The organism is Microcoleus sp. SVA1B4, assembly GCF_036700545.1.
Classification (GTDB): Bacteria; Cyanobacteriota; Cyanobacteriia; order Cyanobacteriales; family Microcoleaceae; genus Microcoleus.
Window position 1 is genome coordinate 1 of sequence record NZ_JAUBPB010000028.1, and the last position, 40,446, is coordinate 40,446.

The 40,446-nt window shown below is 45.5% G+C and carries 39 protein-coding genes; 22 read left to right on the forward strand and 17 right to left on the reverse strand.

The genetic code is table 11. The annotated features are described in order from the left end of the window. Positions 1-343: 343 nt before the first annotated feature. Positions 344-1,333: a mechanosensitive ion channel family protein gene (locus tag QT987_RS14815; protein WP_333241240.1), complete on the forward strand. Its 990-nt coding sequence runs from the start codon at positions 344-346 to the stop codon at positions 1,331-1,333. Next, positions 1,311-1,454: a hypothetical protein gene (locus tag QT987_RS14820; RefSeq protein ID WP_333241242.1), complete on the forward strand. Its 144-nt coding sequence runs from the start codon at positions 1,311-1,313 to the stop codon at positions 1,452-1,454. Before QT987_RS14815 ends, QT987_RS14820 begins: the two co-directional genes overlap by 23 nt. A gap of 15 nt (positions 1,455-1,469) precedes the next feature. On the opposite strand, the gene purU is transcribed toward QT987_RS14820, so the two are convergent. Continuing rightward, positions 1,470-2,324, reverse strand: a complete 855-nt coding sequence (gene purU / locus QT987_RS14825) for a formyltetrahydrofolate deformylase (protein ID WP_333241245.1) — start codon at positions 2,322-2,324, stop codon at positions 1,470-1,472. 114 nt (positions 2,325-2,438) lie between these two features. On the opposite strand from purU, the gene QT987_RS14830 reads away from it, so the two are divergent. Continuing rightward, positions 2,439-2,678, forward strand: coding sequence for a hypothetical protein (locus QT987_RS14830; RefSeq protein WP_333241248.1), 240 nt, complete (start codon positions 2,439-2,441; stop codon positions 2,676-2,678). Between the two features lie 321 nt (positions 2,679-2,999). Here the strand turns inward: QT987_RS14830 and thrC are convergent, their stop codons facing one another. Further along, positions 3,000-4,124, reverse strand: a complete 1,125-nt coding sequence (gene thrC, locus QT987_RS14835) for a threonine synthase (RefSeq protein WP_333303005.1) — start codon at positions 4,122-4,124, stop codon at positions 3,000-3,002. A 120-nt stretch (positions 4,125-4,244) separates the two neighbouring features. Between thrC and QT987_RS14840 the strand changes: the two genes are divergently transcribed. The 6 genes from QT987_RS14840 (at position 4,245) to QT987_RS14865 (ending at position 10,721) form a co-directional block, all read left to right on the forward strand. Next, positions 4,245-4,526 carry a hypothetical protein gene (locus QT987_RS14840; RefSeq protein ID WP_333241252.1) on the forward strand — a complete coding sequence of 94 codons (282 nt, stop codon included), beginning with the start codon at positions 4,245-4,247 and terminating at the stop codon, positions 4,524-4,526. A 257-nt stretch (positions 4,527-4,783) separates the two neighbouring features. Continuing rightward, the gene (locus QT987_RS14845) at positions 4,784-5,836 is read left to right on the forward strand and encodes a fatty acid desaturase (RefSeq protein WP_333241254.1); all 1,053 of its coding nucleotides are present in this window, start codon (positions 4,784-4,786) and stop codon (positions 5,834-5,836) included. Between the two features lie 182 nt (positions 5,837-6,018). Further along, the gene (locus tag QT987_RS14850) at positions 6,019-7,521 is read left to right on the forward strand and encodes an AAA family ATPase (RefSeq protein ID WP_333241257.1); all 1,503 of its coding nucleotides are present in this window, start codon (positions 6,019-6,021) and stop codon (positions 7,519-7,521) included. After that, a complete protein-coding gene (locus QT987_RS14855; protein WP_333241260.1) occupies positions 7,521-8,447 on the forward strand; it encodes a ParB N-terminal domain-containing protein in 927 nt (308 codons plus the stop codon). The genes QT987_RS14850 and QT987_RS14855 overlap by 1 nt, the downstream gene beginning before the upstream one ends. A 267-nt stretch (positions 8,448-8,714) precedes the next feature. Next, the gene (locus QT987_RS14860) at positions 8,715-9,809 is read left to right on the forward strand and encodes a Rho termination factor (modular protein) (RefSeq protein WP_333241263.1); all 1,095 of its coding nucleotides are present in this window, start codon (positions 8,715-8,717) and stop codon (positions 9,807-9,809) included. A 153-nt stretch (positions 9,810-9,962) separates the two neighbouring features. Next, entirely contained in the window at positions 9,963-10,721 is a 759-nt protein-coding gene (locus tag QT987_RS14865; RefSeq protein ID WP_333241393.1) for a Uma2 family endonuclease, read from the forward strand. A 40-nt stretch (positions 10,722-10,761) separates the two neighbouring features. On the opposite strand, the gene QT987_RS14870 is transcribed toward QT987_RS14865, so the two are convergent. From QT987_RS14870 to QT987_RS14880, 3 genes are all read right to left on the reverse strand, one after another. Then, positions 10,762-11,097, reverse strand: coding sequence for a XisI protein (locus tag QT987_RS14870; RefSeq protein WP_333241265.1), 336 nt, complete (start codon positions 11,095-11,097; stop codon positions 10,762-10,764). After that, positions 11,085-11,501, reverse strand: coding sequence for an element excision factor XisH family protein (locus QT987_RS14875; RefSeq protein WP_333241268.1), 417 nt, complete (start codon positions 11,499-11,501; stop codon positions 11,085-11,087). Before QT987_RS14875 ends, QT987_RS14870 begins: the two co-directional genes overlap by 13 nt. An 85-nt stretch (positions 11,502-11,586) precedes the next feature. Next, a complete protein-coding gene (locus tag QT987_RS14880) occupies positions 11,587-13,116 on the reverse strand; it encodes a phenylacetate--CoA ligase family protein (protein ID WP_333241271.1) in 1,530 nt (509 codons plus the stop codon). 303 nt (positions 13,117-13,419) lie between these two features. On the opposite strand from QT987_RS14880, the gene QT987_RS14885 reads away from it, so the two are divergent. The 4 genes from QT987_RS14885 (at position 13,420) to QT987_RS14900 (ending at position 18,850) form a co-directional block, all read left to right on the forward strand. Beyond that, on the forward strand, positions 13,420-15,324 hold the full coding sequence (locus QT987_RS14885) for a serine/threonine-protein kinase (protein ID WP_333241273.1): 1,905 nt from the start codon (positions 13,420-13,422) through the stop codon (positions 15,322-15,324). Between the two features lie 222 nt (positions 15,325-15,546). Beyond that, the gene (locus QT987_RS14890) at positions 15,547-15,816 is read left to right on the forward strand and encodes a hypothetical protein (protein WP_333052807.1); all 270 of its coding nucleotides are present in this window, start codon (positions 15,547-15,549) and stop codon (positions 15,814-15,816) included. 711 nt (positions 15,817-16,527) lie between these two features. Further along, on the forward strand, positions 16,528-17,871 hold the full coding sequence (locus tag QT987_RS14895) for an EAL domain-containing response regulator (RefSeq protein WP_333052809.1): 1,344 nt from the start codon (positions 16,528-16,530) through the stop codon (positions 17,869-17,871). Positions 17,872-18,184: 313 nt separating this feature from the next. Continuing rightward, entirely contained in the window at positions 18,185-18,850 is a 666-nt protein-coding gene (locus QT987_RS14900; protein WP_333052928.1) for a response regulator, read from the forward strand. 101 nt (positions 18,851-18,951) lie between these two features. Here the strand turns inward: QT987_RS14900 and QT987_RS14905 are convergent, their stop codons facing one another. Beyond that, positions 18,952-19,677 carry a pentapeptide repeat-containing protein gene (locus QT987_RS14905; RefSeq protein WP_333241276.1) on the reverse strand — a complete coding sequence of 242 codons (726 nt, stop codon included), beginning with the start codon at positions 19,675-19,677 and terminating at the stop codon, positions 18,952-18,954. Positions 19,678-19,868: 191 nt separating this feature from the next. Beyond that, entirely contained in the window at positions 19,869-21,068 is a 1,200-nt protein-coding gene (locus QT987_RS14910) for a phosphoglycerate kinase (protein WP_333052811.1), read from the reverse strand. Between the two features lie 183 nt (positions 21,069-21,251). Here QT987_RS14910 and QT987_RS14915 point away from each other — a divergent pair, with 183 nt between their 5' ends. Together QT987_RS14915 and ylqF are read left to right on the forward strand one after the other, a co-directional pair. Beyond that, positions 21,252-21,665: a universal stress protein gene (locus QT987_RS14915; RefSeq protein WP_333052813.1), complete on the forward strand. Its 414-nt coding sequence runs from the start codon at positions 21,252-21,254 to the stop codon at positions 21,663-21,665. A gap of 267 nt (positions 21,666-21,932) precedes the next feature. After that, positions 21,933-22,799 (forward strand): ribosome biogenesis GTPase YlqF, encoded by an 867-nt coding sequence (gene ylqF / locus QT987_RS14920; protein WP_333241278.1) that lies wholly within the window; start codon positions 21,933-21,935, stop codon positions 22,797-22,799. Between the two features lie 7 nt (positions 22,800-22,806). On the opposite strand, the gene QT987_RS14925 is transcribed toward ylqF, so the two are convergent. Continuing rightward, positions 22,807-23,622 carry an MOSC N-terminal beta barrel domain-containing protein gene (locus QT987_RS14925; RefSeq protein ID WP_333241280.1) on the reverse strand — a complete coding sequence of 272 codons (816 nt, stop codon included), beginning with the start codon at positions 23,620-23,622 and terminating at the stop codon, positions 22,807-22,809. Positions 23,623-23,855: 233 nt separating this feature from the next. On the opposite strand from QT987_RS14925, the gene QT987_RS14930 reads away from it, so the two are divergent. Next, the gene (locus QT987_RS14930) at positions 23,856-24,581 is read left to right on the forward strand and encodes a carbonic anhydrase (RefSeq protein WP_333241283.1); all 726 of its coding nucleotides are present in this window, start codon (positions 23,856-23,858) and stop codon (positions 24,579-24,581) included. A gap of 148 nt (positions 24,582-24,729) precedes the next feature. Here QT987_RS14930 and QT987_RS14935 read toward each other — a convergent pair whose 3' ends face one another. Beyond that, the gene (locus tag QT987_RS14935) at positions 24,730-25,917 is read right to left on the reverse strand and encodes a tetratricopeptide repeat protein (RefSeq protein WP_333241287.1); all 1,188 of its coding nucleotides are present in this window, start codon (positions 25,915-25,917) and stop codon (positions 24,730-24,732) included. 300 nt (positions 25,918-26,217) lie between these two features. Between QT987_RS14935 and QT987_RS14940 the strand changes: the two genes are divergently transcribed. Next, positions 26,218-26,487 carry a GlsB/YeaQ/YmgE family stress response membrane protein gene (locus QT987_RS14940; RefSeq protein WP_333052822.1) on the forward strand — a complete coding sequence of 90 codons (270 nt, stop codon included), beginning with the start codon at positions 26,218-26,220 and terminating at the stop codon, positions 26,485-26,487. Between the two features lie 368 nt (positions 26,488-26,855). Here QT987_RS14940 and sppA read toward each other — a convergent pair whose 3' ends face one another. The 3 genes from sppA to QT987_RS14955 form a co-directional block, all read right to left on the reverse strand. Then, positions 26,856-28,676 carry a signal peptide peptidase SppA gene (gene sppA / locus QT987_RS14945; protein WP_333241292.1) on the reverse strand — a complete coding sequence of 607 codons (1,821 nt, stop codon included), beginning with the start codon at positions 28,674-28,676 and terminating at the stop codon, positions 26,856-26,858. Positions 28,677-28,956: 280 nt separating this feature from the next. Then, positions 28,957-30,006 carry a type 2 isopentenyl-diphosphate Delta-isomerase gene (fni, locus tag QT987_RS14950; RefSeq protein WP_333241296.1) on the reverse strand — a complete coding sequence of 350 codons (1,050 nt, stop codon included), beginning with the start codon at positions 30,004-30,006 and terminating at the stop codon, positions 28,957-28,959. A 144-nt stretch (positions 30,007-30,150) separates the two neighbouring features. After that, positions 30,151-30,834 carry an SDR family NAD(P)-dependent oxidoreductase gene (locus QT987_RS14955; protein ID WP_333241298.1) on the reverse strand — a complete coding sequence of 228 codons (684 nt, stop codon included), beginning with the start codon at positions 30,832-30,834 and terminating at the stop codon, positions 30,151-30,153. Between the two features lie 214 nt (positions 30,835-31,048). Between QT987_RS14955 and QT987_RS14960 the strand changes: the two genes are divergently transcribed. Beyond that, the gene (locus QT987_RS14960; RefSeq protein WP_333241396.1) at positions 31,049-32,158 is read left to right on the forward strand and encodes an S-(hydroxymethyl)glutathione dehydrogenase/class III alcohol dehydrogenase; all 1,110 of its coding nucleotides are present in this window, start codon (positions 31,049-31,051) and stop codon (positions 32,156-32,158) included. A 91-nt stretch (positions 32,159-32,249) separates the two neighbouring features. Then, on the forward strand, positions 32,250-33,104 hold the full coding sequence (gene fghA, locus QT987_RS14965; RefSeq protein WP_333241300.1) for an S-formylglutathione hydrolase: 855 nt from the start codon (positions 32,250-32,252) through the stop codon (positions 33,102-33,104). Positions 33,105-33,126: 22 nt separating this feature from the next. Here fghA and QT987_RS14970 read toward each other — a convergent pair whose 3' ends face one another. Both QT987_RS14970 and QT987_RS14975 read right to left on the reverse strand, forming a co-directional pair. Beyond that, on the reverse strand, positions 33,127-33,411 hold the full coding sequence (locus QT987_RS14970) for a tetratricopeptide repeat protein (protein WP_332984688.1): 285 nt from the start codon (positions 33,409-33,411) through the stop codon (positions 33,127-33,129). A gap of 164 nt (positions 33,412-33,575) precedes the next feature. Continuing rightward, entirely contained in the window at positions 33,576-34,490 is a 915-nt protein-coding gene (locus tag QT987_RS14975) for a branched-chain amino acid transaminase (RefSeq protein WP_333241302.1), read from the reverse strand. Between the two features lie 286 nt (positions 34,491-34,776). On the opposite strand from QT987_RS14975, the gene QT987_RS14980 reads away from it, so the two are divergent. Next, entirely contained in the window at positions 34,777-35,145 is a 369-nt protein-coding gene (locus QT987_RS14980; protein ID WP_333241304.1) for a Lin0512 family protein, read from the forward strand. 171 nt (positions 35,146-35,316) lie between these two features. Here the strand turns inward: QT987_RS14980 and QT987_RS14985 are convergent, their stop codons facing one another. Both QT987_RS14985 and QT987_RS14990 read right to left on the reverse strand, forming a co-directional pair. After that, complete coding sequence (locus QT987_RS14985) at positions 35,317-36,060, reverse strand: DUF4142 domain-containing protein (protein ID WP_333241306.1); 744 nt, start codon at positions 36,058-36,060, stop codon at positions 35,317-35,319. 72 nt (positions 36,061-36,132) lie between these two features. Next, a complete protein-coding gene (locus tag QT987_RS14990) occupies positions 36,133-37,083 on the reverse strand; it encodes a hypothetical protein (RefSeq protein WP_333241308.1) in 951 nt (316 codons plus the stop codon). A gap of 1,148 nt (positions 37,084-38,231) precedes the next feature. Between QT987_RS14990 and QT987_RS14995 the strand changes: the two genes are divergently transcribed. Next, positions 38,232-38,474, forward strand: a complete 243-nt coding sequence (locus tag QT987_RS14995) for a ChaB family protein (protein WP_333241310.1) — start codon at positions 38,232-38,234, stop codon at positions 38,472-38,474. 351 nt (positions 38,475-38,825) lie between these two features. Here the strand turns inward: QT987_RS14995 and QT987_RS15000 are convergent, their stop codons facing one another. Further along, positions 38,826-39,458 (reverse strand): hypothetical protein, encoded by a 633-nt coding sequence (locus tag QT987_RS15000; protein WP_333241312.1) that lies wholly within the window; start codon positions 39,456-39,458, stop codon positions 38,826-38,828. A 250-nt stretch (positions 39,459-39,708) separates the two neighbouring features. Between QT987_RS15000 and QT987_RS15005 the strand changes: the two genes are divergently transcribed. Next, a complete protein-coding gene (locus QT987_RS15005; protein WP_333241314.1) occupies positions 39,709-40,428 on the forward strand; it encodes an SAM-dependent methyltransferase in 720 nt (239 codons plus the stop codon). The last annotated feature ends 18 nt before the right edge of the window (positions 40,429-40,446 follow it).

Consider the following 40,446-nt stretch of genomic DNA (forward strand, 5'->3'; position numbering starts at 1 on the left):
CCCGCCCGTCCTTTTTGGACGGGCGGGACGCCCATCCCACTTTCAAGAGTGGAAGTTATTTAATTCTCATTCCTTAGCAGATGGGATTTAGTTACCGATGTGTTGTTTTTGCCTTAACTGCAATTAGGCTGCATTAATCTATCAGCTTTTTTATTATTCCGCATCTACGGATAATCTACTAATTGATGTAACTGTACTATATCTCAACCTATAATCCGCATTCAAAATTTTGAGGACTGCCAAAAAATCTTCCTCGCGTCGTACCAACCTACAGTCTTTAGATAGAACTTAATCCAGCTAAATTCTACTACTATCGACAACGACTGATGCGTGAGGAAACTTCATGAAGGCAGAGATATCCATAGTCTGGAAAAAGATTCAGAGCATGATCGACGGCTTTCTGATCATGCTGCCTAATATTGTGCTGGCGTTAATTGTCTTTGCAATTTTTTACTTTGTGGGTCGGCAAATTAAGAGAGTGGTCAGGCGAGTTACCCGCAAGCACCACCAAGCTCGAAATTTGGGGCTGGTGTTAGGACGGTTAGCCCAGAGTCTGATCGTTCTAGTTGGTCTGTTTATTTCTCTTTCGATTATAATTCCCACATTGAAAGCTGGCGATTTGGTGCAACTGCTGGGAATTAGCGGGGTGGCGATTGGTTTTGCCTTTCGCGAGATATTGCAAAACTTCTTAGCAGGTATCCTAATTCTGTTGACGGAACCGTTCCGAATCGATGACCAAATTGTGTTTAAAAACTTTGAGGGAACGGTAGAAAATATTGAGACGCGCGCTACAACAATCGAAACCTATGATGGTCGGCGGATTGTCATTCCTAATGCCGAATTGTTTACGAATACGGTGACTGTGAATACTGCTTTCGATAAACGCCGCATGGAATACGATATTAGTATTGGTTACGGCGACGATATTGACCACGCCAAGCAGTTAATCCTGGAAGCACTGTACAGCCTGAAGGAGGTTTTGAAAGCTCCTGCACCCGATGTGCTGGCGATGGAGTTAACAGAAAGTACCGTCAATATCCGCGTTCGGTGGTGGATTGCTCCGCCGCGCCGAATTGACGATTTGCGATCGCGCGACAAGGTAATTTGTGCTATTAAAAAAAAGCTATATGTGGAAAACGGCCTCGATTTGCCTTATCCCACGCGGAACATCTTGTTGCACGATCAAAGCGAAGAGACAGATGGCGATCGCTCCCAGCAGCGTGAAGGATTGCCCGCAGGCAAAAGTAAAGTTCCGAAACCTCGTCGTAGGGGCCGCTCTTTGCGAAAATTGACTCAAGGGCGATCGCAATTTGACGACAACGGAAAATCTTAACAGCATCACAATTAATGAAAAATCTCAACTTGAGAAAACTTTGGGATTCGCTGCACTGCGATCGCACACCGGAATTAATCTCACTCGCCGAGCGATCGAAGGAGTAACAAACCAGGATTGATATGATACCTAACTTTCAAGCAAAAACCACAGTCCGATTGCCATAAACTAAAACACGATTTTGTAAATGATATCGCACCGCTCTTGCTAACACAACCCTTTCTAAATCTTTACCTTTGCGAATCAAATCAGAGACTTCATCGCGGTGACTGACGCGCACAACATCTTGTTCAATAATCGGGCCAGCATCTAAATCCGGTGTAACATAGTGGGCTGTTGCACCGATAATTTTCACCCCTCTTTCATAAGCCCTTTCGTAGGGATTTGCACCCACAAATGCGGGTAAAAATGAATGGTGAATATTAATCACATTGGGAAATTTTCTGATAAAGTCTTGACTCAAAATTTGCATATACTTAGCCAAAACTACTAAATCAATTTTATATTTTTTAAGAAGTTCTAACTGTTGTGCTTCTTGAATAGCTTTATTGTCTTTAGTAATGGGAATATACTCAAAGTCGATACCGTATTGTGCGGCAATGGGCTTTAAATTTTCATGGTTGCTGATTATCAGCGGAATTTCACCTCTGATTTCTTGCGCTCGCTGTCGCCAAATCAAGTCTAATAAACAATGATCTTGACGGCTTACCCAGATTGCGATGCGTCGAATTTTATGAGAGAAATGCAATTGCCAATTGGCTTGTAAGTCCTTGGCAATTTCACTAAAAGCAGGTGTTATTTGTTCGGTGGTTAAGTCAAAATCATCTAATTGCCATTCTAGCCGGCTCAGAAATAATCCGGCGGTAAAATCTGTATGGTGATCCGCGTGGATGATATTGCCGTTGTGGGATGCGATAAAATTGGCAAGTAAGGCGACGAGTCCTTTGCGATCGGGACAGGCAATTAACAGGGTTGCAGTAGGTTTGGTCATAAGATAATGACAAAATTGTCTCGCTGAGTTTATTGATAAAAAAGTGAGTTCACAGGAGTTTATTGATACTGAGATGTTGCACCATTCTCAATTAGCCTTTTATGAACAGGCAAGATGCCTGTTCCACAAGAAAATTTATATTTTGTGGAACAGGCATCTTGCCTGTTTCGATGGGCTTACGGGCGGGTTCTTCGGCCCACCGCACAAGAGATTTTAACTAAGAGTGGAACAGGCATCTTGCCTGTTTCTTATATTGGTGCAAGATGTGAATTTAAACTGATATCTTACAACAATATCAATCGAGGACTTTCGCGCGGGGTGGGGGCGGCTTTTTTAGTCTTTTTGTATCCTTGAAAGCTATTGAGTAAGCAGCCCCTTGTATCTTAAAAGAGGTAGATTGCGATTTACTGTTGGGTGGGGGCGGGTTTATTCAGATTGTGGGTACTTGTTAGATATTGTTGGTGAACCCGCCCCTTGTATGTTAAAAGAGGTAGATTGCGATTTACTGTTGGGTGGGGGCGGGTTTATTCAGATGGTTGGTACTTGTTAGATATTGTTGGTGAACCCGCCCCTACAGGTTGTTGACCGCCGGTGCAATATCTTAGTTTAAATGAATCACAGAGGACACAAAGAACACAACTGACAACTGACAACTGACAACTGCCAACTAACTTCTTAAAATCCCATCGCCCCAGCTACTGCATCCAAAGTCGGAGCAATGCCGCTTTTAAATAGATTGTTGCTGTGATTAATTGCGGTATCCGGGTCTTTCAAACCGTTACCAGTCAGCACGCAAACTACCGTCGCCCCAGTCGGAACTTGGTCTTTTACCTTCAGCAAACCGGCCACAGAAGCTGCACTTGCTGGTTCGCAGAAAATTCCTTCCTGCGATGCTAACAAACGGTAAGCGTCGAGAATTTCGGCGTCGGTGACTGCAGCAAAACTGCCGCGGCTGGCTTCGGAAGCTGCGATCGCCTGTTTCCAGCTAGCCGGGTTGCCGATCCGAATTGCTGTCGCCAGGGTTTCTGGGTGCGATACCGGTGATCCCGTTACCAACGGTGCAGCCCCGGCGGCTTGAAATCCCATCATCTGCGGCAAGCGCGAACATTTTTTGGCTTGGTGGTATTGACAAAAACCCATCCAGTATGCTGTGATGTTTCCCGCATTTCCCACGGGAATGCACAGCCAGTCGGGGGCGTCGCCTAAAGCGTCAACGACTTCAAAAGCTCCGGTTTTTTGACCTTCCAAGCGGTAAGGATTCACGGAGTTGACCAATGTCACGGGGTAGTTAACAGCCATTTCGCGGACAATTTCTAAGGCCCGATCGAAGTTTCCCCCAATCGAAATGACTTCCGCACCGTAAAGCAAAGCTTGCGCCAGCTTGCCCAAAGCCACGTAACCTTCGGGAATTAACACAAAAGCTCGCATCCCCCCGCGTCTGGCGTAGGCGGCGGCAGAGGCCGAAGTATTGCCGGTACTGGCGCAAATTACAGCTTTGGCACCAGCTTCCTTCGCCTTGGAAATCGCCATTGTCATCCCCCGGTCTTTGAAACTACCAGTGGGGTTGAGGCCGTCGTATTTCACCAAGACGCGCACGTCTCTACCGATGAGAGAGGCGATCGCAGGTGCTGGAATCAAGGGAGTATTGCCTTCTTGGAGGGTCACTACCGGCGTGGTTTCCGTCACCGGCAGGTAGGGGCGATAAGCTTCGATCAAGCCGGGCCAGCCGTAGCGTTTCGGCTCGGCGGCGCGGGCAGCGGAGTTAGCAGCAGAGTCTGTAGCAGGTAGGATCAGGGTCACGATGTCAATGGTTTTAGGCAATGGCTAAGGAATTTACACTAATTTTAGCTCGATCGGTTAATTTGATGTTTAATACGATCGGTTCAGGTTAAAGTAACTTAATGGTGTGAATGTGTAGATATGTCTACTCAATTACTAATGTCAAATAATTCATCCACTCTTTCCCGGCCTCAAGTCGCCGCGAGCAACCCCGAAATGGCTAGTTCTTCTACCCTATCGACCACTTTTGCCCGCAAAGTAGATTTGGTAAAGTGCCCCTACCAAGCAGATCAGCAAGTTAAGTTCCTGCACTTGCAAGCAGAAATCGAATCCTTGCTGCTGGAAGTGCAAAGCCTCAAACAGCAACGGTCGATCGCTGGCTTGCCCGCTCTCGACCCGGTTTCTGGCAGCAAGAGCAATTAGCAGACAATAGCGCCTAATGCTAATTGTCCTGCCCCTGTGTTATAAAAACGAAGGTTTTGCTACCCGCAGTATTTTTTGCCAAAAGTGCTAGAAATTCCTAACTGCGGATAGCGATCGCTAGCATTTGCTAAAACGCGCTTGCCTACAGCTCAACTCGTCTGCTGCTTGCTGGCAACGAGCTGACCTTTTACTGCGCTTTTTTATGCGCTAATTTTGTTAAGCCATCGTCATGGCATACGGAGAATCGAAATCAATTTATGACAGCATCGATCGAAAAACCACTAAATTTGACATCCGCAAGTGACGCCTCCAACCTGCGCCTCAAAGATATTCTCAAAACCCTGCCGCGGGAAGTATTCGTCAAAAACCCCCGCAAAGCTTGGACAAAAGTCATCGTCAACGTTTTGCTAGTTGCTGTCGGTTATTGGGGCTTAGCAGTATCGCCTTGGTATCTACTGCCCCTAATGTGGATTTTCACAGGCACCGGATTAACCGGTTTTTTTGTGATCGGCCATGACTGCGGGCACCGGTCATTTGCTAACCGCCGCTGGGTAAACGATTTAGTCGGACATATTGCTTTTCTGCCGTTAATTTATCCGTTTCACGCATGGCGGCACGGCCACAATTACCACCACAAGCACACCAATAAAATTGGCGAAGATAATGCTTGGCAACCGATGACAGCAGAAGACTACGCTGCTGCTCCCAAGGCTTTACAAATAGCTTATAGTTTAATTTTCGGTCGGATGTGGTGGATCGGCTCGATCGCCCACTGGGCAAAAGTACACTTTATGTGGTGGCGCTTCAAAGGTCAACAGAAACAAGAACAAGTGCGGTTTTCTGTCTTAGTGGTGTTAATCGGTGCTGCGATCGGATTTCCGATTTTAATTGCAACCACAGGCATTTGGGGATTTGTCAAATTTTGGTTGATGCCCTGGCTGGTTTACCATTTCTGGATGAGCACTTTTACGATCGTCCACCACACAGCACCAGACATTTCATTTCAAGAACCCGAAGAATGGAACGAAGCCCAAGCGCAACTATCGGGAACAGTTCACTGCGATTATCCCCGCTGGGTAGAGTTTCTGTGCCACGACATTAACGTCCACGTTCCCCACCACCTTTCAACTGCTATTCCCTGGTACAATTTGCGCCTCGCCCACAGCAGCTTAAAGGAAAACTGGCAAGATCATCTCTACGAAACAGAATTTTCTTGGTCTTTAATGAAGCGGATTGCCGACAACTGTCACTTGTACAATCCCGCTGGTGGCTATCAAACATTGCAGGAATTTAACGCTCAAAACAAGTAATTTTGAAGCGCGATAAATGCCAGAAAAACCCGGTTTGTCAAACACAACCGGGTTTTTCGATATTACAATTCGTAGCCTTTGTAAAGGACGGAATGCGCGCCCTACTGTCAATATCACAATCCCTACCATTATTAAATCAGTCATTCCCAATCTAAAATCTAAAATCTAAAATCTAAAATCGAATGACTTTCAATCCCAATAACTGTCGCAACGAAAGCGAAGTAGAAAGCAAACTCATTGTCAGCTATCTGCTACCAAAGTTAGGCTATACGCCCGACACTTGGCACCAAGAAATCGCATTTGGGAATATTCGTCTAGACTTCCTCTCATTTGCCACCCAAGTTATCCCCATAGTTGTCGAGACAGACTCGCCGATGAGTGTAGTCATGGAGGCTAAACATCCCAAGGAAAATTTAGACCGCCACCTGCGAAAACTCAATCGCTATTTAACAAGTTTGAGTATCCGCTACGGACTCATAACTAACGGTAAAGAAATTAGAATTTACCAAAGAGTCGCCGATGATATTGAGCCAGTCTTTAAGTGTGCTGGACAAGACATTGAAAATAGAATTGATGAAATTATCGCTTTAATTGGCAGAAATACTTTAAAACCTATAAAAACTCCCGTTCATCTAGAACTGGAAGATAATAAAATTAATTTGGTTAGTCCTGAGTTAATTAGCGAAGTCCCAGTACAGCCCCACAATCCCGCCACCGCAAAAGCTCAGCCAAGTCAAATCTCTGAACCGGAACAAATACCTGAAAATAATCCAGTTAAGCCTCAAGTTAAATCCGATGTAACCGTTCCCCAAAAAACTCAAAATATTATGAAAATCATTGCAGTTTACCATAACAAAGGCGGCGTTGGCAAAACTACAACAGTAGTCAATTTAGCTGCGGCGCTGAGCAAGAAAGGTAAGAGAGTCTTGGTGATTGACTTAGATAGTCAAGCGAATACAACCTTTGCGACAGGTTTAGTTAAATTTGAGGATGAAGAACAAGACGATTTGAAAGATAATAATATTCTTCAAGTTTTGCAATCAGAAGACTTTTTCTCCATCGCAGAAGTAGCTCGCAAGTCTAATTTTTGCCATCCCGAAATTGATGTGATTCCTTCCCATATTGATTTAATGCAATATGAAACGGAACTCAATCAACTAGATTACAGCCGAATGATTTTAATTCAAAAACTAGCAGAAGTACAGGATAAATATGATCTTGTACTGATCGATACGCCGCCATCTTTGAATTTTTATGCGAGAGTTGCTCTAATTGCGGCGGATTATTTAATTATTCCTTCTGACTTAAAACCTTTTGCCAATCAAGGACTGATTAATGTCAAGGATTTTATTAAAAAAGTTAACGGATTCAAAAAACAAATTGGCAAGAAACCACTAGAAGTTTTAGGCGTCCTCCCTTGCAAAATTTCAACTAATGTTAAATTTGTACAGTACAGTTTGCCCAAGCGGAGGGAGGCAATTCCCAAACGCTACGGCTTTGAAATCATGGACAGCGTAATTTACGAGAGAGACGATTTAGCAAAGTGTGCAGAACAATTTCAAATCGTGGGAAATATGGAAATCGCCGATCCGATTTCAGTGCTAGACTTTAAGCCTGATTCTATCGCATCCCAAGAATTTGAAATGCTAGCACTCGAAGTTTTGGAAAAAATAGGTAAAAACTAATGAAAAAATTATCTCCGTCACTGGTTGCAGTTAAAAAAATTACATCCGCAGTGCCCCGTTCCAATTTTGCAGAGCCGGATTTGGAGAAACTGGCGCAACTGATTTTAGAATTAGGAGGATTGATCAACCCCATAATTGTCCGCCGCAACGGTATGGATGCCTACGAGATAGTAGACGGAGACTTTGAATACTACGCTGCTGCGAAAGCCAGGGAAATTCACCCTCAAAAAGGCGAGACAATCGGAGCATTTATTCTTGAACCCGAAAATGAAGAATTGCTTTTAGAGCAAGTTCAAGCGCTGAGGAAATCAGCCAAAACTGAAAATTTAGTTGAGAACCCAGAAACCGGGTTTTTTGAGGAAAATACTTCGTCACAGCCTGCAGATTCAATCAAAAACCCGGTTTCTTTAGTCGAAGTCCCTCATTTAGGTGAAAATGAAACTACCGAAGATTCATCTAGTTTAGAACAGCGACTAACGAATATTCAAGCCTTGTTTGCAAGTCAAATCAATGAATTAAAAGCCGACTACGCCCGTGAACAACAAGTTTTAGCGCAGAGTATACAAGAAATTGAAAACCGAATCTTACAACAAGTACCTCTGTTAGTTGAAGCTGGGTTAGCAAGCAGAATTAATGAGTTGAAAGCAGACTCGCCACCCGAAAAAATGGTGGTAGAGAGGATACCAGAATTTGCAAACGTAGCTTCCGAATCAATGTCGCTGTTGGAAGCACTCAATACTTTAGAGAAAAATCAACTGTCGGCTAATTTGAAAGATGCTGGATTGAAGCTTCCAGTAATCCAAATAATACTCAAAGAGCGAGATGCGCGGCCGTTTGTCTCATTTGCAAATGTGGTGGAACGTGTTAAAGGGTTAACCGACAAAACAATGATTAAAATAATTGACAAGTGGCAAAAATACTCATAACTCGCAAATCCTGCGGCTACTGGCAACTTTGACTCAGTGAGTCTCTACTCCAAAATAAGTAAAGATGAGTAAAGCAGTGGATCGTTGGTGTCCCACAGGCAGTTAAACTCATCACAGTCGCTTTTTTTAGGAATTGCAGTAACTTTTGCCGTAGCACGGGCGAGGGCCCGACGCCATCGCCAGGGATGTCACCCCACGGGAAACCGCGTCGATATACATAAATACCTACACACCAGATTTTAATGACAAAAGGGGACTTGTAACAAGATGGATCGATCGTCCGATCAAAACCGAATAGTTGAATATTTGCGGATTAAGCCAATTAGTCACAGTCAGATTTACACTTCCCAAATTGCAGTACCAGAGCCTCATCGGGGCGAAATTCCTCGCGAACGCCGCGAAGCTCTCAGGAGAAGTCTGATCGAGCAAGGCAGCAACTTGATTCCTTTAATTGTACGCCCTACAGAAGCTTACAGCAACGAAGAAGAATATGAAGTTGTCTGCGGATCAGATTGGTGTATTGTTGCTAAAGAACTCGGCATCGAGCAAATGTGGGCGTGGGTATTTGAAATGACCGACGAGGAGGTAGCTGTTGCTCAAGCAGAAATGGAACATTTAGCTCCGCAACCGACTCAGAAAACTGCACAAATTGAGACTCTCCTGCAACAATTTGAGCTATCATTTCAAAAAAAGGTAGATAGTCTAACAAAACAAATAGAACAATCTGTTAAAAAAAATGAAGACCTGCTAAAAAAACACGTAAAAGCTCTAGCGGAGCAGAACTTTGAGCGTAACCAAATAGAACAGATTAAGCATTTGCTCGAACAAGTGGAAAAAGTATTTAATGAAAAGGTAGATAAAATGGCTAAAAAAATTGAACAATCGAGCAGCAACCGTCCGCCCACATCGGCTGTTATTTCGGAGGTAAATCTTGAAGGTGCTTTGAGACAGTTGGATGAACTGGAAAAACTGCTGTCAACAAAGTTAGAACGCACAGTCCAAAAAATTAATGAGTTTGTTTCCGAAGCCATTGAAGACGTAGAAAATGACCTGAAAAATCAAATTGAAACGCTCCGCAGGCAACTGGGAGCCGTAGCGACTCACTCCGAAACACAGCCAGAGGCACCGCCGAAAAAGCAGTCAAAAACGCAGCCGAAAAAGCAGTCGAAAGCACAGCAAAAACCTCAGTTACCGCAGTTGCAGTTAGAGTTGCCGTTTCCGTCCCCGTCCCCAGAGGATGACTACGAAACTCTTTCGCTGAGAGGGTTGAAGGCGATCGGCAAAGACCGAAAAATTCGGGGCTACGCGCGCATGAAACGACCGGAAATTCTGGCTGCTCTCAGGGAAGCTGACCGTCAATAAAACGATAATTGCTAATAGTTAAAGACTAATTATTCGGTGTTCGATCGCGTTTTTGGGCAAAAAGCGCGATCGGGCTTTCAGAATAGTCCTCGGCAGAGATATGAAAAGCTTGCTAAAATGGACACACAACCTCTTACTCCTCACCCAGCAGCCATGTCCGCAACCGCAGAATTAGCTACTACCCAAGAGATACCAGAACAAGAGATACCAGAAAATGTTATCTTTCCTTCAGGCGATTTATACAGTGACGAACCTCCCGTGGAAACAGAACTGCATCTCCGACAAATAATCCTACTCCTCAACTGTCTAGAATGGCTGTGGCGAGATAGAAATGATTTCTATGCTGCTGGAAATCTCACCATTTATTACAGTCCCAAGCAACTCAAATCGAAAGACTTCCGAGGCCCAGACTTTTTTGTTGTACTCGGAACAGAACGAAAAACTCGGAAAAGCTGGGTAGTTTGGGATGAAGAGGGAAAGTACCCCAATATTATCATTGAAATCCTGTCTCCCAAAACAGCGGATATAGACAAAAACTTTAAAAAACAACTCTATCAAGATACTTTTCGCACTCACGATTACTTTTGGTTTGACCCAGAAACTTTAGAATTAGCTGGGTTTCATTTACTTGACGGGGAATATCAACCGATCACACCAAACGAATTCGGGCATCTGCGGAGTCAACAACTCGATTTGAGTTTGGGAATTTGTGGCGGAAAATTACGTTTCTTTACAGCAGAAGGAGAGCTTGTGCCGACTCCTCAAGAATTTGCAGAATGCGAGACTCAACGGGCCGAGCAAGAGGCTCAACGAGCCGGACAAGAGGCTCAACGAGCCGGACAAGAAGCTCAACGAGCCGATCGCCTGGCCGCGAAACTGCGAGAATTAAATATTGATCCCGATACAATTTAGCGATCGTCCTTTCATTCAAGCTTCTTGTATTTAAGCTGGTTTAGGCGATCGCATATCCCGTATGTTGCCGAACATGATACGGATGAAACCCTAAAACAATCTTGTCTTTAGGCACTCCTAATTCTACAAGTTCTGCGGTAATTCCCGTTTCTATACCATCTTGTTGAATCCAGATTTTGCCGTCGATAATTTCCACATGAACGATACAATCGTGAATTCTTTTAGGCCCTTGCCAGCCATCGTGCATTAGTAAAAAATTGTTTTGTTCGCCGTCAACAATAACGCTGCTTTTAATTTCTCCGTGTCCGTAAGAAATCTGGGCATAACTCTCTAAGATTTTCTGAATAAATCGGCGATATTCATCTAGTCTATCCATCTGACAATTATCTCCTTTGATGAATCAAAAACAATTAATTTTAGTCTTTTTTTTTGCAACAAAAGTTGCCCCAGTGGCTCAGAGAAAATATCTAGATAAACTTCTTCCCGAACAGCTAGATATATCTTACGTTCTGGTTCCGAAAGCTCTAGGATATCTTCGTAGACAATATACTGTCCCAGAGCTTCTTCTAAGTCCTTAACGGGTGAAGCACTCAAAAAACTTTTTACTTCTACAGCAATTTTGCGACCTTGCTTTTCGGCAGCCAGTATTTTTTCTGCACCCAAATCGATGAAGAGTGAAAGATCGCCAATTTCTAAGGTTAACCGATCGTTTGTTATCGTCCAGCCGTCTTTTTCTAGAGCTGTTATGACAGTATTGTGGTATATGTCTTTTGCTGGCATATTCTAAGCTGAACCATCAACTGTTACCCTAATTATAGAATAACACAAGACTTTTGAACACTGATAACTCATCAATTCAAACTACTTATTGCCGCGTGTATCGGTGCTTCACCCCAATCGGAAAATACTCCGCATCGCCGGTCTCCGTTAATGTCACCACAGGTAACTGATATTCTGGCGGCACATAATTAGCAAATTCGCTGTTTAGCCGCCGCAATTGCGCGAGAATTGAAGATGCGATCGCCTGCTGCATCTCCTCGTCGCCCTCCACCCCCGCTGCTAATTCCACAACCACCGATAAAAACCGATTTTGATCCGCATCTTCCTTGACTTGCAGCACAAATTTTCCAGTCACCCATTCCCGAATCGTGGGAACTTCTAAACCTACGGTGACATTTTCCGGGTAAATGTTAGCACCGAAGTAGGAAACGGTAAAGTGGGATCGCCCGAATACATACACAAAGGGCAAGCAGCGAATTCCTCTGGGGAAATCAGAAACTTTCATAGCTGCTGCTTGCTGCAAACGTGCCACAGGGTTAAATCCCCATTCAGCCAAAAAATTGAGCATTGCTTCGTAACAAATTAAACCGCCGTTATCGGAGATGTGATAGCGTATTAGCGGGATGCCGTTGTCGCCAGAAAATAACAGCGTGCCGTCATTATTCGCTTCAAAAAAGCGGCTTTTCGGATCGTACTGCACCAGCGTTGGCAACCGCGATTCCCCGAATAAATTGCGTGCTGCTTCGGGATTGTTTGCTAAAAAGCGACGGATGCAAATGCTCAGCGGTGTCTCGTTGCCCAAAACGCCCGCGTCTGCCGTACCGTAAAGGCTCGCAGAGTTGTAATATAGATTGTCAGAATTAGTGCGATCGCTCACCAAACTCCGCCATTCTTCGCTAAACACTTCCCCCGCAAACACCATCTTAATTCGATATTTTTGCCACTCCACACCCCCAGCAATGCCACTATCAATCACATCCTTGATAAACGGCGGATATCCCAACAAAACTACTTGCTCAAAATGCTCCCCAAGTTCCTGCACAACTCGGAATATTTCAGTCTTATTATTCCCAGGCGTCACAACTGTAACTGGATAGCCCTTACTCGCTAGATAGCGGCAGCAATTTGCCGTGTACATTCCCCCAACCCAAGTTCCCAACGCAAAGCAAATCACAGCTAAAGTTGAGCGATTGTCGGCGTAAAAACTGTCGTGAAATATTTGTTCAAAACGAGCAGCAATTTGCAACTCGTCGCTGATAAAACGCGGCCAAAATGTCGGATTTCCTGTCGAACCCGATGAAACAGCAATGAAATCGCAAGTTTCTAATTTACCGTGGTAGCACAACTGAGGTAGCGGGTGACAGCGTAAATAATTCTCTTTGGTAATTAGCGGCAATTTTTGGAAGTCTTCAAAGGTTTGAATTGAGGTGGGATTGATGTTATGTTCAGTTAGGAAAGTCTGGTAAGCTGGTACTGTGGCCGCGACTTTTTGAAAAAGCGCGATCGCCCTGGATTCGGCAACTCGATTCTGCTGGTGTTGCAATCGTTCCTCAAGTGGCGCTCTCAAAAACTCTTCAAACGCCCCAATTGCTCGCTGACGCTGTTCTGGCTGCATGATTGGCTCCTTAAAATGGGTATTTTGCACCTCGATCGCTCAAGATTCAATTAGTAGCGCTAACGAGCCGATCGCACATTGGGCTGGACACTAAAAATTTGAACACATTTTGAGGTCGATCGAAAAAATGGCGCAGTAGATAAACTTCCATAGCACGAAACCGCTGTTTTCACAATAACCACACGGGATAGCCAAGCTGGCGATCGACTAATAAACACTGACACACTATGGCAAGATTAATTCAGCGATCGCCCAAAACTCCCAGTCTCAGTCAAGCGTGAAAATCCGACGCAGCAAGTTCCCATGAACAATCCCATCTACCCCGGCATAACTCTCAACAACCACTACCGCATCGTCCGCGAATTGGGACACGGAGGCTTCGGGCGCACCTACCTCGCTGAAGATGCCCACCGATTTAACGAACCCTGCGTTTTAAAAGAATTTGCGCCCCAAGTACATGGAAGTTACGCTTTACAAAAATCCGAGGAACTGTTCGAGCGGGAAGCGGGAGTGCTCTACAAGCTGCAACACAATCAAATCCCGCGCTTCCGCGAACTTTTCCGCGTCAGTATCAGCGATCGAGGCTACCTATTTCTCGTCCAAGACTACGTGCCCGGCCAAACCTACCGCTTTCTGCTCGACGCCCGCAAGCGTCAGGGTTTGCGGTTTATAGAAGCAGAAATCAATCAATTGCTGATCCAGATTTTGCCCCTGCTCGAATACATTCACTCTTTGGGAGTGATTCACCGCGACATCTCCCCTGACAACCTGATTCTGCGGAGTTCAGACGGGATGCCCGTGCTGATCGACTTTGGCGGAGTAAAACAAGTCGCCGCCACCGTAGAGTCTCTTTTCGCTGAGGCTAACGGCACTCTCGCCCCCGCGACTCGCATCGGCAAGCTCGGCTATGCTCCCGTCGAACAGATGCAGATGGGCATCGTCTCTCCCCACAGCGATTTGTACGCTCTGGCGGCCACGGTTTTGGTGTTGCTGACGGGGAAGGAACCGCATCAATTGCTCGACAGCCATACCCTGAATTGGAACTGGCGATCGGAATGTTCTCTGTCTCCGAATTTGTCCCTGGTGCTGGATAAAATGCTTGCTCAACAGCCGAGCCAGCGTTATTCCTCGGCTCGCGAGGTAATGCTCGCTCTCTCCGGCAATCCGCCTTTACAGCCACCTTTGCCAGCAGCCCCGGATTTTGGGATGACGCAGCCGCCGGATTTCTCGCCGATACCCGTGCCCGCTCCCACGCCAAAACTGCCGGGAACTCCGGTGCGAGTTGCTGCTATTGGCCATCAGCAAAAAATGCCTGCTTGGAAAATGGTTTTGTTTGTGGTGGCGGTGCTCTCAAGTATGGGGGGAGTTGGCTGGTTTGCGGGCAATTCTTTGTTAAATCTGCAATCAAAAGTGCAGAAAGTTCCCCAGCCTTCAAGCCCGAAGCAGCAGCAAGAAGATGCTTTGCAAGATCGCTTTGTCAAGCTCAAAATTGACGATCGATTCTATAGCGGTTACGTCAACCTTGTGGACGAGACTTTCTATGCCAAATACCCGGAATTGGGGGGACGATTGTTAAAAGAAGGCCAGGAAGATCGCCAGTGGCGCGAAAGGTGGCAGAAAATCGGCGACGAGTTGCTCGACAAGCTGGAAAATCTCAGCAGCGACGCTAGAGCACGGTTGGGCACTTACGACACCACTGATATCGATCGCTGGAAAACTGAGGTTAACAAGCTGAATTTGAGCAGTCGGGCTTTGTACGATTTGGCTGATGCTAGGTTCTTTTATTGGTTTCCACAACAGCCGCGCGATCGCAATATCATCGGTTTGCCGATCGGACAAATTTGGCAAGCAATTACCGCCGACGAACTCGAAGCCTTACAAGCTGGAGCAACTGTCGAAAGCGTCGAATTTGACCGCCTATCGAAGAGCAAAAGCCTCACAGGCAATCTCAAACCCGGAGAAGGGAAAGCTTACATTGCCAGGTTGGCTCAAAATCAAACTTTGCGCGTGAATTTGCAAGCACCGCGCAAATCTACGCTACTGTCAATTTATACTCCAGGGCGGACAAAGGGCGCGCGAGCTTTGCTGGAAGATGCAGAGGGGCTTAGTTGGTCGGGATTGCTGGATGATACTGGTTTTTATGAATTTGTGGTAGTTTCTCAAGCATCTGAGCCGATCGCTTACGAGTTGAATCTGACGGCCGAATAACTGCTATTGACAATCAAGCATCCAGGATACAAGCTCCCGGATTCATCCGTCCAGAAATAAAACACCTGTATCCGATAAAGGAGCCCCCGAATTGATCCGTGGGGTCGCCTCTAAAATCTAAAATCTAAAATCTAAAATCTAAAATCGATTGACGCTCTCTATCCACCCAGGCAATAATAAGGTAATACCAATCAGATAAGTTGTCGGGTTCAAACAAAGAATATGCTGAGATTCGCGATCGTAGCTTTAGTGACTTTGGGATTAGTATTGGTGACTGCACTAGGTTTACATCCGGCCAATGCGACAGTCAGCACTCCCGAATTTTATGCTTGGAACTTTGCCTCTGTAGGCAGTAGCGAGCTGGTTTGTAAAAAGACCAGGGTAGTTCCGCGAGACCTGATAATTCCGTCATCATCCATGCACGCTGTCAGTATCACTTCTGCAATTGTAGATGAAAAATTTTGCGCCAATTCCACTAAGCCTGTGAATTAAGGCCGTGGATAATAGGATTTCCGGTTAGAGAACCATAGGAATGAGAATTAAATAACTTCCACTCTTGAAAGTGGGATGGGCGTCCCGCCCGTCCAAAAAAGACGGGCGGGACGCCCATCCCACAATAACAATTAAAATTGTAAGTTATTTAATTCGCGATCCATAGTTAAGTTATCCCTTAGTCGATTTTAGATTTTAGATTTTAGATTTACTTCACAGATGAATCTGGGAGATTGAACCTTAATCTAAAATTTTTATCTCTCTACTACTGTTGTCTGAAAGCAAGTATCTTTGTTTGGATGAATCAGGATGCAGCATCCTGATTCATCCATTGAGAGAAAACTCTAGTTTGTCAGTAAAAACACGGGCTAATTATCAACAATTAACCGGACATCATATAAGTGATAGCCTGAGTAATTTCCGCCATCGGCGCACTGAAACTGTTCGCTAATTTTTTTTATGAGAAATATTGCTAATTTTGTCATAAAAGTTTATCAAAGGAGTCGGGTGCAGCCCTTTTCTGCTGTTGAAAGAGAGCGAGATATTCCCAATTTCGGCAGTTCTTTGATTGTGACTTAAGAACCGAGGGAAAATATTCAGCCATTTGGCTAATCATTTATTGGCTAATTGGCCCAATTACTAATTCCCTAGTTTGAGTATGCTAGAGTTAGTCAGGTTCAGATATATAGTGCCATCTGTTATCTAAGTATCATGCTCAAAATTTTGGTGATTGAAGACGACGAATTAATCCGGGAAACTCTTCTGCAACTCCTGGAATCTCACAGCTACCGGGTCATTGCGGCCGAGAACGGTCGAGTTGGAGTGCAGATGGCACTTTCGGAGATACCGGATTTAATTTTGTGCGATGTGCAGATGCCGGAACTCGACGGTTATGACGTGTTGCGGACTCTGCGGCAAAACTCGCTAGCTGCAACAATTCCATTTATTTTCCTCACGGCTCAAAGTGACAAAACCGATTTTCGTCGCGGGATGGAATTGGGAGCCGACGATTACCTGACAAAGCCGTTTACCAAGGCTGAATTGCTGGGGGCCATTGCTTCTCGCGTCTTGAAACGGCAAACTATTACTCAACCGCTGACAGTCGCGCTTCACCAAGCAGAAGCCAGACTCAAAGATTTAGTTAACGACTCCACCAAGGTTACGACTCTCTCTCCTGAAAAGTTTGCTCTCGAAGCTTTGCTGCGCCACGCTTTGGCACAAGGCGAGTTTCAGGTATATTATCAGCCGCAGGTGAATATTGCGACCGGCCAAGTTATCGGTGCCGAAGCTTTAGTGCGCTGGCAAAATCCCGATCGAGGTATAATTTCTCCCTGCGAATTTATTCCCTTAGCAGAAGAAACAGGTTTAATTATTCAGATTGGCGAGTGGGTACTGCTTTCAGCTTGCGCTCAAGCCGCTAGTTGGCTGGCGGCGGGGTTTTCGCCCTTTACAATATCAGTAAACTTGTCGGCCCGGCAGTTGTCCGACCCGGAACTCAAGGCGCGAATCGTGCAAATATTGGAAACTACAGGTTTAGAGCCTGCTAATTTAGAATTAGAAATGACCGAAAGCGCTTTGGTGGAAAATGCGACAGTAGCAGGCGCTACTTTAAACCAACTAAAAGCTCTAGGAATTCGGATTGCTATTGACGACTTCGGCACCGGTTACGCTACTTTAGGATATCTTAAGCAATTTGCTTTTGACAGTTTAAAGATCGATCGAATTTTCGTCCGTAATGCCAACGAAGATCCTCAAAATGCTGCTATTACTACAGCAGTAATTTTACTGGGTCACAGTTTGAATATGACCGTAATTGCTGAGGGAGTGGAAACAGAAGCAGAACTAGATTTTTTGAAACAACATCAGTGCGATATCATGCAGGGGTATCTGTTCAGTCGCCCCGAACCAGCAGCGATAATTGAAAGTATGTTGGTTGCCGCCCCGAGTTTGTTCGGGCCGCCCTCAGCAGCACCTGGTCGCGTTGTCCCTTTTGTACCTGTGTCCGAACCAGAAAAATCTAAAAACCTTTCAATGTCGCGTCTAGGGATAGTATAAGTGTCACTAAGATTTCTGTTTAATAGGGTAAAATTATTTCTTTTACCTTCTATTTTCTGCATAAAAGTGGACGCTTCCTCATAAAAATTTGTAGCTTTTGATGATAGGCGAGTCAAAGAAGGAGATTGTTCCCCATATTGCTCTACTGCTTCCCCTTTTATGCGCTAGGCGCCCCTAATCGGACGATTTGAGAAAGTGTGGCGTGTTGAAATTGCGAGCCTTTATCAAGTTGCAGGAGGTAAACTCAATTAAGTTCCTACTTTGGGACTGGCAGTTTCAAAAACTGTCCAACTGGAATTGGTGCAAGCCTGTCATGGAAAGAATATTAGTGGTGGACGACGAAGCAGACTGTCAAACAGTCTTAGCAATGTACCTGGAAAGTCAAGGATATCGGGTGGAATGCGCTAATTCAGGGGTGGAGGCGCTCTCGATTTTTGAAAATGCCCCCCCAGATTTGGTAATTTCAGATGTCATGATGCCGGAAATGGACGGGTTTGAGTTTTGTCGCCGTTTGAGAACTACCCGTTTGGGACAATTAGTCCCCTTTATATTTTTGTCGGGTCAAGGCGAGTTGGAGTCAAAAGTTGAAGGTCATGCGATCGGCGGTGACGATTATCTGGTAAAACCTTTTCAGTCTGAAGAAATCTTAGCCAAGGTAAAAGCGCAGTTAGAGCGCTCTCACCGCATTCACGCCGAAATTGTCCGACTGCTGCAAACTTCTAGCGGTAGGGCGGTGGAACCACAATTTGTGGCAGTATTGCCACCACCTGCACCTTTGCCTTTAACACCAGCCGAAGAAAGAGTTTTTTGGGAGGTTATCCAGGGTTATACTAACAAACAAATTAGCGATCGGCTGTTTATTAGCCCCCGGACTGTGCAAGCTCATTTAGGCAGCATTTTCAGCAAATTACAGTTAGAAAATCGTGCTCAGCTTGTGAGATTTGCCCTAGAAAGAGGATACAAACCACCTCAAACTTAGCTCGGATATCAACCTAGGGTGCGCCAGCCAGGGGATTTTAGATTTTAGATTTTAGATTTTAGATTTACTCTACAGATTCATCTGGGAGCTAAAACTAGAGTCTAAAATTTTTCTTCCACATTCAAAACACAATAAGGATAATTAGTTATCACACAAACCCCTGGTCCCAAATTCGTACCCCGGAAGTTTGCCCGTTCCAAATCACCCTGCCGCACATTATTCGCCGCATCAATATTTGTCCCGGCCAACTGAGCCCCAGGAAGCCTAGTATTTGACAAAATAGCATTCTGCAAATTAGTATCGCGCACATCCGCGAAAGACATATCCGCCCCGCTTAAATTCGCACGATTCAAATTAACTCTAAACAGCAGCGAACGTCTCAAATCGGCATTAGACAAATTAGCTTGCAGCAGATAAGCTTCGCCCAGATTCGCATTAAAAAGTTTAGCACCGCGCAAATCCGCACTCGTCAGATTCGCTCGCCCCAAAAAAGCATTAGACAAATCCGCATTTCGCAGATTAGCACCATTCAATTCAGCCCCGTACATCTCCGCATTAACTAAGTTAGCATTTGCCAAATTAGCATCACTTAAATCCGCTTCCAGCAAATTAGCTTCATAGAGATTTGCTCCGCTTAAATCCGCTCCTCTTAAATTAGCTCTGTACAAGCTAGCCTTGAACAAATCAGCATTTCTCAAGTCACAGCCTTCGCACTGTTTAGTTTCCAGCAATTGCCTAACATGATCGGGATTTTGAGCTTGAACGGGAGCTGCCAGCCCAAACAAAGCTAAACTTGCCGTTACAGTTGCCAAGAGTTTAAGTTTCACAAACAAACCTCACTGCTACTTCAAACAAATTATACTAGCAAACTATAGACTTAAAACCGATATCCTTCTCTCTTTTCTCTTCCTCTGCGTTCTCTGCGCCCTCTGCGGTAAATATTCAAAAAAATGATTCGCAGCCAAAGATATAGACCTGCTTCCAGCAAGGCGGGCAAAGCCCGCCCTACTTAACTTAATTAAGCTTCATCTAAAGCAGCAACACCCGGCAATTCCTTACCTTCGAGCAGCTCCAAACTAGCACCGCCACCAGTAGAAATGTGGCTCATTTGTTCGCCTAAATTCAACTGTTCCACAGCCGCCACCGAGTCACCACCACCGATAATTGTGGTAGTACCAGTTTTAGTAAGTCCAGCCAAAGAATGAGCAATACCTTCAGTTCCCACAGCAAACTTCTCCATCTCAAACACGCCCATCGGCCCGTTCCAGATGACAGTTTTGCAATCGGCCAAAGCATCTTGGAAAGTTTTTACTGAATCCGGGCCGATATCCAAACCCATCCAACCGTCAGGGATGCTTTCAACAGGGACAGTTTGAGTGTTAGCATCAGCAGCAAACTTGTCAGCAACTACCACATCAGTAGGTAACAGAAAAGCAACTCCCCGTTCCTTCGCCTTAGCTTCCAAAGACTTAGCCAGTTCAAGCTTGTCATCTTCCACCAAAGACTTGCCCACGTTCAAGCCGCGAGCTTTGTAGAAGGTGAAAACCATGCCACCGCCCAACAGCAGTTTGTCGCACTTTTCGAGCAGTTTTTCAATGACTCCAATCTTGCTGGAAACCTTAGAACCGCCGATTATAGCAGCTAAAGGACGTTGCGGATTGTCGATCGCACTGCCGAGATATTGCAGTTCCTTCTCCATCAAAAACCCAGCCACAGAAGGACTCAGATACTTAGTAACGCCCTCAGTAGAAGCGTGAGCCCGGTGAGCAGTACCAAAAGCATCATTGACATACAAATCGGCCACAGAAGCTAACTTCTTAGCAAATTCTGGGTCGTTTGCCTCCTCCTCTGGGTAGAAGCGGACATTTTCCAGCAACAGCACATCGCCATCTTGCATCGCGGCGACTGTAGCAGCGACTTCATCACCGATGCAGTCGTCAGTCTTTTTGACCTCTTTGCCCAACAATTCCGACAGGCGCACAGCAACCGGCGTCAAGCGCAACTTCTCCGTCACACCCTTGGGACGGCCGAAGTGGCTGCACAAAATCACCTTAGCGCCCTTGGACGCTAAATCTTGAATTGTCGGCAGAGCCGCCCGGATGCGAGTATCATCGGTGATATTGCCGTTGTCGAGCGGCACGTTAAAGTCCGCCCGCACCAATACCCGTTTGCCCGATAAGTCCGATGCCGATAAATTTGCTACAGTTTTTTTTGTCACAGGATTAACCTCCTAATATGTGTGTTTTTGTCGAATTCCGTTGAAATGGCGGCACTGGTAACTTGCACCCCGGCCTCGGACGCATTCAACCGCGCCCGTACAAAAAACGGAAGATGGAACAAACGGCACTGATTGGCTTAACCTAAACATTTTATCGGAGTCCGTGTCCCGGAGATGTGCAGTATGTTCAAGACAGTCTTATTTCCTGTAGATCAAAGCCGAGAAGCCCGCGAAGCTGCCGAAAAGGTTGTCAATATTGTGAAAACCTACGGTGCTCGTTTAGTTATTCTGTCGGTAGTCGAACCCCCCGCCGAGGAGGGCGACGCCCCACCGTCAGAGGTGATGACTTCCCCCGAAGCAGTCGCCAAACTTCTTTCTGAGGCCCAATCGATGTTTTCCCAGCAGGGAATTGAAGCTGAAATCATCGAACGGGAAGGCAAACCTGCTTTCACGATTTGCGATGTGGCTGACGAAATTGGGGCCGATTTGATTGTGATGGGCTGTCGGGGGATGGGTTTAACCGATGATGGGGCGTCTGACAGCGTTACCAATCGGGTGATCAATCTGTCTCCTTGTGCAGTTTTGATTGTGCCTTAGTTATTAGTCATTAGTTATTAGTCATTAGTTATTAGTCATTAGTCACGTGTTATATCGTGTCCGACTAAATAAACCTAGATTCTGTAGGGGCGGGTTCACCCGTATCTATTATGTAAATCCAGGGTATGCGTAAACCCGCCCTGACACAGCGACTAATGGCTAATGACTGGTGGCTAATGGCTGCTGACTAATGACTGGTGGCTAATGACTGGTGGCTAATGGCTGCTGACTAATGACTGCTGACTAATGACTAATAACTAATAACTAATGAAAATTCACTGGTATCCCGGTCACATTGCGAAAGCTGAACGGGCATTAAAAGAACAGCTAAAGCGGGTAGATGTGGTACTCGAAGTCCGAGATGCCCGCATTCCCTTGGCTACTTATCACCCCCAAATGCCGAGTTGGGTGGGCGGCAAGCCGCGAGTATTGGTCGTCAACCGCATGGATATGATTACGCCTCGATCGCGCGAGGCGTGGGAAACATGGTTTGAGTCCCAGGGGGAAACTGCATATTTTACTAATGCCGAGCACGGTCACGGAGTACATGATGTGGCGGATGCGGTGCAGAATGCTGGGGTGCAGCTAAATCAAAGAAGGTTCGATCGAGGTATGCTGCCCCGTCCAGTCCGTGCAGTGGTGATGGGATTTCCCAATGTCGGAAAATCTGCTTTAATTAATCGGCTGTTAGGGCGGAGAGTGGTAGACAGTGCCCGCAGAGCTGGAGTAACTAAATCGCTGCGATGGATTCGCATTTCTGACGAAATTGAATTATTAGACGCCCCCGGAGTGATCCCAACCCGAATTAACAATCAAGAAAATGCCATAAAATTAGCTATTTGCGAAGATATTGGCGAAGCAGCTTACGACAATCAGGTAGTAGCAGCAGCGATGGTAGATTTGCTCCAAGGGCTGGAGGCGACTGATGACACGTTGATATCACTATCTGGTTTCAAATCCAGGTATAAATTAGATGCAGCCTCTAGTAATGGTGAAGATTATCTGCACGAGGTAGCAAAAGACAGGTATAAAGGAGATGTCGAACGAACGGCGCGGCAGATGTTAAACGATTTTAGAACTGGTGTTTTAGGTCAACTTACTTTGGAGTTGCCGCCTGCTCGATCGGACTCATAACCTACAACTAATCAGAAATGGTATTAAATAGGGATTTGCTGACGGTGATAATTTGAACTTCGTCTCCTATATGTAATATTTTTTCTGCTGGTTGAGGTGCGAGCCGCGTGTTAACTATCAGCCGACTAAAGTGATTTAAATGCCCTTTTTTTACCAAGTCAGGCATAATTTCCTTCTGCTTGGCTGTTAGTATATTTTTAAAATTTAGATCGCTTGCTTGCGCCGCATAATTTTGCGTAGATAGGATACAGGGATGACCGGGATTAATAGCTTCAAATATTACAGTCCCTATTTTAAACCTCACAATTTCATCGGCTTGTGGTAAAAGTTGGTCTTCCCAAAAAGCCGGGACATCTCCTATTTCAATATTAGCTCGCAAGCGATGGCGCATCTCGTTAACGCAAACTCTCGGAAACCAAGATGCAACTTCGGCAATTGTTTCGGTACTGATAATGCTTGGCCCTGGTGCAGCGGTATTGTCGGGAAAACCTGTCAGCAAGTTTTCAATTAATTTGACAGGGAAACCGAAGTAGTTGCTCAACCAACATTCTATTGCCAAGCGTTCTCTATCTACATGAAAAAATATTTCTTGTTCGGTGCCTTGAATTTTCAGACCGGCAATTCTTTTTTTGAGGTCAAAAGATAAGCGTAGAAAACGGACTCCGCTGTTGTGCTTAGTGTTAACCAATTCTCCTGCTGCATCGCAGATTGCAAAAGAGCGATCGCCTTCTAGAGCTCCGCTGGCTAGAATAGTTGCTTGACTGACTGCTATGCCGTCAAGGGACTTTACCGGATAGATATGAATGCTGGCGACGTAGGACATTTCGATCCATTGATAAATAATTGTCGTTTTAGATACATTCTAGCATCCCTGTCCGCAGAAGGATGACTGCCGTTGACTTTACTAAATAAAATAGGAATGAAATAAAAATGGGCTACTTTTTTGAAGTTTATATTGTGCCGGAGCAGCTTGTAAAGAAAAATCAAAGAAGTCTGACTCAGCTTGTGGTATATATTATGCTAACAAATACAAACAATTGAACCGAGTTGCAAGCAATGACTAAAAGCGAAAGAACAGGTATGATTTCGCGACGGAATTTAATGCTGAGGGCTGGTGCAGGGATGCTGGCGGCCAGCTTGGCACCTGCGTTTTTACAAGCAGAAGCAGCAAAGGCAGAGGCAATCTCTGACCTTACTCCTACTGACATTACTCCTAACAGTGCTCTTAAGAAATTGATGGAGGGGAATCAACGCTACATTGAGCAAAAACGGACATTTCCCGACCAAGCTCGATCGCGAGTTGTAGAAGTAGCACAGGGTCAACATCCGTTTGCAACCATCCTGGCTTGTTCTGATTCGCGCGTTGCTCCCGAAATTATTTTCGACCAAGGATTAGGCGACTTATTTGATATTCGAGTAGCTGGCAATTTTCTCGACGATGTGGTTCTCGGGAATATAGAATATGCCACCTTAGAATTAGGAGTGCCACTATTAGTAATTCTGGGTCACGAACGCTGCGGTGCTGTCAAAGCAGCTTTAGATGGTAAAGCTGTGCCGGGTCACATTAGCACTTTGGTGGCGGCGATTAAACCGGCAGTTGATTCGACTAAAGGTCAAACAGGCGATGCGTGGGATAACGCAGTCAGAGCTAATGTGAAAATGAATGTAAATAAGTTACAATCCTCGTCGCCTATTTTAGCGGAAGCAGTCAAAGCGGGCAAGCTTAAAGTTGTTGGGGGCCGCTACGATTTGGATAGCGGCAAAGTAGAGATAATTGCTTGATTTTATTTCTTACATCTTATATCTTGCACAACTGTCAATAAAAAACTTGAGCGCGGGGTGTGGGCGGGTTTTTGAGTCTTTGGGTATCCTTTAAAGCTATTGGTGAACCCGCCCCTACAGGTTTTTGACGGAGGGTGCAAGATGTCAGTTACATTAAACCCATTTCTTGTAGTCCCCGGCGCAGGCGTTCTGCTTCAAAGGGGCGGCGCTGTTCGTGAAGGGCGATCGCTCTTTTGAATTCTGCTAAACTTTCTGGCATTTTGCCAATTTTGAGCAAGGCTACTGCCAAGTTTTGATGAGCTTCGGCGTGTTCGGGATCGATTTTTATCGCTTGTCGGTAATAGGCGATCGCATCTGCTAAATTTCCGGCTGCCTTCAGCGTCAATCCTAAATTGTAGTGACCTACTCCAAAATTAGGGTCAATTTTTAAAGCTGCTTTGTAAGCTTTTTCAGCAGATTTCAAATCTCCTTCATCTTTGAGCAAATTGCCCAAATTATTGTAAGCACCCAACTTGAGCGCGGGGAACACATCTGTATTAATTGCCGCTTGATAGTGTTCTTTTGCTTTAACAAATTGCTGCTGCTGGCGATATGCAATTCCCAAATGATAGTTGAGTTCGTAAAGAATAGAATCATTAATTGCCGCAGCAGTCAAGCCTTTGGTTAATAAATTAATTCCCCGCCCGATTTGCCCGCTTTCTACATACAGCGCACCTAATTTGCTACAAGCATAAGCATCGTTTGGATAATAAGCGATATACCGTTCCATGGCTGCTTGAGCTTTTTGGAATTTACTTTTTGCGGCGATCGCATCTTTTTGATAACCAGAGTGCCAAATCGCCACATCAGGGAGAGAAGCTATTTTCCAATTTGGTTCCCTGTGCAAAATCTCAGCCACGCTGTCGTCTACCATGGCGTGGTAAGGGCGAGAAAAGCGGATATCGAGGCGATTACGGAACAAGCGCGACACTAGGGAATAGGGAGATTGAGAGGCACCGATTTCTTGGCGGATGAGATTGATTAGCAGCAGCCGATCGCTCGCAATTGCCGGCTTTATTTGAGGTAGAATCTCCGGTACCAAAACCTCATCGGCATCTAATACCAAAATCCAGTCGCCCTGGGCGTGCTTGAGACACTCATTGCGCGCCGCTGCGAAGTCGTCGCACCATTCAAAGTCATAAACCCTCGCCCCAAATTCTCTGGCAATTTCACGGGTGCGATCGCCCGATCCCGTATCCACCACCACCATTTCGTCAACAACACCCTTAACGCTGTCCAAAGTCCGCGACAGTGTTGCCTCTTCATTCTTCACAATCATGCACAGAGTCAGATCCATCGGGCGCAAACTTTCCTCATTTCACAGAAATATTGTAATTTTTTTAACCACCAAAACACAAAAAGTCCCAGAAAAGATTCTCCTATTTCCCTTTTGCTTTGAGCATAAGTACCTTTCTTCCCTCGAAAAAGTGGGTTAAGTCTTTTGAGATATTAAACAGCCTCAAACTCCGACGATTCATGAGAAATCCTACCACTTTCGGTTCATCCCTGCGGTAGAGGTAAGGGCGGGATAGGGGTTGTTATTCTTAGAACATAAGACAAGGCACAAGAAAAGTTTAAGTATTCAGGAGAAAGAGAAATGGGAATTATTGCTTGGATCGTTTTAGGATTGATTGCCGGTGCGCTAGCCAAAGCCATTTATCCGGGAACTCAAGGCGGTGGCTTTCTGGCAACAACAGGTTTAGGAATTTTGGGCGCCCTAGTGGGAGGTTATCTAGGTCAAGTCTTACTGGGGACGAGCGGGGGAGCATCCTTCGGAGCATTGACTCTACCCAGCATAGCTTTTGCAGTCGTAGGTGCGCTAGTTCTACTTTTCATCTGGGGATTGTTAACTCAGCGTGCTGCATAACAAATATTGCCAATTCCCAGTCAATCGACTTTTAGGGTATTCATAAACCCGGTTTCTTGAAGAAACCGGGTTTTTCAGTTGTTTGTAGGTGCGTCAATCGATTTTAGATTTTAGATTTTAGATTTTAGAGGCGACCCCACGGATAAATGCGGGGGCTCTTCTGATTTTCGATTTTCGATTTTGGGTTGATTCCACGGATAAATCCGGGGGCTGTACCATCAAGAAATTCGCTTGTCAGCCTACTTTTACCAAGCCCGGGTTAAAAACCCCTATCAGACTCAGCGCTTGCAACGGTTCAAGAGCAAAACTTTCGTCTCAACAGAGGGGGACTAAGAATAAAGGGGTAAAAATCCCGGATTTGGTATTAATTAATCAATCCGCAAATTGAAAGGCAAGCGAACGTAAATCCCCTGCGGGTCGTTCATCGACTTGATCGCAGCCAATTCCTCTTGCATTTTCTTAAATTCGGCCGTTAGCGGGTCGAGTTTGGCGGCTGGTTTCAAAACGTGAACGCCTGAAAGTCTTTCCAAAATTCGCTCCTCCAAAGTGCGGCGTTTTGGATATTCTTCCACCTTCCAATCGTCGCCTAGTTTAGCTTGCTTAGCAGCCTCTCTGACAGCATCTTCAAGACCGCCAATTTCATCCACTAAACCCAACTGTTTCGCGGCCGTACCAGACCACACCCTGCCTTGAGCAATTTCTTGTACCTGGTTTTTCGGCAGTTTGCGGGCGGTGGCGACTTTAGTAATAAATCGATCGTAAATGCTATCGACTCTCCTCTGAATATTCGCCAATTCTTGAGGATTTTTCGGGCGGGAAACCGTGTTAATATCTGCAAAGCGGGCGGTTTTCACCACGTCCCAAGTCAGGCCGTTGTTAGCAGCCAACTTTTCGGCGTTGAACCGCATTCCAAAAACGCCTATCGAACCGGTAATCGTATTCGGTTCGGCAAAAATGCGGTTGGAACCCATCGAAATCCAATAGCCACCGGATGCTGCTAAATTGCCCATTGAAACAATAACTGGTTTCTTTTTCCCCGTCAGCATTACTTCGCGTGCAATTACTTCGGCCCCCGTCGCGCTGCCTCCGGGACTGTTGACGCGCAAAACTACGGCTTTTACTTCCTCATCTTCTCGGATTTTCCGCATTGCTTGAGCGATGCGATCGCCTCCTACTTGAGTCGGGCCCCCTTCCCCGTCTACAATCTCTCCTTCAGCGTAAAGTATAGCAATTTGGTTTTTCTTGTCAGCGCGAGTTGATTTTTTATTTTCAGCAATTCTCGCGTAATTTTTCAAACTAATTTGCTTGAAAGATTTGTTTTCGCTATCGGTTCCTGTGAGTTTTTTGAGTTCTGTCGATACTTCGTCAAAGTATACAACTTTATCAACTAACTTGTTTTTGAGAGCTTCGTCAGCCATCAAAATTCCGCGATTATCTGCAAGCGCTTGCAGTTGCCCAACAGTCACTTTGCGACTCGGGGCGACAGTTTTCAGGTATTCTCCCCACATATCTCCGAGCAACTTTTGAGTTTGCTGGCGATTTTCGGGGCTCATTTTTGTGAGCAAAAACGGCTCAACGGCTGACTTGTATTTGCCGACGCGAGTCACTTGCACTCCCACGCCGTATTTTTCCAAAGCACCAGTGAGAAACATTGCCTGACTGCTAAAACCGTTGATTTCCAAAGCGCCGTAAGGATTTACGGCAATTGTATTAGCAACGGAACCGAGGTAATAATCTCGCTCATTCCAGTCCATCTGGTAAGCAAAAATGGGTTTTTTGGCATCTCGGAAACGCTGCAAGGCCGATCGAACTTCTTTGAGATTGGCAAACCCGCTGCTGCTCGAATTTGAGCTGCCTTCAAGATAAAGGCCAACGATTTTCGGGTCTTTTTTCGCATATTCGATCGTGTCTAAAACAGTCCGCAGCGTCACTGTATCGCCGGAATCTTCCGAAAGCACTTCTTCAATCGCCGCGCTAGTGCTGCGGCTCGGTTTGCTGTCGGTAATATTTAAAGAAAGGTCTAATACCAATACAGACTTATCTTTAACTTGCGGGCCTGAATCTTTAGACGACGATGCCGCCAGAGCAATTAGTAGTACCAGTCCCCCCAATCCGATGCTGCCCAGCAGCAACAATCCTAGGAAGGTTCCCAGTAAACTTGCACAGGTATATTTTAGGAAATCTTTCATTAGATAATTGGTTATTGGTAATTAGTCATTAGTCATTAGTCATTAGTTATTAGTTATTAGTTATATCGAATCCGGTTAGAACGGAATGATACCGAGTGTGCAAGTGTCCCGCTCGCACTGCACTCGGAAAAATATTATTCCGATGTCGGCGGAAACGATATTATTGGTCATTCCTGCAAGTAGGATTTAGCACTTCTCTGGTGTCGTTAGTTATTAGCTAATGACTAATGACTGTTGACTAATGACTGCTGACTAATGACTTTTGACTGCTGACTCACTTTTATCTTAACCTTTCCAAAACCCCAGAATGTTTTAGCTCATCCAAATTACCGCAGCCCGTACAGAACATCACGGTGGCGATTTCTGCAATTAAAACCTCAGCTAGAAGGGCTGCGGCGGATTCCGATTCCGCTGCTGCTTGTAGAAACGGCCGCGCCAGTCCCGCAATATCCGCGCCAAGGGCGATCGACTTCGCTGCATCCAGCCCGTTTTGCAAGCCTCCAGAGGCAATCAGAGGAACATCCGGCGCTACGGCGCGGGTGCTGACAATGCACTCGGCTGTTGGTATTCCCCAGTCGGCAAAGGTTGCGCCTAACCTGCGCTGCTTGCTATCTTTAGCTCGCTCTCCTTCTATTTTCGCCCAAGAAGTGCCTCCGGCCCCGGCAATGTCGATCGCACCTACCCCAGCGGCGAGCAATTTCTTTGCCATCTTTCCTGAAATACCGTTGCCGACTTCTTTAGCAATAACTGGTACTGGTAATTTATCGCACAATTTGGCAATTTTATCTAGCAGTCCTTTAAAGTTAGTATCGCCTTCGGTTTGGACGCACTCTTGCAGCGGATTGAGGTGCAAAATTAGGGCATCTGCTTCGAGAATATCAATGATTTTTTGGCACTGTTCCAAACCGTAATTGTAGTTTAATTGAACGGCTCCGATATTTGCAAATAACACAATATCTGGAGCGCGGCGACGGACGGCAAATGTAGGAGCGAGTTGAGGATTTTCTACAACAATTCGCTGGGAACCGACTCCCATTGCTAGTTTGTATTCTTGAGCGACATCGGCGAGGCGATAATTGATTGTCTGGGCTAATTCTGTGCCGCCGGTCATTGAGGAAATTAGCAGGGGAACGGCTAATTTTTTGCCGAGAAATGTGGAGGTTAAATCGATTTCGGTGCGATCGAGTTCTGGCAAACAGCAGTGTTCAAAACGGTAGCGTTCGAGGCCGCTGGTAGTTTCGCGAAATTGTACGTCTTCTTCGAGGCAAATCCGCAGGTGGTCTGCTTTGCGGGTTTCGGTTTGCGAGGGGGAGGTTAGCGGCAAGTTCACTGTGGCTATTTGGGGAAAGAGTTGTGATTTGGGAATATAGCAATTTTATTTCATTTTTGATTTTTTTTATGAACCGCAGAGAGCGCAGAGGGCGCAGAGGAGAAGAAAGGAGAGAGGTTCGCAAATCCTGTAAGGGTTGTTGTATTATCCCGGAACAGTCAGGGGCATTCCGTTATCTGAAGCTTTTAGTTTTAGTAAGAAAGGAACAGCTTTTTGCACCCATGCTTTGACTGATGGGTAATTTGCCGCATCTTCTCCGAAACAAATGTCTAGCATATCGGTGTGAATTATCCCCGGATTCAAAGGAAATGCTGCCATACCTGCGGGCAATTCTTGAGCGAGCGATCGCGTAAGTCCTTCTATTGCCCACTTGGAAGCGCAATAGGGCGCGACTTCCGGCGAAGTTGACCTTCCCCAACCAGAACTAAAGTTGACAATTATGCCACTTTTTTGAGCAATCATTGCCGGGACAAAGTGACGAATTACATTAGCTGTACCTTTAATATTAACATCAATTACCTGAGAAAATTCTTCGTTGCTGATATTCCAAAGGGGCGCGAGATGATTAGCTACGCCTGCATTATTAATTAACAAATCTGGGGGAGCATTTTTTGCCAGCATTTCTGTGGCCCAAGCTTTTACTCGATCGTCCTTGGTGACATCCAAACAAGTAAAATGGTGGGGCGCACTATATTTTTGTTGGAGTTTTTTCACCGCTTCGGAAGAACGGGCGCATCCCACAACTGTATGTCCCAATTCAATAAACTTTTCGGTCATGGCAAGACCTAGACCGCGACTGACTCCGGTAATTACAATTAATTTTGTCATAGATTTGCTCCAATTTTGACATTAAGTAATACAATACATCTTGACCAAGAATTTCAAAGGTGGTACCCGCCACGTGATTTATCTCGCGCAAGTCAATCCAAAATCTAAAATCCTCAAGCCCCCGAATTAATCCGTGGGGTCAATCCAAAATCTAAAATCTAAAATCTAAAATCGAATGACGGGTCAATTAACAAATCGATCGCAAGGAGAAAGCATGAAAGTAAAAGCAGCAGTTGCTCGCAGTGCCGGCCAACCTTTGAGCATTGAAACGGTTGATCTGGATGGGCCTCGGGCTGGAGAGGTGTTGGTGGAAATTAAAGCCACGGGTGTTTGTCACACTGATGCTTACACTCTTTCCGGTGCCGATCCTGAAGGTTTGTTTCCGGCTATTTTAGGCCACGAGGGAGCCGGGATTGTCGCAGAAGTTGGGCCGGGAGTCACGAGTGTCAAAGTGGGCGATCGGGTAATTCCTCTCTACATTCCCGAATGCCGCAACTGCGAATATTGTTTGAGCCGCAAAACTAATCTCTGTCAAGCAATTCGCCTGACTCAAGGCCAGGGAGTGATGCCCGACGGCACGAGCCGATTTTCCATAGATGGGCAGAAACTATACCATTACATGGGAACTTCTACCTTTGCTAATTATACAGTATTGCCAGAAATTGCGGTAGCCAAAATTCGCGAAGATGCTCCTTTTGATAAAGTTTGTTTAATCGGCTGCGGCGTAACAACTGGCATCGGCGCTGTCATTAATACTGCGAAAGTAGAGCCTGGTTCTAATGTGGTAGTTTTCGGTTTGGGCGGCGTGGGTTTGAATGTAATTCAAGCAGCTCGCATGGTGGGAGCTAACATGATTGTCGGCGTAGACTTGAACCCCGACAAGCGAGAGATGGCGGAAAAATTCGGCATGACTCACTTTGTCAATCCCCGCGAAGTCGAAGGCGATTTAGTGCCTTATTTAGTAGATTTAACCAAAGGCGGAGCAGATTACAGTTTTGAATGTATCGGCAACATTAATGTGATGCGCCAAGCTTTAGAATGCTGCCACAAAGGTTGGGGCGTGAGCGTAATTGTCGGGGTAGCGGGAGCTGGTCAAGAAATTAGTACCCGCCCGTTTCAGCTAGTAACTGGTAGGGTTTGGAAAGGCACGGCTTTTGGTGGCGCAAAAGGCAGAACTGATGTGCCTAAGATTGTGGATTGGTACATGGACGGTAAAATTGATATTGACAGTCTGGTAACTCAGGTAATGCCGATCGACAAAATCAACGAAGCCTTTGATTTAATGCACAAAGGCCAATCAATTCGCACAGTTTTGACATTTTGAACAAAAATCTTTCTCTCTTCCCTCTTCCTCTGCGCCCTCTGCGCCCTCTGCGGTTAAAAAAAATCTAATTCAAAAATGAAATAGAATTAACATGATATCAGACTCCCTAAAACTGCACAAAGAACAGAAAACTTTCGGTGGCAAACTCGGCTTTTATAGCCATCAATCCTCAACCTGCAACAGCGAGATGAAAATCGCAGTTTATCAGCCCCCGCAAGCTTTATCTCAACCCGTACCAGTTTTGTATTTTCTATCTGGTTTAACCTGCACAGAAGAGAACTTTATGGCAAAAGCGGGGGCGCAACAATTTGCGGCAAAATATGGGTTAATGCTGGTTGCGCCCGACACTAGCCCGCGCAATACTGGCATCCCTGGGGAAGATGACGATTGGGATTTAGGAAGTGGTGCAGGTTTTTATGTTGATGCGACAGCCGCACCTTGGAATGCTCACTATCGAATGTACAGTTATGTGGTTGATGAATTGCCAAATTTAATCGCCGAAAATTTTCCAGCGATACCGGAAAAACAAGGAATTTTCGGTCATTCGATGGGCGGACACGGGGCTTTAATTTGCGCGTTGAAAAATGGATCTCGCTATCTTTCAGTTTCCGCTTTTGCGCCTATTTCCGCGCCAATGAGCTGCCCTTGGGGACAAAAAGCTTTTGGACACTACCTCGGCAGCGACAGAGATATCTGGAGGGCTTGGGATGCTAGCGAATTGGTGCTTGCAGCGCAATACAACCGTCCGATTATGATTGACTGCGGCACGGCTGATTCGTTTCTTGCTGACGGGCAGTTGTTGCCGGAAGTGTTCGCGGAAGCTTGTGCAAAAGCGGGACAGCCGCTGAATTTAAGGATGCAGGAAGGTTACGATCACAGCTATTATTTTGTGGCGACTTTTATCGAGGATCATATTCAATTTCACGCGGCTGCTTTGTGTGAGTGAACTTTAGTTTGTAGTAAGGACTTTAGTCCTTAAACCTAATTTCATTGTGCAGCGCACTCCAGGGGACTAAAAGCATATCAGCTATTTGCGATTGTCCTCTAGCCCTGTAGATATCCATAGCTTTCTCAAAATCTTCAATTCCCCCCTGTAAATCTCCTGTTCCACTTCGAGCAGTAGCACGAATCATGTAAGCTTCTACAAAGTCAGGATTGAGATTTATTGCTTGAGTAAAAGCTGCAACTGCTTCCTCGTACAGCCCCCTGCGACCGAGGTCGAATCCTTGTTCGTAAAATTCTCGAGCTTCCATAGCATTTCTTAATTATCGATGTAGTTAATTCTGGAGCGTCGATATAGAAGTTTTTAAGCCGATGAAATAGAGCAGACGGGTGTAAGGACACGGCAGTCCAGTTGATGGTTTGTAGTGAGGAATTTAGTTCTTAAAAGAAGGACTGAACTCCTCACTACAAACGGTTAATTAAGATCAATCGGAAATACCCAGTCTTGATACTTGCTGTCGCGATTTTCTATAATCCCGGTTAGTTTGTCCAAAATCTTTTCGGTGATGGGTCGGTTTGTGGGCAAGTGATAGTTTTCTACTCGCTTAATTGGCGTAATTTTGGCTGCGGTTCCGCAGAGGAAAATTTCGTCTGCAATCAACAGTTCTGATCTATCAACGGGTCTTTCTATGACTTCAATTCCTAAGTCTCTGGCGATTGTGATTACGCTGTCTCTGGTAATTCCTTCGAGAATATCTTGCTCGAAACCGGGAGTAACTAATTTACCGTTTCTGGCGACAAATATGTTCATCCCTGAAGCTTCGCTGACTTTTCCCTGAGTGTTCATCATAATTGCTTCGTCGAAGCCGGATTCTACTGCTTCGGTTTTGGCTAAAGCTGAGGTGATGTAGGCGCCGCTAATTTTACCTCTTAAGGGCAAACTGCGGTCTTCTTGGCGGTACCAAGAGCTAATTCTACAGTTGACTCCTTCTTTGGGCAAATAGTCGGAAAGTTCTAATCCGTAGACAAAAAAGTCTGTTTCTACGTTGTGCAGTCGGGGGGCAATTCCTAAACTGGATGTGTAGATAAAAGGGCGGATATAAAATGATTTTGTTGGTTTGTTTTTCTGGACAAAATCAATAATTATTTGTTGGATTTTGCTGGCTGGTAAATCGCAGTTGAGGAAGCGGGCACTTTGACTTAATCTTTGACAGTGGCGGTCTAATCTAAATAGCAATATTCGATCGGCATTTTGGGGGTCTGGAATTCCCCGCAACCCGCCTAAAACTCCGGTTCCGTAGTGCAGTGCGTGGGTGGCTATGGAAATTTTGGCGTCGGTAAATGGGAGAAATTGGTTTTGAAAGTAGGCAATTGGTAGAAAACTATCCATGATTCAAGCTGGCGATGAGTTTTGCAGTCCGCTAGGAAAGCTGAATTTGGTTATATTACCATAAGTTATACCATTTTAGATTTTAGATTTTAGATTTTAGATTTACAAGGACTGATTTGATATCAGTTTGGCTCTGGTCAAAAGTTACCTTTTTTTGATTAAATGAGATGATTATTGTGTTATTCGAGGAATCGATAAAATAATATAAACTGCGGTCATTTTGGTTGATAATTGTTTGGGGAAAAACTGCGATCAACTAAAAATAAAAATCAACCAAGGGGCAACTATGGCACGTAAATGTTTCATTATTGAAATGGGGATGGGTATAGACCAGCACGGGCAGGAACCGACTGTAGCCTGTGCAAGGGCTGTACGAAATGCGATCGCCCACAATGCTCTCTTAGGCGTCTGGGAAGTGGCTGGTTTGAGCGACCCGAATCAGATGATTGTTGAGGTAAAGGTGGCTGTTCCTTACCCGGAACAAGTGCGGGAACAGGAGGTGTTGGCGGTGCTGCCTTTTGGCAGCAAAACTCTGATTGTGGAGCAAGGAGGCATGATTGTGCCAGGAAGGGCGATCGCCTCTCTGAATGATAAAAATGATGAAATGCTAATCGCTGTGGCGGCTGTGACTGTTTTTGTCGAAACTGAGGACTAATTAATTTGGTGTTCTTTGAATAAATCGCCCGATCGCACTTGCTTGTTTCTGCGATCGGGCGATCGAACGCCTGTCTGTTAAAAAATGATTAATTTAGGCTAAGTCTCGAATTAGCAAAAGTAGAGTGCGATCGGCTTTTAGGCGATCGCACTCTACCTCCTCTACCTGATATTACGGCTGACTGGTATCTGCCAACATTTGGTTAACCATTTGCAAGTGCGCCTGAAGGTTCGGCAACTTTTGGGTGGCCCAAGCCTTCAATTCGGGATCTTGTCCCTGTTGAGATTGAGCTTGAAACAAAGCAATAGCCTGATTGTGGCTGTCGATCATAGCCTGCTTATAAGCCCTGTCAAAACTTGTACCAGAGAGTCCCGAAAGTCGATCCATCAAAGCTTTGTTCTGGGTACTCATTTCGGTTGGCAGTTTTACCTCTTTTTGCATTGCTAACTGCATCAATTCTTCATTAGCCTGGGTGTGTTCCTCAACCATTTCTTGCCCGTATTGTTTCACACTAGCACTAGAACCGCGCTGCACTGCCAATCTGCCGAGCTGCACTTCCATCATACCAATTTGACCTGCTTGCATGGCAAAGTTTCTGTCTTGGCTGCTGAGAGAATTAGGGGAAGTTTCGCCACCTGTTGGAGTGTTGGGAGAACGGCTAGGAGTGTTGTTGATGGGGCTATTTGGAGAACGGCCGGGAGTGTTGTTGGTGGGGGTATTTGGAGTGTTGGGAGTAGTAGCATCGTCGGTAGCGTTATCAGCAAGCTCAAGAACCCGATCGCCCGACTGGTTGAAGCCGTGAGTCTGGCGGTTTAATTCTGCCAATCCCGGCACAGCTATCAAGGAACTAACGCCGGCAATTCCGGCAACTGTTACCAATTTTTTGAACAAACTTTTGCGATTGAGTGAAGTCATGAATTTCTAAGCCTCTAAGTTGTTTTCAAAAGTATGTGAAGCGAAACTATTCCCTACGGGAATCGCCAGAAACTACCGATGGGAGGGTGTACTGCCTTTCCGAAACAAGTTGATCAAACCAAACGCGCCCAAGGCACCCAGCCACCCGAAATTGTTGGGGCGATCGCGCCGAGCACTCAAAACTCCCGAATTAGTATCAGCCGGCGTCGATGTCGTACCGTCTGTCGTACCGGTTGTACCGGTTGTACCCGTTGTACCGGTTGTACCGGTTGTACCCGTTGTACCCGTGCCCGTCGTACCCGTTGTACCCGTTGTACCTGTCCCAGTTGTACCCGTTGTACCTGTCCCGGTTGTACCGGTTGTACCCGTTGTACCTGTCCCGGTTGTACCCGTTGTACCTGTGCCAGTTGTACCCGTTGTACCTGTCCCGGTTGTACCCGTTGTACCTGTCCCGGTTGTACCCGTTGTACCTGTGCCAGTTGTACCCGTTGTATCGGTTGTGCCAGTGCCAGTTGTATCGGTTGTGCCAGTGCCGGTTGTATCGGTTGTACCTGTCCCGGTTGTACCAGTTGTACCCGTGCCCGTCGTATCGGTTGTACCTGTCCCGGTTGTATCGGTTGTACCTGTCCCGGTTGTATCGGTTGTACCTGTCCCGGTTGTACCGGTTGTGCCAGTGCCGGTTGTATCGGTTGTGCCAGTGCCGGTTGTATCGGTTGTACCGGTTGTGCCAGTGCCCGTCGTATCGGTTGTACCGGTTGTACCCGTGCCTGTTGTACCCGTGCCGGTTGTACCCGTGCCCGTCGCGCCGTCTGTTGTACCGGTTGTGCCGGTGCCAGTCGTGCCGTCTGTCGTACCAGTTGTGCCTGTGCCTGTACCAGTTGTGCCTGTGCCTGTACCAGTTGTGCCTGCACCGCTTCCAGCACCGCCTGACTGGGCAGAAGCAGGCACTGCGAAGGAAACCGTTGCTAAACCTAAAGTACAAGCGCTTGCTAAAACAACTTTCAACAATTTAGAAGATTTCATGGTAATGCTTGCTTTTGCATTGAGTCCTGCGATCGCTTGTGATGCCACAACCGCAGGGTAAAATTGACAGCGTAACGTGCAACTTTTCTAACCTTTGCTGTGGAATAATGAAGGTAAAGGAGCATATTTAGTCCCGTTTCCTCGATTATTTCCCACGGATAAATTAGACCGCCGCGTTAACAGTTTATAAGCTATTAGGTATGCTTCCAGTTCGCCATTCATCTTTAGGAATATTTGGCAAAATGGCGTTTTATTTCAGGTGGTGGATGATATTTGATGGGGCGGCAGACTAGCTAAATAAAAATTTGTCTACAGGGGATAAAAAGCGGGTTGATCTGAAAAATTTTGGGTTGAGTCACCAGACATATAGGAATCAACTGGGTTTCTGAGACAAGCGCGCGGTTCTTCCTATAAATTTTCTCCGGCGGCTGGTGCTTTGAGACAGAAATTATTGATTTTCTCACCCTCAATTTTGGGTTAGCGCTACGCCATAGGAGTTAGTTTCAAATTTTATGAGCGTTATTTTTCCTTAACTTGCTGCTGGCAATTTGGGCACTGGCAGAATACCGCTCAAACTTTATCAGGAAACTAAATTATCTCAAGACGCCCGATCGCTCATAGTCCTATAGCGCCTATAACCAGGCAACAGCAAGGCTTTTGACTGGTATTTGACTTGCGTTAAACAGGAAGGCGAACTGAGGGCTGTCCGAGTGCGGCCCGCGCGAGATTCAATTAACCAGCGGCGGCGCAGTCGTCAGGATTGCTTGTGAGTGCGATCGGCTAAACTCTGATATAGTAAAGCCAAAACTATGCGAAATAGCGCTTATTTTTTAACACATTGTACAAGCCAAAATAAACTACGCTGTATCGAATTATTCCCAAAATTCGCTATCTAATATTCATCGGTTTTTCTAAATTCGCAAGTGAAAAAGCCGAAATCAGATTAATGACTGTTTCACAAAATAAATTACCCAAATACGGCTGAACCTGCAACGGCAAGTCAATTAGTTTTCGGGGTGCGAATAACTTTAAGATTACATCTGTCGCAGGGATGAGAATAATGGGGTTTAAAACTTGCTTTTAGAGAGAGGAAAGGAGAGGGTTATAGTATATAAGATTTAATTTCTGTTTAATAATTAGAGGTCATTATGCCAGAACAACAATTTGACACCTTACCTTCGGAAGCACAAGAACTCCCCCAAGGATCTCAACAAATTTTTCAGGCTGCTTTTAAGAGCGCTAGCGAAGATGGAATGAGCGCAGATGGTGCTACTAGCGTTGCTTGGAACAGTGTAAAATCTGAATATGTTAAAGGCGAAGGTGGCACGTGGCATCACAAGGGCGACGATACTAACCAAACCCGCAAATCTGTACAGTCTGGTGGCAATTAGTTATCAGCCATCAGTAATATAGCAATCCTAAATGAATTGTGTAATTTTTGTAGGGGCAAACCCCCCGTGGTTGCCCCGATCCGTGGGGGGTAGGCACTCTTAGCACTACCCCTACATATTTGTACAACTGATGCGAGGATTGCTATATCGTGTCCGCTAACATAACCCCTATTAGCTGTGTAGTGAGGGCTTCATTCCTCAACTTTTGATGAAAACGAAGAATCCTCACTACCAACCAATTGCAGTGACGTTATTCTAGCGGGCATGATCTCATCAGTCATTAGCAATGTACTCATCACTTGTGATTAATGCTTGACGTTGATAGCTGTTGGAATCGCGGTGGTACACAAGTTAATCGAGCCTGTTAATCGGCTGGCGCATATCCCATTGCAATTCGGCTAAAACCAGCAAGCTAAATACCATTACGGTTCCCGTAAATAGGAAAGACCAACCGCCCGTGTAAGGCAAAATCAAAATTCCCACCAGGTGAAGTAAACTTGCAGCTAAAAGCGCGCGCGATCGCACTGCAAATCCAGTCCCCAAATACCCTATTCCGCTCATTCCCAACCACAGGGGACAGAGATTCGCCAATACTTTTCCCCAACTGAGAAAAATTGCTAAATCGGTCAGCAGCAATCCTAATAACATTAGTATTACCCAACCGTAAAGCACCCAAAGCAGGCGTTCTATTTTGACCCAAGAGTATGTCATGCTTACCATTGCGGCTGTACCTACGAGGCTGAGCGCTGACCACAAACCGGCTTGCAGCATCCAACTCACCGAAAAAAATTGTGCTGTGCCGAATATGGGTATTAACAGCAAGCTCCACAGCAAGCAAGTACGATCGAGACAAGTATAAAATTGTGAATAAAATCGATCTTTGCCAAGGGGAAACTGAACCTGCCAAAGCCCTTCTAACTCCGGAACCTCGATGTTAAGCTGTTTCCGGCGCAGAGGCGGAACTGAATAATTAAAAAAGGTCATATCTGACACTATTAAAATTTACAATTATTTGCTTAGGTACTATCTCAGCAGCAATCGCTCTAATTGCAATCTGTCAATCGGATTAATCTAGTTAATTGGAGAATCTGCCTGCAGTAATAGTTATTCGATCGCACCAGGTAAAACAGGAAGAGATAGATTGCACAAGTTGATAAAATAGCTCTTGCGACAGATGGCTGCAATATTACTTATTGGATAATTTAAAAAGAAAGTAAACTTTGTTACAGAATTTATGCTCACTTCATCCCATCCTCTCAAACAGGTATTCCACTGCCCGGAAGAATCGGATTTTTACGCGCACTGCTTGGAAAGTTTAGTGTTAAATGCTAGTGACAATTCTCGACTTATCGTAGAGTTTGGTTCAGGAGAGGGAAGTCCAGTTATTAAGTCTTTGCTGAGAAGTGATTTTGATGGGACGATACAGGGATTTGAGCTAAATAATGTAGCTTGGAAAATTGCTCAGTCTCAAATTAAGCAATATGAACTGAGCGAACGATACACCGTCAACAATTGCTCTTTTTTTGATTCGCCTTTATACGAGTCGGCGGATTGTGTCATCTCAAATCCGCCTTACTTGCCGGCGGTGGATGATAAGATTTACCAGCCTCTGTTGCACGGCGGGAGTGATGGTTCGACAATTGCTAAAAAACTTTTATCTTTGGGCTGCGATGAAGTTTTGCTGATGGTTTCTAGCTATTCTAATCCTGTGGGTTTGATCGATTATGCCTTGGATCGAGGCTACTCGGTTGCGAATTTTGAAATTGCACCTTTAAATTTTGGCTATTATAGCTCGGAACCGAAGGTGAAAAGCGCGATCGCCACTCTCAGAGAACAGGGAATGGCTTTTTATACGGAAAACATCTATCTGCTGGCTGGAGTTTTGTTTAAGAAGCACCAAAAGTCGCAAAGAGATTTGTCGATCGAGCTAATTCAGTTAATGACAGCATTGTGAAATACAGCAACAGGCAAG

Bases quoted from the DNA above. Each gene is read 5' to 3' on its own strand.
- QT987_RS14815 (WP_333241240.1), top strand. From the start codon at position 344: ATGAAGGCAGAGATATCCATAGTCTGGAAAAAGATTCAGAGCATGATC.
- purU (WP_333241245.1), bottom strand. From the start codon at position 2,324: ATGACCAAACCTACTGCAACCCTGTTAATTGCCTGTCCCGATCGCAAA.
- QT987_RS14830 (WP_333241248.1), top strand. From the start codon at position 2,439: ATGCCTGTTCCACAAGAAAATTTATATTTTGTGGAACAGGCATCTTGC.
- QT987_RS14840 (WP_333241252.1), top strand. From the start codon at position 4,245: ATGTCTACTCAATTACTAATGTCAAATAATTCATCCACTCTTTCCCGG.
- QT987_RS14845 (WP_333241254.1), top strand. From the start codon at position 4,784: ATGACAGCATCGATCGAAAAACCACTAAATTTGACATCCGCAAGTGAC.
- QT987_RS14850 (WP_333241257.1), top strand. From the start codon at position 6,019: ATGACTTTCAATCCCAATAACTGTCGCAACGAAAGCGAAGTAGAAAGC.
- QT987_RS14855 (WP_333241260.1), top strand. From the start codon at position 7,521: ATGAAAAAATTATCTCCGTCACTGGTTGCAGTTAAAAAAATTACATCC.
- QT987_RS14860 (WP_333241263.1), top strand. From the start codon at position 8,715: ATGGATCGATCGTCCGATCAAAACCGAATAGTTGAATATTTGCGGATT.
- QT987_RS14865 (WP_333241393.1), top strand. From the start codon at position 9,963: ATGTCCGCAACCGCAGAATTAGCTACTACCCAAGAGATACCAGAACAA.
- QT987_RS14870 (WP_333241265.1), bottom strand. From the start codon at position 11,097: ATGGATAGACTAGATGAATATCGCCGATTTATTCAGAAAATCTTAGAG.
- QT987_RS14875 (WP_333241268.1), bottom strand. From the start codon at position 11,501: ATGCCAGCAAAAGACATATACCACAATACTGTCATAACAGCTCTAGAA.
- QT987_RS14880 (WP_333241271.1), bottom strand. From the start codon at position 13,116: ATGCAGCCAGAACAGCGTCAGCGAGCAATTGGGGCGTTTGAAGAGTTT.
- QT987_RS14885 (WP_333241273.1), top strand. From the start codon at position 13,420: ATGAACAATCCCATCTACCCCGGCATAACTCTCAACAACCACTACCGC.
- QT987_RS14890 (WP_333052807.1), top strand. From the start codon at position 15,547: ATGCTGAGATTCGCGATCGTAGCTTTAGTGACTTTGGGATTAGTATTG.
- QT987_RS14895 (WP_333052809.1), top strand. From the start codon at position 16,528: ATGCTCAAAATTTTGGTGATTGAAGACGACGAATTAATCCGGGAAACT.
- QT987_RS14900 (WP_333052928.1), top strand. From the start codon at position 18,185: ATGGAAAGAATATTAGTGGTGGACGACGAAGCAGACTGTCAAACAGTC.
- QT987_RS14915 (WP_333052813.1), top strand. From the start codon at position 21,252: ATGTTCAAGACAGTCTTATTTCCTGTAGATCAAAGCCGAGAAGCCCGC.
- ylqF (WP_333241278.1), top strand. From the start codon at position 21,933: ATGAAAATTCACTGGTATCCCGGTCACATTGCGAAAGCTGAACGGGCA.
- QT987_RS14925 (WP_333241280.1), bottom strand. From the start codon at position 23,622: ATGTCCTACGTCGCCAGCATTCATATCTATCCGGTAAAGTCCCTTGAC.
- QT987_RS14930 (WP_333241283.1), top strand. From the start codon at position 23,856: ATGACTAAAAGCGAAAGAACAGGTATGATTTCGCGACGGAATTTAATG.
- QT987_RS14935 (WP_333241287.1), bottom strand. From the start codon at position 25,917: ATGGATCTGACTCTGTGCATGATTGTGAAGAATGAAGAGGCAACACTG.
- QT987_RS14940 (WP_333052822.1), top strand. From the start codon at position 26,218: ATGGGAATTATTGCTTGGATCGTTTTAGGATTGATTGCCGGTGCGCTA.
- sppA (WP_333241292.1), bottom strand. From the start codon at position 28,676: ATGAAAGATTTCCTAAAATATACCTGTGCAAGTTTACTGGGAACCTTC.
- QT987_RS14955 (WP_333241298.1), bottom strand. From the start codon at position 30,834: ATGACAAAATTAATTGTAATTACCGGAGTCAGTCGCGGTCTAGGTCTT.
- QT987_RS14960 (WP_333241396.1), top strand. From the start codon at position 31,049: ATGAAAGTAAAAGCAGCAGTTGCTCGCAGTGCCGGCCAACCTTTGAGC.
- fghA (WP_333241300.1), top strand. From the start codon at position 32,250: ATGATATCAGACTCCCTAAAACTGCACAAAGAACAGAAAACTTTCGGT.
- QT987_RS14970 (WP_332984688.1), bottom strand. From the start codon at position 33,411: ATGGAAGCTCGAGAATTTTACGAACAAGGATTCGACCTCGGTCGCAGG.
- QT987_RS14975 (WP_333241302.1), bottom strand. From the start codon at position 34,490: ATGGATAGTTTTCTACCAATTGCCTACTTTCAAAACCAATTTCTCCCA.
- QT987_RS14980 (WP_333241304.1), top strand. From the start codon at position 34,777: ATGGCACGTAAATGTTTCATTATTGAAATGGGGATGGGTATAGACCAG.
- QT987_RS14985 (WP_333241306.1), bottom strand. From the start codon at position 36,060: ATGACTTCACTCAATCGCAAAAGTTTGTTCAAAAAATTGGTAACAGTT.
- QT987_RS14990 (WP_333241308.1), bottom strand. From the start codon at position 37,083: ATGAAATCTTCTAAATTGTTGAAAGTTGTTTTAGCAAGCGCTTGTACT.
- QT987_RS14995 (WP_333241310.1), top strand. From the start codon at position 38,232: ATGCCAGAACAACAATTTGACACCTTACCTTCGGAAGCACAAGAACTC.
- QT987_RS15000 (WP_333241312.1), bottom strand. From the start codon at position 39,458: ATGACCTTTTTTAATTATTCAGTTCCGCCTCTGCGCCGGAAACAGCTT.
- QT987_RS15005 (WP_333241314.1), top strand. From the start codon at position 39,709: ATGCTCACTTCATCCCATCCTCTCAAACAGGTATTCCACTGCCCGGAA.